Origin of the sequence: Methylobacterium sp. 275MFSha3.1 (assembly GCF_900108435.1) — a bacterium.
Classification (GTDB): domain Bacteria; phylum Pseudomonadota; class Alphaproteobacteria; order Rhizobiales; family Beijerinckiaceae; genus Methylobacterium.
The window spans coordinates 501229-558056 of record NZ_FNWP01000002.1 but is presented as its reverse complement, the minus strand read 5'-3'; the positions used below and the strand labels follow the sequence as shown (position 1 = coordinate 558056).

The window sequence follows — 56828 nt, the reverse complement described above, 5'->3', positions numbered from 1 at the left end:
GCAACGCGATCCACGGAACAAAGGACGCGACCTGTCCCGTCGGCCGGGATTAAGATCCCGTCTCCGTCGTGATCACAGCGCAGAGAATTGGCCACGCGGCCGACCGGGCCATGACGGCATCGGACGGGGACAGGCGACGGGACCGAGGCCCCGCCGCCGGGATCGTCGATCAGAAGTCGCGCTGGACGCGGAAGCGGACCTGCGAGACCGAGTCCTGCGTCACGGTGCGCGGGACGAACGTGCCGCTGTTGATGCCGGCGACGTTGGCGTAGGCGGTGGGACTCTTGTCGGAGTCGATCGCGCGGCCGTGCTTCACGCCGATCTGGGTGTAGAAGGCCTCGACGCCGATATCGAGGTCGCGCACGGGCGACCAGATGATGCTGCCGCCCGCGACGAACTGATAGGTGTCGCGCAGCGCTTGGCTCAACTGGTAGAAGCGGGTTCCGGGCGCGCCGACCGCGTTGGAGCCGAGATTGGCGGCGCCGTTGAAGCTCAGGACGTTGTAGAGCGCGCCCTGGGCGAGGCGCGCGTTGCGGGAGAAGTCCTGCTCTCCGTAGGCGCTGAAGACCGCCGAGCGCCATTCCGGCGTCCAGTAATGCAGGAACGACGCGACCGCCGAGAAGGATTGCGATGTCTGCAACTGGCCGGTGAAGGGGTTGATCGTCGCGTCCGAGAAGCTCTGGTAGATCTTCTGGCCCTGGAAGCCGTTGTTGAGCTGCGTGTAGCAGCCGGTGAAGGCGCAGTATCCCGTATACATCTGCGCGCCGTCGGCGTAGGCGCTCTGGAGATAGAGGGCGTCCCCCGGCGCGACGAAGGGGGCGTTGATCTTCAGGCCGCCTTGCACCGCCCAGCCCTCGACGCTCCTGGTGTGCGCGACGCTGACATTGGCGCCCGCCGCGGGCGTCGCCGCGATGTTGCCGACGTTCAGCTCGTGAACCGCGGCGGAGAGCTGCGCCGAGCCCCAGCCCTGATCGACGCGCAGGACGCCGACGACATCGGGCAGCCGCTCGCGCTGGATGCTGTCGACGCCGCTGACCCCGATCGGTGCGCCTCTGAAGTAGCCGACGAAGACCGGGCTGACCGGCGACGCAGTGCCGGCCGGCGCGTAGATCGGGCTGCGCCGGAAGACCGGGTCCTCGACCGACAGCGTGGCCGACAGCCCGGCGCCGGCCGTCACCGTGTAGGCGAGGAGGTTGGTGGAGGAGACGTCCGAGCCCGCGGTCGCGCCGTAGATCTCGAAGTCGTGGGCGTAGAAGTCGAAGAACGACGAGGCGCGACCGGCGGTCAGGCCGGCGAACTGGATGAACGCCTTGTCGACGTTCATGAACTGCTGCGCATGCCCGGCCTGGTCGACGCCGGTGGCGTCGTAGGCCTGCCCGATGCGCGCCTGCGTCCCCGAGCGCGCGTAGCCGGTGCGGGATCCCGCATCGAGGCGGACGAAGGCACGCAGGGTGCCGTAAGCGGTCTGCGTGCGGGCATCGAGGTTGATGCGCAGACGCGCCTGATAGCCCGCGCTGTCGCCGGCGTTGGTGCCGGCCTGCCGCGTCGACGCCGTCATGTACCCGCCCTCGTACCGGGCGCGGCCCGAGATGCGCAGGCAGGTGTCGGTGCCGGGGATGTAGAAGAAGCCGGCGCCGTACGCGCCGCAGACGCGGACGTACTCGACCGGGACAGCCTTCTTGACCGGCAGGTCGGCGGCGTGCGCGGCGCCCATTGTCGCGAACGCGGCGGCAGTCGCCAGCAGCGATGATCTCAGTAATGTCATCGATGTCTCCGGAATTTGAAGCTCAATTCTCGCAAACGGATGAGCAAGACCGGACACGCCAAATATAATCCACGATTTATTCGCAGATCATTGGCATGTTCTCGCTCGCCACGGCGGTTTTGAGGCCCATTTGCCCGGCGACGATGTGCAGCGGCCCCACCGCGCGCAACAAAGATTCAGATTTATATTCAATCCTGCAGATGAACGTTGCGCATCCGCAACAAAATGTTATCCAATAATGCAAAATCGGAGATAATTACTCAGTATATCTATATATTATCAGCTTAGATGCACGGATGAGATATTGCTAAAGCCGGCTTGTTCGAACGACCAGCACCAATCGAGAGGCGATGGCCCGGAAGTCGACTCGGAGCTGTCGCGCGGGCCGTCTCAGACCGGACAGGCGTGGCGGATGCAGGCAGAACCGCCTCGGTGCCCCGCGAACGGCACGCGGTCGCCGGCGAGCGATTCGACGCGCGAGTCCTGCCCGTCCGACGCGTCGGCCGGAGGCTCGGCTCATTTGCGGGACGGCACGTGTCGCACGGCGCGGCGGCGTTTGCCCGGCTCGATGGACGCGGCGCGCGCCCGGAAAGCGGGTCCGAACGAACGATGGCGCGCACTGGCGGCGCCCTGCGCGCGGGGCGGCGCATCGCCGGACCCTATCATGGGTCGGTCACCGGACCGGCCGGGAGCGGGCGGGATCGCGGCGCGGAACGCACCGGGTCGCGTGGCCGACCGCGCGCTGGCGGCCGGAGGCGTTACGGATCCAGGGCGGCCCGGCACAACGAAAAAGGCCCGGCCGAAGCCGAGCCTTGAGGTTCCTAAAGCACGGGGACCGGCGTGGAGGCCGAGGCCCCGGCACCGGTGGAGTGGCTTAGAAGTCGCGCTGGACGCGGAAGCGGAAGGTGGAGACGCTGTCCGCCGTCGTGGTCCGCGGCACGAAGGTGCCGTTGTTGATGCCGGCGACGTTCGCGTAGGCCGTCGGGCTCTTGTCGCGGTCGATCACGCGGCCGTTCTTGACGCCGATCTGGGTGTAGAAGCCCTCGACGCCGATATCGAGGTCCTTGACCGGCGACCAGATGATGCTGCCGCCCGCCACGAACTGGTAGGTGTCGCGCAGGGCCTCGCTGAGCTGGTAGAACCGGCTGCCCGGCACGCCGACGCCGTTCACGCCGAAGGAGTTGCCACCGGTGTTGTTCGCCAGCGCGAAGGCCGCGCCCTGGGCCAGACGAGCGCCGCTGCCGTAGCTCATCTCACCGTACGACCCGAAGAAGGCCGAGCGCCACTCCGGCGACCAGTAGTGGAGGTACGAGGCCGTCGCGGTGAAGCTCGTCGACTGCTCCAGCTGACCCGTGAACGGGTTGAGCGTCGCGTCGTTGATGTACTGCGCGAACTTCTGCCCCTGGATGGTCGCCGGGTTCTGCGAGTAGCAGCCGCTGAACGCGCAGTAGCCTGTGTACATCTGGGCACCGGAGCCGTAGGCGCCCTGCAGGTAGAGGGCGTCGCCCGGCGCGATGAACGGCGTGTTGATCTTCAGGCCGCCCTGCACCGCCCAGCCGTACGAGTTGCTGGCGTGCGGGATGCTGATGTTCGAACCGGTGCCGGTGCCGGCGCCGTTGGCCACGTTGCCGACGTTCAGCTCGTGGACGGCGGCCGAGACCTGAGCCGAACCCCAGGCCTGGTCGAGGCGCAGGGCGCCGACGAAGTCGGGCATGCGCGAGCGCTGGATCACGTCGACGAAGCTGTACCGGGTCGGCACGCCGTTGGTGTAGCCGATGAACACCTCGGCCGGCGCGTTCGTCTGCGCGAAGTTGGCGATGTTGGCGTTGTTCGTCACGCCGGCCGGGTTGTTGGTCTGCGAGAAGATCACGCTGCGGCGGAAGACCGGGTCTTCGGCCGAGATCGTGGCAGACAGGCCGTTGCCGAGCGTGGCCGTGTAGGCGAGCAGGTTGGTCGAGGCGATGTCGGAGCCGAGCGTGGCGCCGGCGAACTCGAAGTCGTGGGCGTAGAAGTCGAAGAACGACGAGGCGCGACCGGCGGTCATGCCGGCGAACTGGATGAAGGCCTTGTCGACGTTCACGAACTGCTGGGCGCGGCCGAACTGGTCGATGCCGAGGCCCGGGAAGGCCTGGCCGATGCGCTGCTGGGTGCCGGAGGTGCCGACGCCGGAGTAGCCGGTGCGGGAGCCGGCATCGAGGCGGACGAAGGCGCGCAGGGTGCCGTAGGCGGTCTGGGTGCGGGCATCGAGGTTGATGCGCATCCGGCCCTGGTAGCCCGACGTGTCGCCGTTGCTACCCTGCCGCGAGTAGCTGGTCATGTAGCCGCCCTCGAACCGGGCGCGGCCGGAGAGACGCAGGCAGGTGTCGGTGCCGGGGATGTAGAAGAAGCCGGCGCCGTAGGCGCCGCAGACGCGAACGTACTCGATCGGGACCGCCTTCTTGACCGGGAGGTCGGCGGCGTGGGCTGCGCCTACCGCCGCGAACGCAGCAGCAGACCCGAGCAATGAGCTCTTCAAGAGCTTCATAGACATCTCCAAAGCTTCGAGACCCAATGATGCGGACCTGCCCGGTTATCCGGGTCTAGCCGCACGTTCTGTAGGTTTGGCCTGCGTCTTAGGTGGCAGGCTCCTGCGGGCTCTCGCTTGGCGATGCCCCCGTGCACGATCACCATGTGCGAACGGGTTTCCGCGAGCAACGAGGATTCGCGGCTGCCTTGGCAGTTCCAGCGCGATGTTGCGGCCTGGCAACATTCTCGGGGCGCTTTAGTCGGCAACGGTCCGCCGAATGTGCACGAATGCTGTCCTGAGCGGCTGAGCTGCCGCGCCGACGGGCAGCCTTTCGCCCGGCCCCGACCCGGGACCGGGCGGCTCACGCCATCCCAGCCGATTCGCCGGCGCCGGACGGGCGCCTCACATGGGCGGCGTCAGCCCGTCCTTTCCGACGGCGACGCGCCGCGCTGTGATGCGGCCGTCGTCCCCGCGCGCGGCGATCACGAAGACCTTGGCGCCGGGCGCCACGGCCGCGGCGCTGGCGGGCTCGAAGCTGACGACCGGCGCCTGCGGCGGCACCAGGATCTGCAGCGACTGGCCCTGACCGTAATCGACCGTGAGGGTCCGCTCCGCCCCGCCGCGGCTCGCCTTGACCGTCCCGTTGGTCATCGCGCTCTTCACGCGGGGCGCGTCGGGAGCGGTCGAGCGCACGTCCGCCTTCACGGTTCCGTTGGTCATGGCGCTCCGCACCGGCGCCCCGCCCGCCGTGTGGTCGGGGATCATGTCCCAGTCGTAGTGCCCCTCGCCGGTGCCGCGCATCGCCTCGGGAAACAGCACCACCTCCAGGGCCACCGGCGGCTCGCCCTTCGTGGCCGTGCCGATGAAGACCCCGTCCCTGATCGCGTCGAGACTCGACGGGACCACCCAGGAAACCTTGGCGTCGGGGGCGAGCGCCACGGTCTCCGACGCTCCGTCCCGTGTCTTCAGCGTGAAGCCGCCGCCCGCGACCGCCTCGACGGTCCCGCGCAGGCGCTCGACCTTCGGCGCCGCCTGCGCACTGGTGGTGACGGCCAGCAGGCTCATCAGGGCGAGCGTCGTGAGTTTTGCCATGGGGGTTCTCTTCCTGGTGCCGGGATTGTCGCGACCGGCTGGACGTGGGGCGGGATGATGGGACGTCAGCCCACGAGGGCCTGTGACATCGCATCCGGGTTCGCGCCCGTGCCCGGCCCGGTTACGCGTCCCCGGCCTGTCCCAGGCAGATCAGGAACGGCGCGGCCGCAGCCTCCGCGGCCGCCTCGACGGCCCGGTAGCGCCGCACCACGTCGGTGCCGAAGGCCGAGAGGCGCGCGCCCCCGCCGGCCCGGCCACCGGTCTGCGCCTCGACCACGGGGCGGCCGAAGCCGGTGTTCATCGCCTCGACCAGCAGCCAGGCCCGGCGGTACGACATGCCCAGCGCGCGGCCGGCGCCCGCGATGGAACCGTGCTCGGCGATCATCTCTAGGAGCCGCACCTTGCCGGGGCCGAGGCGGTGCCCCGGCCCGAGATCGATGCGGATGCTCAGCCGGGGCGCCGCGCCCGCGGCCCGGGCGGGTCTCCGGAGCGGGTCGGGTACGGCGCTCAGGCGGGGAGCGCCAGCAGCGCGAGACCGGCCGCGGCGAGGCCGGCACCGAGGGCCGGGGCGGCCCGCGTCGCTCCGATCCGCGACGCCGCGGCGCCGAGTCCGATCCCCGCGGCGTGCAGGAGCGCGGTGGCCGCGAGGAACCCGAGGCCGAAGGACAGGCCGGAGGCGGTCTCGGGCATCTCGGCACCGTGGGCGTAGCCGTGAAACACCGCGAAGACGCCGACCAGGGCAGCCAGCAGGGCCACCGGCGCGCGCAGGCCGACGATGGCGGCGAGGCCGAACACGACGATGGACAGCGCGATCCCGAGCTCGACATGCGGCAGCACCGCGCCGGCCATGCCCAGCCCCGCCCCCACACTCATCAACCCCAGGAACGACAGGGGCAGCGCCCAGAGCGCCCGTCCGCCGCGCAGGCTGGCGAGGAGGCCGACCGCGACCATCGCGAGAACATGGTCGGCGCCCAGGAGCGGATGGAGGAACCCCGCCTCCGCGCCCGTCGCGGTGCCGTGCCCCGGATGGGCGAAGGCCGCCTGGGGCAGCAGGACGAGTGCGGCCGGCAGGAGCGCCAGGGATGTGGCGGAACGGGCGGAGAGCGGTCGCTTCATCGGTGATCCTTCGCTGGACCCGCGAAGTTGTAGCGCCCTTCCGCCGCCTCTGCGAGGGGCGGGTGGCCGATGATCGCCGCTCCGCGGCGGCGCCGGGATCCGCGGGCGGCCCTCAGAGCGACATCGCCTCGTGGACCGCGGACGGCGCGAACGGCTCCGAGAAGGCGGCTCCGACACCGTGGGTGAAGTGGCGCATCACGGTGGCGGTCTTTCGCCCGACCCGGATCATCGCCCCGATCTCCAGCGCGTGGTCGACGAGCAGGGCGACGCCGGAGGCCGAAACGTTGAGGACGTGTCCCTGGAGGGCCTCGCCCGAAGCGGTGGTGATCTGGACGATCTTCTGCTTCGGCACGATCCGACGGTGCGCGCGGATCGGTTCGGGTTGCAGGTCCTGGGCCTTTGCCAGCGTCACGAACTGACGGGCAACGTCAGTGAGGGTCGCGCGCCCGCCACGGACACAGACAACGAACTCCTGACCGGCGACGCGGGCGATGCGGGCCTCGAGCGTGCCGATATGGCGGATGCTGCAGGTGAGATGCTCACCCGGCACCAGGAGCGACGAGGAGCGGAACCGGATGCCCTCGGTCGAGACGTCGGCGGTCACGGCGTAGAAATCGCGACGCCGCTGGTTCCAGCACAACGCGGGCAACATGACGATGTGCCGCCGGACCATCACACCCGCATCATCATAAAGAATACATCGGCGACCTTCTGGGGCCGAAGTTTCTTCTGGCCTGTTCAAGCAATGCGTAAAATTGGACTTATCCCGATCTAAGTCGCACCTCAGATCCGGCGCTCACGAAGCTGTTCGAAGGCCGATCTCGACCTTGGCGCGGTCGCGCCGTCATCGAACGCCGCCGGCCGGCTCGAAACGGCGGCCTCAGAGGCTCGCGGCGCGGATTGAATAAAAGATGCATCCTGATTGTATGGCATGGATGCTGCCTGGGATTGTGCATGCCAAACGGCCGCGCAACACTGCCGGCCGCCTCCGGAACGGACCGGCCGGTCCGCTCCGCTTCTCCCGCCTCCACCCGGATCGGTCTCATGTTGCGTTACGCCGCCTGTCTCCTCGCCGGGCTCGCCCTCACCGGGCCCGCCGCCGCGCAGACCCTGCGCTACGGCATGATGGAGGATCCGGACGCCCTCGACCCGACGCTCGCCCGGACCTTCGCGAGCCGGATGGTGTTCGCCGCGCTCTGCGACAAGCTCGTGGATATCGGCCCGGACCTGAAGCCGGTGCCGCAGCTCGCCACCTCCTGGGAGCTGTCGCCCGACGAGAAGGCGCTGACCATGCACCTGCGTCCGGGCGTGCTGTTCCACGACGGCGAGAAGCTCGACGCCGCCGCCGCCAAGTTCTCGATCGAGCGGCACATGAAGATGCCGGGCTCGCAGCGCCGCTCGGAGATCGCGCCGATCGACTCCGTGGACGTGGTCGACGACCTGACCTTCCGCATCAACCTGAAGCAGCCGTTCGCGCCGCTGCTGGCGCAGTTCACCGACCGGGCCGGCATGATGGTCTCGCCCAAGGCCGCCGAGCGGCTCGGCGACAAATTCGCCTCCGCGCCGGTCTGCGCCGGTCCGTACAAGTTCGTCGAGCGGGTGCCGCAGGACCGGATCGTGGTCGAGCGCTTCCCCGACTACTGGAACAAGGACGCGATCCACATCCAACGGATCGAGTTCCGGCCGATCCCTGACGCCACCGTGCGGCTCACCAACCTCCGCGCGGGTCAGCTCGACCTCTTGGAGCGCCTCGCCCCCACCGACGTGGCGCAGGTGAAGCGTGACGCCAAGCTGAAGCTCGACTCGACCACCGAACTCGGCTTCCAGGAGATCCTGTTCAACCCCCACAAGGCCGGTTCGCCGGTCTCCGACCCGAAGGTGCGCGCCGCGTTCGAGGCGGCCATCGACCGCAACGCCATCAATCAGGTGGTCTACAACGGCGAGTTCCTGGCCGGGAACCAGTGGGTCAACCCGAAGAACCCGAACTACGTCGCCGAGTACCCGATCCCGAAGCGGGACGTCGCCAAGGCCAAGGCGCTGCTGGCCGAGGCCGGGAAGCCGAACCCGCAGATCACGCTGACCGTCTACGCCAACAGCGAGTCGCCACAGGTCGGCCAGGTGATCCAAGCGATGACCAAGGAGGCCGGCTTCGACGTGAAGATCCAGGCCGTGGACTTCACGACCGCGCTCGATGCCGCCGACAAGGGCAACTACGAGGCGCAGCTCTATTCGTGGAGCGGCCGCTCGGACCCGGACGGCAACACGTTCAGCTTCCTGGCCTGCAAGGCGGCGCTGAACTATCCCAAGTACTGCAGCCCGGAAGCCGACGCGGCCCTCCAGGCGGAGCGCGGGACGGTGGATCCGGCCAAGCGCAAGGCCGCCTGGAAGGCCCTGGCCGATCAGGTCCTGAAGGACCGGCCGGGCATCTACATCCTGCACCGCAAGCTGCTCTGGGCCTACAGCCAGAAGATCACGGGTTTCGTGCCCTACCCGGACGGGCTCGTGCGCTTCACCGGGCTGAAGCTGAACTGATGCTGCGGTTTCTGGCACGGCGCCTTGCCCTGGCGGTCCCGACCTTGATCCTCGCCTCGATGATCATCTTCGCCCTGCAGCAATTGCTGCCGGGCGACGTCGCCACGGCGCTCACCGGCGAGGAGCGCGACCCGCAGGTGATCGCGTTCATCCGGGAAAAATACCACCTCGATGAGCCCCTGCCGGTGCGCTACGCCTACTGGGCCGGCGGCGTGCTGCGGGGGGATCTCGGCGAGTCGATCCGGCTGCAGAAGCCGGTCTCCGAGCTGATCGTCGAGAAGCTGCCGGTGACGCTCGAACTCGCCTGCCTCGCCATGCTGGTGGCGCTGGCCATCGGCGTGCCGATGGGCGTGCTCTCGGCGGTCAAGCGCGGGCAGGCCGCCGACACGATCGCGAACGGCGTGGCCCTCTGGGGCCTGTCGGTGCCGAATTTCTGGCTCGGGATCCTGCTGATCCTGCTGTTCTCGGTGGAGCTCGGCTGGCTGCCGGCCTCGGGCTACGTCTCGCCCTTCGAGAGCCTGTCGGAGAACCTCGCCGCCATGGCGATGCCGGCTTTCGTGCTCGGCAACGCCATCGCGGCGGTGATGATGCGCCACACCCGCGCGGCGATGCTCGGCGTGCTGGGCTCCGACTACGTCCGCACCGCGCGCGCCAAGGGCGTCTCGCCGCTGCGGGTCACTCTGCGGCACGCCCTGCCCAACGCCGCGATCCCGATCATCACCCTGGGGGCGCTGGAATTCGGCCAGCTCCTCTCCGGAGCGGTGCTCACCGAGCAGGTCTTCTCCGTGCCGGGCTTCGGCAAGCTGATGGTCGATGCGGTGTTCAACCGGGACTTCGCCACCGTGCAGGGCGTCGTGATCTGCACGGCCGCCACCTACATCGCCCTGAACCTCGCCGCCGACCTGCTCGCGGCGGCCGTGAACCCGAAGCTGAGGCGGGCATGAGCACCGGCAGCGAGATCGCCCGCGCCGAGGCGGTCGGCCTGGAGGCCGCCCCGTCCGGCGCCCCCACCAACGGGCTCATCCAGGAGCCCGGCACCCTCGCGGCCTTCTGGCGACGCCTGCGCGCGCGCCGGAGCGCGGTCGTGGGCCTCGTCATCGTCGGCCTGCTGGTGCTGATGGCGGTGTTCGCGCCCTGGATCGCTCCCTACGACCCGACAGCCACCGACTGGGGCAACGTCCGCGGGCCCCCGAGCCTCGCGCACCCGTTCGGCGGCGACGAGGTCGGGCGCGACGTGCTCTCGCGGATCATCTTCGGCACCCGGGCCTCGCTCGGCGCCGGCCTCGTCTCGGTGGCGCTGGCGGTGTCCCTCGGCCTGCCCCTGGGATTGCTCGCCGGCTACGCGGGTGGCTGGATCGACGGCGCGATCTCCCGGCTCACCGACGCGCTGCTGGCGATACCGTTCCTGATCCTGGCGATCGCGCTCGCCGCCTTCCTGGGCCCGAGCCTCGTCAACGCGATGATCGCGATCGGCCTCTCGGCGACCTCGACCTTCATCCGGCTGACCCGGGCGCAGGTGCGCGCCGTGGCGGCGGAGGAGTTCGTCGAGGCCGCGCGCGCCATGGGCAACCCACCCTGGCGGATCGCCCGGGTCCACATCTTGCCCAACATCGTCCCGGCGATCCTCGTGCAGGCGACGCTGACCATCGCGGCCGCGATCATCGCGGAGGCGAGCCTGTCGTTCCTCGGCCTCGGTCAGCAGCCGCCCGAGCCGTCCTGGGGGGCGATGCTCAACACCGCCAAGAACTTCATGGACGAGGCGCCCTGGATGGCGATCTGGCCCGGCCTGTCGATCTTCCTCGCGGTACTCGCCTTCAACCTGTTCGGCGACGGCCTGCGGGACGCCCTCGATCCGAGGCAGCGCACATGACGGCCGCGATGACGAAGCCCCTCCTCGACGTCCGCGACCTCGCGGTCGCCTTCGACACCGACGGCGGCGCGGTCCACGCGGTCAACGGCGTGTCCTACACCCTGCACGAGGGCGAGACGCTGGGGATCGTCGGCGAGTCCGGCTCCGGCAAGAGCGTGCACGTGCTGGCCATGCTGGGCCTGATCCCGCGCCCGCCCGGCCGCATCACCGGCGGGCAGGTGCTGTTCGAGGGACGCGACCTCCTCGCCCTGAAGGAGCGGGACCTGCGCAAGATCCGCGGCGGCGCGATCGGCTTCGTGTTCCAGGACCTGATGAGCTCGCTCAACCCCGGCATGACCGTGGCGGCGCAGATCGTCGAGCCGCTGCGCATCCATCTCGGCCTCGACGCCCGCGCGGCCCGCGCCCGGGCCCGGGAGCTGCTCGACCTCGTGCGCATCCCGAACGCGGCCGCGCGCCTCGACCAGTACCCGCACGAGTTCTCCGGCGGCCAGCGCCAGCGCGTGATGATCGCGATCGGCCTGAGCTGCCGGCCGAAGCTTCTGATCGCCGACGAGGCGACCACGGCGCTCGACGTCACCGTCCAGGCCGAGATCGTCGCCCTGGTGCAGGAGCTGAAGCGTGAGCTCGGCATGGCGATCATCTGGATCACCCACGATCTCGGCGTGGTGGCGGGCATCAGCGACACCGTGCAGGTGATGTATGCCGGCCGGATCCTGGAGCGCGGCCCGGTCGACGACATCTTCGCCGATCCCCGTAACGCCTACACGCTCGGCCTGCTGCGGTCCCTGCCGGATCTCTCCGGCGGCCGTGCCGGGCGGCGGCGCCTCCACCAGATCGAGGGCGCGCCGCCGGACATGCGCCATCTCCCGCCGGGCGACCCGTTCGCGCCGCGCAACGCCTACGCAACGCCGCGCTGCCGGGCCGAGATGCCGCCCCTGGCGCAGGCACCCGGCGCCGCTCCGGGCCACCTCGTCGCCGCCTGGTACGACCTGCCGAAGCTCTTGGGTGAGGAGGCCGCGCGATGAACGCGTCGCAGCAGCCGGTCGTCTCGGTGCGCGACCTGTCCAAGCATTATCCCCTCCGCTCCTGGTGGGGCGGCAAGGGCGCGGTGTTCCGCGCCGTCGAGGGCGTGAGCTTCGATATCCGCCCCGGCGAGACCCTGGGCCTCGTGGGCGAGTCCGGCTCCGGCAAATCCACCATCGGCCGGGCCGTGACCATGCTCAACCCGCCGACCTCGGGCACGATCGCCTTCGAGGGCACCGACCTCGCCAAGCTCTCGGCGGGCGCCATGCGCAAGATGCGCGCGCGGATCCAGACCGTGTTCCAGGATCCCTACGCGGCCCTCAACCCGCGGATGAGCGCCGGCGAGTACGTCGCGGAGGCATTCAAGCTGCATCGGCGGGACATGCGCGGCCCGGAGCGGCGGGAGGCGGTTGCCGCCCTGTTCCAGCGGGTCGGGCTCGATCCACGCTTCATGGGCCGCTACCCGCACCAGTTCTCGGGCGGCCAGCGCCAGCGCATCTGCATCGCCCGGGCGATCGCCCTGAAGCCCAGCTTCATCGTCGCCGACGAGCCGATCGCGGCGCTCGACGTCTCGATCCAGGCGCAGGTGGTGAACCTGCTGCAGGACCTGCAGGACGAGATGGGCCTGTCCTACCTGTTCATCTCGCACGACCTGCGCATGGTGCGCTACCTCTGCCACCGGGTCGCGGTGCTCTGGCGCGGGCGGATCGTCGAGCTCGCCGAGGCCGACGCGCTCTACGAGGATCCGCGCCACCCCTACACGCGCCGCCTGCTCGCCGCGGTGCCGGTGCCGCACCCGGCCGAGGAGCGCGCCCGCCTCGCCGCGCGGGACCTCGCCGGCCACGATCAGCCGCCCGACGGGCCGCTCACCGAGGTGGCGCCGGGGCACTGGGTGGCGCTGCCGAGAGGGCAGCACGCGTGATCGTCCAGGCGATCCTCGATCGGAACAACCGGTCAGCCCGGCCTCCGCGGTCATCACGAGCGCAGCGAAGTGACCCAGGGCAGCGCGAGGTTGCCCAGCGTTGCGGCGACTGGATTGCTTCGCTGCGCTCGCAAAGACGAGGCGACGAAGCCATCCGTCATGGACGAGGCCGCGCCGTCATCTCCGTCACCGCCTCATCCCGAGGTGGCGATATGCATCAAGCGGTGATTCTTTAAGTCGCCCAGCAGAGCAGGACATCCCGTGAGAGACTTCTCCGCCCCCGGCCGATCCCCGGTCTACGCCGCCAACGCCGCGGTCGCGACCTCGCACCCGCTCTCGACGCTCGCCGCCATCGAGGTGTTGCGCGCGGGCGGCAATGCCGTCGATGCCGGTATCGCGGCGGTGGCCGTGCAGTGCGTGGTCGACCCGCTGATGACCGGGATCGGCGGCGACTGCTTCGCGCTCTACGCCCCCGCGGGCGCCACCAAGCCCATCGCCCTCGATGGCTCGGGCCGCGCGCCCGCCGCCGCGACGCCCGACTGGTACGCCGAGCACGGCGTCGCGATCACGCCCACCTCCCCCCACGCCGTGACGGTGCCGGGCGCGGTCGCGGCCTGGGATCTGCTGGTGCGCGAGCACGGCACCCGGTCGCTGGGCGAGCTGCTCCAGCCGGCGATCCGCTACGCGGAGGACGGGTTCGTCGTCCAGCAGCGGGTCGGCTGGGACTGGCTGCGCGGCGCCGAGCGCGTCGCCGCCGATCCCCACGCCGCCGCGACCTACCTGGCCGGCGGAGAGGTGCCGGCGATCGGCAGCGTCGTCCGCTTGCCGAAGCTCGCGGCGACGCTCCGGGCGATCGCCGAGGCGGGGGCGCGCGCCTTCTACGAGGGCCCCGTCGCCGAGGACATGGTGAGCCGGCTGAACGCCCTCGGCGGCCTGCACACGCTGGATGACTTCGCGGCCGCGCGGCCCGACGTGGTCGCGCCGGTCTCGACCCGCTACCGTGGCTACGACGTCTACGAGTGCCCGCCCGCCGGCCAGGGTCTGGCGGCGCTGATGATGCTGAACGTGCTGTCGCACTACGACGTCGGCGCGCTCTCCGACCTCGACCGGCTCCACCTCTTCGCCGAGGTCTGCAAGCAGGGCTACCATCACCGCGACGTGCTGTTCGGCGATGCGGCCCTCGCCAACGTGCCGGTCGAGCACCTGCTCTCCGACGCCTGGAAGGCCGCCGCCCACGGCGCGATCGACATGGGCCGGGCCCGCGAGCCGGAGATCTATCCCGAGATCGCCCGCGAGATGGCCGAGGGCCGCGCCCATAAGGACACGGTCTACCTCTGCGTGGTCGACCGGGACGGCAACGCGCTGTCGCTGATCAACTCGATCTTCCAGGGTTTCGGCTCCGGCATCCTGGCGCCCGAGAGCGGCGTGCTGCTGCACAATCGCGGCCTGTCGTTCCGCACGGAAGGCGGCCACCCGAACAGCGTCGGCCCGGGCAAGCGGCCGATGCACACGATCATCCCCGGCATGCTGATGAAGGACGGGCAGGCCGTCGCGCCGTTCGGCGTCATGGGCGGCCATTACCAGGCCATGGGCCATGTCGAGCTGCTCTCCGGTCTCCTCGACCGGGGCCTCGACGTGCAGGAGGCCCTCGATGCCCCGCGCAGCTTCGCCTACGGCGGCAGCCTGGAGGTCGAGGGCGGGATCTCCGACGCCGTGATGGCGGGGCTGGTCGAGCGCGGCCACCCGGCGATCCGCGCGCCGCTGCCGCTCGGCGGGGGGCAGGTCATCTGGATCGACCGCAAGGCCGGCACGCTGGCGGCCGGATCCGACCCGCGCAAGGACGGGGCGGCGCTGGGGTATTGAGAGGCGTGGGAGGATGGGCGCCGCCGGCGCTCATCCTTCGGCGGCCTCAACGGCGCTCTCTGTCAGCACCGCCGTCATTGCGAGCGGAGCGAAGCGATCCAGGGTCGCGCCACGCTGATCGATCGCGTGCCGCCCTGGGTCACTTCGCTGCGCTCGTGATGACGGGGAGGCAGCTCACGCCGCCTCAGTCGATATCCTCGACCGCCTCGCCGCCGCCGTAGACCCGCTGGGCGAGCGACGCCTCCATGAACGGGTCGATGTCGCCGTCGAGCACCTCGTCCGGATCGGTGGACTGGGTGCCGGTGCGCAGGTCCTTCACCAGCTGGTACGGCTGCAGCACGTAGGACCGGATCTGGTGGCCCCAGCCGATATCGGTCTTGGAGGCGGCCTCGGCGTTGGCCTTCTCCTCGCGCTTCTTCAGCTCCGCCTCGTAGAGCCGGGCGCGCAGCATGTTCCAGGCGGTCGCCCGGTTCTTGTGCTGGGAGCGCTCCTGCTGGCACGCGACCACGATCCCGGTGGGGTTGTGGGTGATGCGCACCGCCGAGTCGGTGGTGTTGACGTGCTGGCCGCCGGCACCGGACGACCGGTAGGTGTCGATCCGGCAGTCGGATTCCTTGATCTCGATCTCGATCCGGTCGTCGATCACCGGGTAGACCCAGACGCTGGCGAAGCTGGTGTGCCGCCGGGCGCTGGAATCGTAGGGCGAGATCCGCACGAGCCGGTGCACGCCGGACTCGGTCTTGAGCCAGCCGTAGGCGTTGTGGCCCTTGATCAGGAGCGTGGCGCCCTTGATCCCGGCCTCCTCGCCGTCGGTCATCTCGACGACCTCGACCTTGTACTTCCGGCGCTCGGCCCAGCGGGCGTACATGCGCTGGAGCATGTTGGCCCAGTCCTGGCTCTCGGTGCCGCCGGCCCCGGCGTGGACCTCGAGATAGGTGTCGAAGCCGTCGGCCTCGCCCGACAGAAGCGTCTCGACCTGCCGGCTCGCGGCCTCCTTCTCGACGGCGAGGATCGCCGCCTCGCCCTCGCGGATCGAGGATTCGTCACCCTCCATCTCGCCGAGCTCGATCAGCGTGGCGCCGTCCTCGAGGTCGCGCTCGAGCTTCTTGATCGCCGTGACGGCCTCGTCGAGCTGCTGCCGCTCGCGCATGACCTTCTGGGCGGCCTCGGCGTCGTTCCAGAGGTCGGGGTCCTCGGAAGCCGCGTTCAGCTCCGCGAGGCGTTTATCGACTGTATCCCAGTCAAAGATGCCTCCTCAGCAGCCCTATAGACTGCTTGGCGGCATCCGAGGCTTGCTCGATCTCGGCGCGCATCTGGCTTTTCGGGAATGGGGTGTGGGGAGAGAATGGAAGCTCGTCGGGTCGGGGTGATACCCCCCGGGACCCGGCCTGTAAACGCTTCCCCGCCACGTCGCCCGCCACGTCGCCCGTCGCGTCGCCCGTCGCCCGTGCGGCGCCCGACCGCAGGAATGGCGGCGAGCCGGCGAGCCTCGGGCGCGTTGTCGGGGACGAGCGACACGGCCCGGGAGGCAGGCGGATGGCGGACGATCACGCGGCGACGTGGAAGGACTTCAACGAGGCCGTCAACATGGCGCCGGCGGCGCTGAGGAAGCACCTCGACAGCGCGGCGAGCCGGGAGGTCGGCCAGAAGAAGGACGGCGGCGAGTCGACCGGGCACGAGATGGGCCGGCGGATCCTGGCGATCAAGGACACCAAGAAGGCCGACCTGACGGACGACGACTACGCCGCCATGCGCAAGGTCGTGGGCTACGTCCACCGCCATCTCAAGCAGGGCGGCGAGGCCCGGAAGGACCCCGACTCCCCGTGGCGGATGTCGCTGATGAACTGGGGCCACGATCCGCAGAAGGATTGAGGCCCCGGAACGCCCGGCGGCTCAGTAGCGCGGCGGCACGATGTAGGACGGAGCGATCACGTACTCCCGCGGCCGCTTGCGCGCGCCGAACCGCCCCTCGGTGATCTGGTCGTTGTAATAGTCGAACCCGGTGTAGCCGAAGCCGCCGCCGTTCATCACCTCGGCCACCGGCACGGCGGGCTGGGCGAGATCGGGCCGGCCCGGCGGCACCACCACCTGGCAGCAGCCCTCGGTCTGCAGGACCGTCGGGCCGTTCGGGGCGGTGAACACGAAGGCGCGGGGCTGGTAGGGCGCCGGCGGGTAGGCGGCGTCGGAGGCCGAGGCGCCTTGCCCCGCCAGGAGGGCGAGCAATCCGGCGGCGATCAGGGTCTTGGTGCTCACGCGATGCTCCGTCAGGGGGCCGGGCGGGCCGGCATCTGGCCTACAGTCTAGCTGATCGCGGGCGGCTTGTCCGGCCCGTCCGAATCGACCGGTTACCGAAATTCCGGGCGGGTTCAGCCCCGCGCGCGCAGCACGACCTGCGGGCTCGCCGGGACGGGGCGGCAATCGGTCGTGAAGGCGTTGACCGGCAACGGCTTCGAGTCGCACGCGTACACGTCCGCCGGACCCGGCGCGGGGATCGGATCCCGGGCGATGATCGGGTTCGGCGCGCAGGCCGAGGCCGCGGCGGCGAGCAGCAGGGCGGCGATGAGGTTCAGGCGGCGCATGCGAGACTCGGGACGCGGGAAGACCCCCGCACCTGACCCTGGCCATCGCGCCCCGCGCTGACAAGCGCCGGCGCGGGGCGCCGACACCTTTGACGGCGTCTGTCGCCCCGCGGCAACAATTTGCGCGGGCCGGTCTAGCCGGTCCGGGCCATCGGCAGGACGTTGTGCAGCGTCTTGTCGGTGCCGTCGAAGAACCGGCGGATATTGCGCGCCGCCTGCCGGATGCGCTGCTCGTTCTCCACGAGCGCGATGCGGACGTACTCGTCACCGAACTCGCCGAAGCCGATGCCGGGCGCGACCGCCACGTCGGACTTCTCCAGGAGCAGCTTGGAGAATTCGAGGCTGCCGAGTTCCCGGTACCGCTCGGGGATCGGCACCCAGGCGAACATCGACGAGGCGGGCGACGGGATAGTCCAGCCGGCCTTGCCGAAGGACTCCACCAGCGCGTCGCGACGCTTCCTGTAGATGCTGCGCATCTCGTGGATGCAGTCGTCCGGGCCGTTGAGGGCGGCCGTCGCGGCGACCTGGATCGGCGTGAAGGCGCCGTAATCGAGGTAGGATTTCACCCGGGTGAGCGCCGCGAGCAGGCGCTCGTTGCCCACCGCGAAGCCCATCCGCCAGCCGGCCATCGAGTAGGTCTTCGACAGCGAGGTGAACTCCACCGTGCAGTCGATAGCGCCGGGCACCTGCAGCACCGAGGGCGGCGGGTTGTTGTCGAAATAGACTTCCGCGTAGGCGAGGTCCGACAGCAGGATCAGCTCGTGCTGCTTCGCGAAGGCCACGAGGTCGCGGTAGAAGTCGAGGCTCGCCACGTAGGCGGTCGGGTTCGACGGGTAGCAGACGACCAGCGCCACCGGCTTCGGGATCGAGTGGCGCATGGCCCGCTCCAGGGCGGGGAACATCGCCGGGGTCGGCTCGGCCGGCACGGAGCGGATGACGCCGCCGGCCATCAGGAAGCCGAAGGCGTGGATCGGGTAGCTCGGGTTCGGCACCAGCACGACGTCGCCCGGCGCGGTGATCGCCTGGGCCATGTTGGCGAACCCTTCCTTGGACCCGAGGGTCGCCACCACCTGGGTGTCGGGGTTCAGGGTCACGCCGAAGCGCCGCTGGTAATAGCCCGCCTGGGCCTTGCGCAGGCCGGCGATGCCCTTGGAGGCCGAGTAGCGATCCGTGCGCGGCCGCCCGGCCGTCTCGCACAGCTTGGCGATGACGTGCTTCGGGGCGTCCAGATCCGGGTTGCCCATGCCGAGATCGATGATGTCGGCGCCCTGCGCGCGGGCGGCAGCCTTGATCCGGTTGACCTGCTCGAAGACGTAGGGCGGCAGTCGCTTGATGCGGTGGAAGTCGGTCATGGGCGTGTCCATCGGCGCGTCCCGGATCCGGCGTCTCTCGTCTGGGCCGGTCGGGCGAACCACGTGCTCTAGCAGAGTTGCGGGCCGCCGCCGACCCTGAAAAAGGGCCGCTACTGCGACGCCGCCGGAGCCGGCTTGACGGTGGCGGCCGCGCCCCGCCCGGCGCTCTCGGCGGCCCGCCCCCGGGCCTCGTTGCGGCCGCGGGCACCCTCCAGCTCCGCCTCCAGGGCCTTCTGGCCCGTGACCGACTTGGCCCGGACCGGCCGCTTCGGCGCGTCGACGCCCACCGGCATGAAGTCGGGCTGCGCCTTGCTGCGGGTGTCCGTGACGAAATCCGGGGCCGCGACGACCCGCGGCCCGTAGCCTGCATCGGAGGCCAGCGAGCGGACGACGTCGCCCGAGCAGGCCCCGAGCGCGCCGACCAGCACGCCCAGGCCGGCCGCGCGCGTCAGGCGGCGCAGCGGACCGGCGCGATGCGGGCGGATAGCGGGGTTCAAAATGGCACGATCCATCGTCACATGCGTATGAAAAGATCGGCCGGATGTTTCGGCGACGTCCTGAGCCGGGCTGGCGAAAACTCTGGCTCGCTCCTTATTTTGTCGGAAACGAGGCCCGCGCCATCGGGTCAACAGATGAAGCACAGGGAGGCACGTTTGACGAGCCCGCAGGCGCCGGATCGGACCGCCCCTCCGAAGTCGGTCTCGAACGGCGCGATGCCGGACGGCACGGTCGCCCCGATGCCGGATTTCGAGGCGATTTCCCGCAATGCCGGTCAGTTCGTCGAGGCGATGGGGCGCAACGTCGCCCGCCTCCTCGGGCCCGAGGGCCAGGCGGCCGCACCCGGCAGCGAGATGAACGAGGCGGCCAAGGTGCTCGGTCAGGTGGCCGAGACCTGGCTCGCCGATCCGAACCGCAGCGCCGAGGCGCAGGCGCGCCTGTCGCAGGCGTTCCTGTCGCTCTGGGGCTCGACCTACCTGCGCCTGCAGGGCCAGCCCGCCGATCCGGTGGCGCTGCCCGAGCCCCGGGACGCGCGCTTCGCCCACGCCGAGTGGACGACCAACCCGTATTTCGACTTCCTCAAGCAGGCCTACCTGCTCGCCACCCGCTGGGCGGAGAGCCTCGTCGACGAGGCCGAGGGGCTCGACGCGCACACGCGTCACAAGGCGCAGTTCTACCTGCGCCAAGTCACCAGCATGCTGTCGCCCTCGAACTTCCTGCCGACCAACCCGGAGCTGATCCGCCACACCCTGCAGGAGAACGGCGCCAATCTCGTCCGCGGCCTCAAGATGTACGAGGAGGATCTGGCGGCCGGCGGCGGGCAGCTGCGCGTGCGCCAGACCGACCCGAGCGGGTTCGAGGTCGGGCGCAACATGGCGGTCACCCCCGGCGAGGTGGTATTCCGCAACGACCTGATCGAGCTGATCCAGTACGCGCCCACCACCGAGACCGTGCTGCGGCGCCCGTTCCTGATGGTCCCGCCCTGGATCAACAAGTTCTACATCCTCGACCTCAATCCGCAGAAGAGCTTCCTGAAGTGGATGGTCGACCAGGGCCTGACGGTCTTCTGCATCTCCTGGGTCAATCCCGATTCCCGCCACGCCGACAAGGACTTCGAGTCCTACATGCGCGAGGGGATCGAGGCGGCCATCGACGTGATCGGCGTCGCCACCGGTGAGAGCGAGGTCACGGCGGCGGGCTACTGCGTCGGCGGCACGCTGCTCGCGGTGACGCTCGCCATGCAGGCGGCCACCGGCAACCGGCGGATCAAGAGCGCGACGCTGCTCACCACACAGGTCGACTTCACCCACGCGGGCGACCTGAAGGTCTTCGCCGACGAGGAGCAGATCCGCCAGGTCGAGGCGCGCATGGCCGAGCAGGGCTACCTGGAGGGCGCCCGCATGGCGAACGCCTTCAACATGCTCCGGCCGAACGACCTGATCTGGCCCTACGTCGTGAACAACTACATCAAGGGCAAGGCACCCTCGGCCTTCGACCTGCTGTACTGGAACTCCGACGCCACGCGGATGCCGGCAGCCAACCACTCGTTCTACCTGCGCAACTGCTACCTCGACAACACGCTGGCGCAGGGGCGGATGGTGCTCGGCAACGTCCGCCTCGACCTCAGGAAGGTCCAGGTGCCGATCTTCAACCTCGCGACCCGCGAGGACCACATCGCGCCGGCGCTGTCGGTCTTCGAGGGTTCGAAGGTCTTCGGCGGGAAGGTCGATTTCATCCTCGCCGGCTCCGGCCACATCGCCGGCGTGATCAACCCGCCGTCCAAGCCGAAATACGGCTACTGGACCGGCGGCCCCGTGAAGGGGACGCTCGAGGATTGGATCAGGGCCGCGGTCGAGACCAAGGGCTCGTGGTGGCCCTACTGGTTCCAGTGGATCGAGGCGCAGGCCCCGGAGCGGGTGCCGGCCCGGCAGCCGGGCGGCGACGCGCTGCAATCCTTAGGGCCGGCGCCCGGCACATACGTGCGGATGCGCGCCTGAGGCGCGCGACGCACGCGGATCGATTGGGTGATCGGCCCCGATGGTCACGGAGCCGCCCCGACATCACGAGCGGAGCGACGTGACCCGGGGCAGCGCGACACCTGTCGGCGTGGCGCTGCCCTGGATCGCTTCATTCCGCTCGCGAAGACGGCGGCAGCGACGGACACGACCGGAGCTGCCCGTCAATACTTCCGCACGAGCGGCGCCGGGACCGGGGCCGGCGGCGCGCCGAAGACGTAGCGGAAGCCCACCGAGACGATGTCGGCGCTGGAATCCACCACGCCCGCGAAGGCGATGTTGCTGATGTTGTAGTCGCGGCCGATGCCCGCGAGGATCCGCGAGCGGTCCAGGAAGAAGTGCGAGTAGGCGAGGTTCAGCGTCAGCTGCTGGCTCCAGCGGTAGCTGGCGCCGACCGAGACGTTGTACCGGTCGCCGTCCGGCAGGCGCACCGAGCGGTTCCGGAAGTCGATGGGCGAGGTCTCGTAGGCGAAGCCGGTCCGCAGCGTCAGGTTCGGCGACGCGTCGTACTCGGCGCCGACCGCGTAGGTGAACCCGTCCTTGTAGTTGAGCGGCAGGTTGTTCACCGGCAGGCCGATCGTCTTCGACACGATGCCGATGGTGCCGAGCCTCGACCAGTTGTCCCACTCGAAGCCGAGATTCACCCGCGCCACCGGCGAGACCGCCTGGGTCAGGCCGACGCTCAGCTTCTCGGGCGTGTTCAGCTTGGCGCGGACCTGTCCGGCCAGCGGCGCCAGGGCGACGAGCGGGACGCCGATCGAGCCGTCGATGTCGTGGTGCACCGACGAGCGGTAGCCGATGCCCAGCACGGTCCCGTCGCGGGGCGTGAGCGTGGCGCCGGCGGTGAAGCCCGCGCCCCAGGACTCACCCTTGAGGAAGGAGCTCGGATACGAGGTCGGCAGGATGCCGGGGATCGGCAGCGCCTGTCGCAGGGTCAGGCGGAAATACTCGATGTTCGGGCCGGCCGCGATCGAGAGCCACTCGTTGACCTTGAAGCCGATGACCGGGTTGATCGCCAGCGAGAAGATCCGCGACGAGCGTCCGTAGACCTCGCCGGCCCACACGTCCCGCGGCTTGGTGACGAGGCCGAAGGGGGCGCCGGTCGAGAGGCCGAGCCACAGGCGGTCGTTCAGCTGGTACGAGGTCGCGCCCGCCGGCACGACGGCGCCCTGGCCCAGCTCACCCGAGCCGCCCAGCCGCGCGAAGCCCGGATTGGTGCCCGGCGCGGGCCGGATCTCCGAGGACAGGCCGATATAGGTGAAGTTCTGCTCCGCGACGAAGCCCGGGTTCATCGTGATTGTCGCGGGATTCCAGAACATCGACGAGACGCCGCCCGATCCCGACGCCGCGCCCGCGAAGGCCAGCCCCTGGGCCTCGGTGCTCTGCTCCCGGATCCCGAACGCCCCCGCCTGCACCTGCCCGGCGCCGAGGACCACCGCCGTCGCCGCCAGCATCGCAGCGCGAACCGTCCCGCCCATCTCTTCCCCCAAGCCTTCGTTCTGCTGGGCGCCGTCGATTGTTCGAGACCCGTTATGCGGCGACCTTCCATGCATGGTGCCGGTTTCGGGTGCGGAACCGCAATGACCCCGACCATTTTCGGCACCGAGAGGAATAGTAGTAGATAAGGAGCGGTAAACGGCACCTTCACGAGCGAAAGCCCGTGATGATTGAGATTTTTCAGTCTTGATCCGAGCTGTCACACCGAGATGGCGACAGGAACAATATATCCGAACGTCGCCGACCCTGCACTTTTCCGCCGTCCTGTTGCCCTGCGGCGACACCCGGCGGACCGACACGCCGACGCGGCCGGCCTTGCACCCGGGTCGAGGCCCGGCCATGGTCCCGGCGTCCGGCGCAGACCGGTTCAGGGAAGGATGAGGAGTGCGGCCATGAAGCTCTTCCGGCACGGCCCGAGCGGCGACGAGAAGCCCGGCCTCGTGGATGCCAGCGGGGGGCTGCGCGACCTGTCGGGCATCGTGCGCGACATCGCCGGGCCGGCCCTCGCGCCCGACTCGCTGGCGCGGCTGCGCGCCCTGGATCCCGAGACCCTGCCGAAGCTGCCCCCGGACGTGCGGCTCGGCCCCTGCGTCGGCGGCACCCGGAACGTCGTCGCCATCGGCCTGAACTTCGCCGACCACGCCGCCGAGACCGGCTCGCCGATCCCCGCGGAGCCGATCATCTTCAACAAGGCCCCGTCCAGCCTGTGCGGGCCGAACGACACGGTAATCATTCCCAAGGGGTCGCACAGCACCGACTGGGAGGTGGAGCTCGCCGTGGTGATCGGGCGGCGCGCCAGCTACGTCCACGCCAACGAGGCGCTGAGCTACGTTGCGGGCGCCTGCATCTGCAACGACGTCTCCGAGCGCGAGTGGCAGATGAACCGCGGTCCGACCTGGACCAAGGGCAAGAGCGCGCCGACCTTCGGCCCCCTCGGCCCATGGCTGGTGACCCTCGACGAGATTCCCGACCTGAAGAACCTCGCCATGAGCCTCGACGTGAACGGCGAGCGCCGTCAGACCGGCTCGACCGCAACGATGATCTTCGACGTTCCCCAACTCGTCGCCTACGCGTCGCACTTCATGCTGCTGGAGCCGGGCGACGTGATCACCACCGGCACGCCGCCTGGCGTCGGCCTCGGCATGAAGCCGCCGCGCTACCTCAAGGCCGGGGACGAGATGGTCCTGCGCATCGACCGGCTCGGCGAGCAGCGGCAGAAGGTCATCGCCTTCGACGACTGGACCTCCAAGGTCTCGGCCGGCGAGCCGACGCACTGACAGACGGGGCCGCCGCCCGAGCCCGGACGGCGGCCCCGCGCCCGGGCAACGTCACCGATAATGGCGAGCGCCCGGCACCCGCGACCGACGGGACCTATATACTCTCGATTGAATTATGGATTGATTTTAGTATTGTAAGTTATATCGCCGGCCTTGATCGGTTAAGACTGTATTATATTATAGCTGTAAAATGCCTGCCTCGTCGATCGGGCCCGGCATGAGTGCGAAAACTGATTTCCCCAATGGCCGGACCTCCGGATCGGAGTCCGAGCCGCCGACGCTCAGGTCGATCGAGATCCTGGCCGATGCCGTCAAGCAGGCGGCGCAGGAGAAGACCGGCCGGATCCGGCGGATCACGGCGCAGACCAAGATCCTCGCCCTCAACGCGCTCATCGAGGCCGCGCGGGCCGGAGATGAGGGACGCGGCTTCGCGGTCGTCGCCCAGGAAGTGCGCGCCCTCGGCGAATCCGTGGACGTCATCGCCGGCGAGCTGGAGCTTCACCTGTCCGGCCGCATCGTCGAGCTGCAGCGCACCGTCGAGACGATGGCGGGCCGCGTCCAGGGAGAACGCCTGGTCGATCTCGCGCTCAACGCGGTCGAGCTGATCGATCGCAACCTCTACGAGCGGACCTGCGACGTGCGCTGGTGGGCGACCGACGCCGCCGTCGTCGCCTGCGCGGCCGATCCCGGCCCGGCCGCGGCGGCCTTCGCGGGCGACCGCCTCGGCATCATCCTCTCGGCCTACACGGTCTATCTCGATCTCTGGATCTGCGGCCTGGACGGCCGCATCCTCGCGACCGGCCGCGCCGATCGCTACCCGGGACTGCAGGGCCGGAGCGTCGCGGGGGAAGCGTGGTTCCGGGAGGCGCTCGCCCTGGAGAGCGGCGACGCCTTCGTCTGCGCCGACGTGCGGCAGGAGGATGCGCTGGGCGGCGCGCAGGTCGCCACCTACGCGGCGAGCGTGCGGGCGGGCGGTCAGGCGACCGGCGCACCTCTCGGCGTCCTGGCGATCCACTTCGACTGGGCACCGCAGGCCCACGCCATCGTTTCGGGGATCCGGGTCGCGCCGGAAGATCGAGGGCGCACCCGCGCCCTGCTGGTCGATGCCGGCGGCCGGGTGCTGGCCGCCTCGGATCAGGTCGGTCTCCTGACCGAGCGGGTCTCCTGCCGGATGGACGGCGAGACGAGCGGAGTCGTGCGGGATCCGCGGTCGGGCACGGTCACGGCGTACCATCGGACACCGGGATACGAGACCTATCGCGGGCTGGGCTGGTACGGCATGATCGTCCAGACCGACCCCTCGGTCGGAGGATCGGGCGCGAGGCCCGCTTGATTTCTGTCCGCCGATCCGGCTCAAACACCGCATGAGCGCGACTTCCCTCCCCGGTTCCCAGCAGCCCGACCTCGGCGACATCCGCCACGACTGGAGCGTGGCGGAGATCCGCGCGATCCACGACCTGCCGCTGATGGACCTCGTGTTCCGGGCCGCGCAGGTGCACCGCCGGCACAACGACCCCGCCGACATCCAGCGGGCCTCGCTCCTGTCGATCAAGACCGGCGGCTGCCCGGAGGATTGCGCCTACTGCCCGCAATCGGCCCATCACAAGGGCGCGGGCGTCGCGCGCGAGCGGCTGATGCCCGTGGAGACGGTGCTGGCCGAGGCGGCCGCCGCCAAGGCCGCCGGCGCTCAGCGCTTCTGCATGGGCGCCGCGTGGCGCCAGCCGAAGGACGGCCCGGAATTCGACGCGGTGCTCGCCATGGTGCGCGGCGTGCGCGGCCTCGGCATGGAGGCCTGCGTGACGCTCGGCATGCTCACGCCCTCGCAGGCCGGACGCCTCGCCGAGGCCGGGCTGACCTCCTACAACCACAACCTCGATACCGGGCCGGATTTCTACGAGGACATCATCTCCACCCGCACCTACGACGAGCGCCTGCAGACCCTCGCGAACGTCCGCGAGGCCGGGATCGGCGTGTGCTGCGGCGGCATCGTCGGGATGGGCGAAGGTGTCACCGATCGCGCCGCGATGCTCCAGGTTCTGTCCAACCACGCCCCCCATCCGGAAAGCGTGCCGATCAACGCCCTCGTGGCGGTGCCCGGCACCCCGCTGGAGGACCAGCCGGCGGTCGACCCGTTCGATCTGGTGCGCATGTGCGCCACGGCGCGGATCGTGATGCCGCGCTCCCGCGTGCGGCTCAGCGCCGGCCGCAAGAGCCTCACCCGCGAGGCCCAGGTGCTGTGCTTCCTCGCCGGCGCCAACTCGATCTTCTACGGCGAGCGGCTGCTCACCACCGCCAATAACGGGCAGGACGACGACGCGGCGCTGCTGGCCGATCTCGGCATCCGGGTCGGGGAGCCCGTCCGGGCCGCGGCCGAGTAGCGGCAGCGGGGCGACGTCCCGCGGGTCCGGTCCCGTCAGCCCTCCGGCAGCACGATCCGGAAGCGCGCGCCGCTCAGCCCCTCGGCCTCGCAATCGTCGAGGGTGAGGGTGCCGCCGTTGATCCCGATCAGCTCGGCGGCGATCGGCAGCCCGAGGCCCGTGCCACCGGACCGCATGGATCCCTGGAACGGCGCGAACAGGTTCTCCCGCGCGCGCGCCGGGAGACCGGGGCCGTTATCGGCGACCAGGATCGTGACCCGGCCCGGTGCCGCGCGGGCGGCGACCACGCTCACGGCGGCCTCCGGCACGGCCGCCCCGTCCAGCGCCTGCACAGCGTTGCGCACGAGGTTGGCCAGCGCCCGCCCGAGCTGCTCCGGATCGGCCTGCACGGAGAGATCGCCCGCCGCGACCTGGACACTGACCGGATGCGCCGCCAGCGCGGCGAGATCCGGAAGTTCCGCGAAGACCGGTGCCAGAGGCGTGCTGGTGAGGAGCGGCGCCCGCTCGGAGACGCGCCCGTAGGCGAGGGTCGCCTCGCAGAAGCGGATCGCGCGGGCCAGCGTCCCGACGAGGCGGGGGGCCACGCGCTGCACGGTCGGATCCTCGGTCCCCTCCAGGCGGTCGCCCAGGAGCTGCGCGCCGGTCAGCAGGTTGCGCAGTTCGTGGCTGATCTTACTGACCGCCAAGCCCAGTTCGGCGAGTCGCCGCTTCTGCCGGAGCTGGTCGGCGAGGCTGCGCTGCATCCGCCCGAGCGCCCGCTCGGCCTGGCCGATCTCGTCGCTGCGGCGGGACGGCGCGATGATCCGCCCGGCATCCTCCGGATCGTCCGCGAAGGCCGTGATGCTGGTGGCGAGCCGCCGCACGGGGCGCACGATCAGCACCTGCAGCACCACGAAGACGAGACCGGCGGCGGCCGCCGCGATGATCAGCGAGGAGACCAGCAGGCGCAGCGCGTAGTCGATCATGGCGGTGCGCAGCGGCGCCTCGTCGAGCAGGATCTCGACCCGGTCGAAGCCGATGCCGCCCTCCCCGACCACGCGGATCGGCTCGTGGACCGGCGCCACGAGGGTGCGCCACGCGCCCCGGATCGCCGACAGGGCCGTGACGTCGCGCAGGTCGACGGTGTCGGCGACCTGCTCGGGCATGGGCTCGATGGCGAGCAGACGCTGGGCGCCGCCGCCGCGGACGGCGATGGCGCGGGCGTTCACGCCGGCCAGGAGCCGGCTCTCGAGCGGCTCGGAGACCGGCTCGCCGGTCCGCCCGTCGAGCACCAGAGCGGCGACTTGCGCGGCCGCCAGGCGGTCGGACATCCATTCGATCCGGTAATTGGCCACCGCCGGCACGTAGGTCAGCACCTCGGCCACCACCACGAACGCGACGGTGACGAGGAACAGGCGCCCGGACAGGCCGAGGCGCGCGGTGCGCCGCTCGGGGACGTCGCGGGCCGGTGCGGGCGCCGGCGTCGCCGGTGCCGCGGCCTGATGGGACTCGAGGGACACGCCGGTCACGCTCCGCGCCGGCATCGCGGATGAGGATCGGCGGAGAGAGGATTGAGAAAGCTCGAGCCGGGTTCGGCCTTCGCGGGATACATGTTCGCAAGCCACAGATTCGCAGGCGGGAATACAGGCTCCCGGCGGCGAGCACTATACGATATCCCCCTCCAAGCGGTTGCACGCGCCCTCAGACACCGAAAAACACAGCCGGTGGCGGATCGCGCGCCTCGGCGGCGCATCTCAGCCGCGTCGGGCGCGGCGGCTCAGCAGCATGCTGACCAGGGCGAAGACGGCCAGCATCGCGAGACCTGCAACCATCTTGGGCGTGACCAGGGCGCGCAGGGTCAGGGCCTGGTCGCAGCCGCCCGCCCCCGTCGCGAGGCAGGCGGCCCTGGCGGCCTCGTGGGCGGCGACGACGTCCTCGATGCCCGCGCCCGTGGTGGCGTACACGACCGCGCCCGGCAGCAGCCCCAGGAACGTCGCGAGCACGAAGACCCGCATCTTCACCCCGAAGGCGGCGGGCGCGAGGTTGGTCACCCAGAACGGGAACAGCGGCAGGAGGCGGAGCACCGCGATGTAGCCGAAGGCGTCGCGCCGGAAGCCCTCGGCCAGCCCGGCGAGGCGCGTGCCGCCCATGCGCCGCAGCAGGTCGGCGCCGGGCCCGCGGCCGATCGCGAAAACGATGGCCGCCCCGGTCGTGGCCGCACAGACCGCGGTGAGCGCCCCCGGCACGATGCCGAACAGGAAGCCGCAGACCATCGTGAGGATCAGCGTGGCCGGTACCGACACGACGACGGCCCCGACATAGAGGCAGTAGGCCGCGACCAGCGCGCGGAGATACCCGGCCTCGACGAAGCCGCGCAGCCAGAGGCGGGACGCGAGCAGGCGGTCGAGGCTGAGGAGTTGCGCGGCTCCCGAGACCAGGACCACCGCCGACACCGTCAGGAGCAGCGCCAGCGGGAGCCAGCGCCGCAGGCGCTTCCAGCGCCCCTCGCGGTTCTCGACGCGGCCTTCGGCGACGGGGGCGTTGCCGGTCTCGCTCACCCGGGCTTGCGCATCCGCAGGATCTTGAAGAACCCGCCCGGGAAGGTCGGCTTCAATCCCAGGACCTCGACGCCGTTGCGCCGCGCCCAGGCCTCGATCCGCGTCGCCTTGAAGTCCGACGACCAACCGATCTTCGTGCAGAGCGGTGCCACGACCTCCTCGACCCGGGCCAGAGGGCCGTCGCTCTGGCCGAAATGGTTGGCGAGGACGATGCCGCCGCCCGGGCGCACCACCCGCAGGAACTCCGACATCGCGGCCTCGGGGTCGGGCACCAGGGTGATCAGGAACTGGGCCACGACGGCGTCGAAGCTCGCGTCGGCGTAGCCGAGGTGGCAGACGTCCATCACCTGGAGGCCCTTCACGTGGGCCAGGTTCCGGCGCCGGACCTTGGCGCGGGCGCGCTTGAGCATGTCCTCGGACAGGTCGACGCCGCAGACGAAGCTCGCCTTCGGGTAGTAGCCCAGCGCCAGCCCGGTGCCGACGCCGGCCTCCAAGATCCGAGGCCCGTGCTCGGCCGCCGCCTCGACGGCGGCGCGGGCCGCGGGCTCGGTGAGCTTGTCGTAGACCACGTCGTAGACGGGGGCCCAGCGGGCATAGGCCTTGCGCATCAGGGCCGTGCTCGGCCCGGCCATCTGCGGCTCGCTCAGCATCGTTCGAAGGTTCCAGAGGTTGAGATCAGGCGGCCTCGCGGGGCCGGGCCGACAACGCGTCGACACGCCGGATGGTGCCGCCGCCCAGGACCCGGGCCCGGGCGCCGTCATCCGCGTAGATCGCGCAGGCCTGGCCCGGCGACACGCCGTCCTCGGGCTCGGCGAGCACGACCTCGGCCGCGCCGTCCGGCCCGACCGTCAGCGTCGCCGGGCGCGGCGGACGGGTCGAGCGCACGCGGACCGCCACCGGCAGGTCGCGCACGGCCGCCACCGGCCCCTCGCCGAGCCAGTTGAGGTCCGAGAGGCGGATCCGGGTCGTGGCCAGCGCCGTGCGCGGCCCGACCACAACGCGGGCCGAGTCCGGCTCCAGCCGCACGACGTAGAGCGGCTCGGGCCCGGACAGGCCGAGGCCCTTCCGCTGGCCCACCGTGTAATGCACGATCCCGTCGTGCCGGCCGAGGACGTGGCCGGCGAGGTCGACGATCTCGCCGGGCCGCGCCGCGTCGGGGCGCAGACGCGCGATCACGTCGCTGTAGCGGCCCTGCGGTACGAAGCAGATGTCCTGGCTGTCCGGCTTCTCGGCGAGGGACAGGCCGAGATCCTTCGCGAGCGCGCGGGTCTCGGTCTTCTCCATCTCGCCCAGGGGGAAGCGCAGGAAGTCCAGCTGCTCCGCCGTGGTCGCGTAGAGGAAGTAGCTCTGGTCACGGGCGGGATCGAGGGCGCGGTGGAGCGCGCGGCCGCCGCCCGGGAGCGCCCGGCTGGCCACGTAGTGGCCGGTGGCGAGCGCGTCGGCGTCGAGGTCGCGGGCGAGGCCCAGCAGGTCGCGGAACTTCACCGTGCGGTTGCACTCGACACAGGGGATCGGCGTCTCGCCCGCGAGGTAGCTCTCGGCGAACTTCTCGATGACTTCGTCGCGGAAGCGATCCTCGTAGTCGAGGACGTAGTGCGGGATGCCGAGATGCTCCGCCGCCGCCCGGGCGTCGTGGATGTCCTGGCCGGCGCAGCACGCGCCCTTGCGGTGGCTCGCCGCGCCGTGGTCGTAGAGCTGGAGCGTGACGCCGACCACGTCGAAGCCCTGCCGCTTCAGCAGGCCCGCGACCACGGAGGAATCGACGCCGCCCGACATGGCGACGACGACGCGCGTCTCGTGGGGGGCTTTGGGAAGATCGAGGGCGTTCATCGCGAGGGTCCGCAGCCGCCGGCCCGGAAGCTCCCTGGCTGCACGGGCCGTCTATAGCGGGACTTCGCCCGGCTTTCCAGGGCAGCGAGATCGGACACTCGGCAGATCCTGCCGGGCGGGCGGCAGCTTCGATCAGGTCCGACCCACTTGCTGCAAGCAGAGAACGAGATTTTTCAGAGACTTATCCGGCCGGCACGGTGGCGCGCGCCTTGCTGCTGTGCGGCCCAGAGGAGTCCGGAATGGCGAGCGGCGCGGCGGATCGTTTGGATGTCACCACGTGGATTCCGTTCGCGCGGAACGCGCAGGCGCAGCGTTCGGGCTGGGAGGCCGCGGGCGTGGCGGCCCGCGCCGGCAATTCCGCGCAGGACCGCTTCGGCGCCGCCCTGAGCGCGGCCCAGGCCCGCGACGACGCCGCGACGGCGCGGGCCCGCGCCGCCGATCAGCGCGACGTCGCCGCCTCGGCCCGCGCCCGTCAGGCCGACCTGCGCGATCAGGCCGACGCCGCGCGGCTGGCCGGCGACCGCGCCCGGGATGCGGCGCTTCAGACCGAGGCCCGGGTCGCGGACAAGAGGGTCAGCCTCGCCAAGCCGGCGGATGCGCCGGCCTCGGCCGCGCGGGCCGAGGGATCGCCCTCCGCCGCGGGCGCGCGCGCCGAGGCTCCGAAGGCGGGCGCGGCGCGCACCGCCGAGACCGGCCAGACGGGAGCCGCCGGGCAGCAGGATTCCGAGGCCGTCGCAGCCGGGCAGGATCCGGCCGCCGAGGCGGCCGGCACCGCAGGCCCCGAGGCCGACGCGGCGGTGCCGCCGCAGAAGGCCGAGGCCCCCGCGCAACCCGCGGCCTCGGGGCCGTCCGCCTCCCTGCTGGCCCTCATCGCCGCGCTGTCCGAGGGGGGCGGCGCGACCGGGACGGCCAAGACCGAGGCCGAGGCTGAGACGGATGCGGGTACCGGCACGGCACCGGCGCAGGACGGCTCGGCGGCTCTCTCCGGAACCGGCGCAGCCGCGGGCCCTTCCGGCACGAACACTCAGGGCGGCGGCCGCGCGGCCGGAACCGTCCCCAGCATCGCCGGGACCGCCACGGCGTCGGCAGGCGCCGGTCACGAACCCGGCAAAGTCGGGCCGGGCAGCGTCCCGGTCGACGGCCTGACGGCCGGCGGCGCGGCGGCCGCGACGTCCGATGCGGCGGCCCAGGATTTCCTCACCGCCCTGACCGACGTTGGCCAGGGCGCAGGTCCGCTTCAGACGCTGCCCGCGGCGGCGCAGGGTGGTCCGGCGCCGCCCGCGACATCCGGCCAGGCCGTGGACACGACGCGCGCCGCCCAGGAGACCGCCGCGCCGACGCAGACCGCGTCGCTCCAGACCGACCCACCCATCCCGATCGGCCAAGTGCCGATGACCATCGGCCTGAGGTCGCTGCGCGGATCCAACGAGTTCCAGATCCGGCTCGACCCGGCCGAGCTCGGGCGCATCGACGTCAAGCTGGAGATCGACAAGGCGCACGGCCGCGTCATGACCCACTTGGTGGTCGACCGGCCCGAGACCCTCGCGCTGCTCCAGCGCGACGCCGGCCAGCTGCAGCAGGCGCTGACCCAGGCCGGCTTCGATCCCTCGGCCGGCGGGATCAACCTGTCGCTGCGGGGCGACGGAAGCGCCCAGAGCGGCGGCAGCGGCGGTCAGCCGGGCGATTCCCCGCGCGGGGGCGGCACGGGCTGGTCGCGCGATCAGGCGGAAGCCCCGCACGAGGTCGCCCCGATCCGCGTCCTGCGCGGCTACGGCGGCCTCGACATGAGGATCTAGGCGGTACGCGCGGCGCCCGCATCGCGGACCCACACAGACACGACGCGCATCCGGCCCCTGCGCCAGGACGCGGCACAGGAGAGATCAGCATGACGAGCGGTATATCGAGCCTGACGAGCACGACGAACACGACGGGCTCATCCACGAGCAGCAGCGGCAACGCCACCGAGATCGCCAGCAACTTCACGCAGTTCCTGACGCTGCTGACCACGCAGCTCAAGAACCAGAACCCCCTCGACCCGATGGACACCAACCAGTTCACGCAGCAGCTGGTGCAGTTCGCCGGCGTCGAGCAGCAGCTCAAGACCAACGACCGCCTCGACAGCATCCTGAGCGCCTCGCAATCGGCGAGCTCGGCCTCGGCCACGAGCTACATCGGGAAGACCGTGTCGGCCGACGGCAGCGCCTCGCAGCTGTCCGGCGGCTCCGCCTCCTGGACGCTGAACCCGGCCCGGGCCGCCTCGAAGGCGGTGATCACGGTCCTGGACTCGAAGAGCAACGTCGTGGCCACGCAGACCACCGCGCTCAATGCCGGCAGCCAGACCTACACGTGGAACGGCAAGACCTCGGCCGGCCTGACCGCGCCCGACGGGAACTACTCGATCAAGGTGGCGGCCACGGATGCCACCGGCTCGAGCGTTTCGGTCGATACGAGCCTCACGGGCACGGTCGACGAGGTCGATCTCAGCGGAACGTCGCCGGTGCTGGTGATCGGTTCGCAGCGCGTGCCGCTGTCCAGCGTGCAGACCATCGGGTTGTCCACAAGTGGCACTTAACGAATCACATCCGAGTGACTCGCTTCAACATCTCTTAAGCGGGCACAAGTACCTTCAATGCTCGACAGGTCAGTCGAGTGTAGAGCGTATCATGACCGAACCGAGCCGCCCGAGAGTGAAGTACGTGATCGGGCCCGACGGCAGCCCCCTGACGATCGCGGACCTTCCGCCCCCGAGCACCCGTCGCTGGGTGATCCGGCGCAAGGCCGAGGTCGTGGCCGCGGTGCGCGGCGGTCTCCTCAGCCTGGAGGAGGCGTGCAAGCGCTACACGCTGACCACAGAGGAATTCCTCAGCTGGCAGTTCTCCATCGACCAGCACGGCCTCGCCGGCCTGCGGACGACCCGGATCCAGCACTACCGTCACTGATCCGCGGCGCCCGTGCCGGGCGCCCCTATCCCGGGACGCCGCCGGCGCTTCCGGGTCTCATCGAGGCCGCGGATGCCGGACCCGGCGCGTCGGCGACTCTGGTCGAGGGACCCGCTTCGCGGCCCCGGACCGACGCGAAGGCCACCCGCCCGCAGCGACGACCTCAGACGGCGCCGAGGGGCTGGCCCGGTCGAATCCGAGGACTCACGAAGCCGCGTCCGAACCCCGGGCGCGGCTTCGGTCGTTCCAGCGCCCGCATCCGAGCCCGCGGGACGCCCCCGCATTAACGACCCGCTAACCACGACCTGGGCAATTTCTGCCGAGCGGGCCGCCGGGGTCCGCCAGCGTTAGAGTGCAGCGAATCCTCCCGTGAAGCCGGTTCTCGATCTCGTCACGAAGTTCGGACCGGCCCGAATCGCCGCCATGGCGGCGGTGACGCTGACGCTCATCGGCTTCTTCGCCTTCATCATCCTGCGGGTCTCGCGCCCCGACATGGGCGTGCTGTTCTCCGACCTGTCGATGCAGGACTCGGCCTCCGTGGTCCGGGAGCTGGACAGCCGCGGCATCCGCTACGAGACGCGGGGCGATGCCGGGCAGACGATCCTGGCCCCCCGCCCGGACCTCGCCAAGCTGCGCATGGACCTCGCCGGCAAGGGCCTGCCGACCCAGGGCGGCGTCGGCTACGAGATCTTCGACAAGGGCGACGCGTTCTCGTCCACCAACTTCGTTCAGAACGTGAACCACCTGCGTGCTCTGGAGGGCGAACTGGCGCGCTCGATCCGGGCGATCGGGCGGGTCCAGGCGGCCCGCGTCCATCTCGTGCTGCCGGAGCGCCGCCTGTTCGAGCGGGACCGGGAGAGCCCGAGCGCGGCGATCGTGCTGAAGCTGATGGGCGATCTCGATTCCGGGCAGGTCCGGGCGATCCGCCATCTCGTGGCCTCCGCGGTGGAGGGCCTCAAGCCCGAACGGATCTCGATCGTCGATGAGCGCGGCCGGCTTCTGGCCGACGGCGCCCGGGCTGCCGCGGCCGACGTCGCCGGCGGGTTCGAGGACCGGCAGGTCGGCCTCGAACGGCGCCTGCGCGGCCAGATCGAGGACGTCGTCGCCGGAATCGTCGGCCCGGGCCGGGCCCGCGTCCAGGTCAACGCGGAACTCGACCTCAACCGGGTCGAGAGCCGCTCCGAGACCTTCGATCCCGAGAGCCGGGTCGTGCGCTCCGCCCAGACCCGCACCGAATCGGCGGTCACCGGCAATGCCGAGGGACAGGTCAGCGTCGGCAACGAGTTGCCCGGCGCCAATGGCGGCGACAAGACGCCGACGCCCAAGGACGCGACCAACAAGAACGAGGAAACCACCAACTACGAGATCTCGCGGGTCACCAAGACTGAGATCGCCGAGAGCGGCCGAATCAAGCGCCTGTCGGTCGCCGTGGTGCTCGACGGCGTCTACGCCACCGCCCCCGACGGCAAGCAGACTTACAGCCCGCGCACGCCCGCCGAGATCGAGAGGATCACCGCGCTGGTGCGCGGCGCCGTCGGCTTCGACAAGGCCCGCGGCGACCAGATCGAGGTGGTGAACCTGCGCTTCGCGGAGGCGCCGAGCGTGCCGCAATTCACCGAGCCCACGCTGATCCAGTCGCTGCTCGCCCCCACCAAGGAGGACGTGCTGCGCATGGCCGAGCTCGCCGTCCTGGCGCTGCTGACGCTCATCGTCCTGCTCACGGTGGTCCGCCCCCTGGTGCGCCAAGTGCTCGCGCCGGTCCCGGATGCCCCGGTCCTGACGGCGTCCGGAATCGCGCTCCCCGGCGACGCCGCCGCGGTCGCGGGTCCGGGCCAGACCGTGACGGTCATCGACCGCGACAACCCGACCGCGCGGCTGATGGAGTTCGCCAAGATCAACGGCCAGGTCCAGGCCGAGACGGTCCAGCGTGTGGTCGACATGGTCCGGGCGAGCCCGTCCGAGACCGTCGAGGTGCTGCGCACCTGGATCCAGGAAGAGTGAAGCGTAGGGCGTCGAGGGCAACACGATGGCGGCAGGTGCGGCACTGGGTCTGGCGAACACGCTGGCGACGGCGGGCGGCGATTCGTTCGCGTCGATGCCCGGTCCGCAGCGCGCCGCCGCGCTCCTGCTGATGCTCGGGGAGGAGGAAGGCGCCCCGATCTGGCAGATGCTCGAGGAGGAGGAGATCAAGAAGGTCAGCGCCGCCATGGTCCAGCTCGGCACGCTGGAGGCGCAGACCGTCGAGAAGCTGATCATCGAGTTCGTGACCAAGCTCGGCAACAGCGGCGGCATCTCGTCGAACTTCGAGCGGACCGAGGCGCTGCTCCTCAAAATCTTCCCCAGCGATCAGGTCTCGCTGATCATGGCGGAGATCAAGGGCGCGTCGGGCAAGCGCGTCTGGGCCTCGATCGCCCAGGTCGACCCGGAGATCCTCGCGTCGTTCCTGCGCAACGAGTACCCGCAGACGGTGGCGGTGGTGCTCTCGCGGGTGCGCGCCGACTACGCGGCGAAGGTGCTCACCATCCTGCCGGAGGACTTCGCCATCGACGTCCTCAACCGGATGCTGCGCATGGAGACGGTGCAGAAGGAGGCGCTGCGCCACATCGAGGAGACGCTGCGGGTCGAGTTCGTGTCGACCATCGCCCAGACCCAGCGCCGCGACGCCCACGAGATGATGGCCGACGTGTTCAACGCCTTCGACCGGCAGACGGAGGGCCGCTTCCTCGCCGCCCTCGACCAGGCGAACCGCGGCTCGGCCAAGCGGATCCGCGAGCTGATGTTCACCTTCGAGGACCTGCTGAAACTCGATCCGGGCAGCGTCCAGACCCTGCTGCGCAGCATCGACAACGAGACCCTGTGCCGCGCGCTCAAGGGCGCCAACGAGCCGACCCGCGGCTTCTTCCTGAGGCAGATGTCGACCCGCGCGGCCAAGAACCTCACGGACGAGATGGCCTCGCTCGGGCCGGTCCGCCTCAAGGAAGTGGATGAGGCGCAGGCCAAGATGACCGAGATCGCCAAGGACCTCGCCGAGAAGGGCGAGATCATGATCGCCAAGAATAGCGCCGAGGAGGAGCTGGTCTATTGAGCGCCCAATCCGCCCGGAGCGCGAAGCCGTTCCTGTTCGAGACCGACTTCCGCAGCGGCCGCCCCAGCGCCGAGGCCCTGCGCGCCGCCGAGACCGCGGCCCGCTCCGAGGCCGAGGCCCATGCCCGCGGCATGCAGGAGGGCCGGGTCCAGGCCGAGGCGCAGGTCCAGGGCCGGCTCGCCGACGCCATGACCCGCCTGGCGCTCGCCGCCGCGGGCCTGATCGCCCAGGCCGACGCGCGCGACGCCGAGCGCGAGGCGCAGGCGGTCGAGGTGGCGATGCTGATCGCCCGCAAGGTCGCGGGCGACGCCCTCGACGCCGCCCCGCTCGCCGGCATCGGCGAGGCGGCCCGGACGGCGCTCCAGCACCTGCGCGGCGTGCCGCACTTGGTGGTGCGGGTGCACGACGGCTTGGTCGAGGAGGCCGAGACCCTGGTGAAGCGCCTCGCGCGCGAGCGCGGCTACGAGGGCCGGCTCGTGGTGCTGGGCGACCCCGACATGGCGGCGGGCGACGCCCGCATCGAGTGGGCGGACGGCGGCATCGTTCGGGAGCGCGCCCGCATCGAGGCGGCGGTGCTCGACGCCCTCGGCCTGCCGACGGGCCCGTGAGGAGATCCTGATGTCCGACGATTTCAGCCTGCCCCAGCTCGGCGAGCACGACACCGACTACGCCGCGGGCTCGATCCGCGACGCGCCCACCACCCCGAAGACCGCGGCCGACCTGGAGCAGCTCTTCGACGTGCCCGTGATGGTCTCGGCGGTGCTCGGCTCCGCCCGGATGCCGATCGGCGACCTGCTCCGGCTCGCGCCCGGCGCGGTGCTCGAACTCGACCGAAAGGTCGGCGAGGCGATCGACGTGTTCGTCAACAACCGGCTGGTGGCCCGCGGCGAGGTCGTCCTCGTCGAGGACCGGCTCGGCGTGACGATGACCGAGATCGTCAAGGGTGAGTGATTTTCAGCCGCGGACGCCGGTGTGCTGTCCGCGCGCGGGTTTTGAGAGGGACGAACCATGCGGCTCCTGATGATCGGGCGGCTCAACGGCGAGCTGATCACCGCCTCGAAGATCGCGATGCAGCGCGGCGCCGCCGTCACGCAGGCCGACGCCGTGCCGCAGGGCCTCACCGTCCTGCGCGCGCGGGGCGCCGATCTCATCATGATCGACGTGGGTCTGCCGATCCGCGACCTCGTCACCGCGCTGGAGGGAGAGCGGATCCGCACGCCGGTGGTCGCCTGCGGCGTCTCGGCGGACGCCTCGGCCGCCGTGGCGGCGATCCGGGCGGGCGCCAAGGAGTACATCCCGCTCCCGCCCGATCCCGAGATGATCGCGGCGGTGCTGGAGGCGGTCGCCACCGACCGCGCCGCCTTCGTCTGGCGCGATCCGTCCATGGAGCGGGTGGTCAAGCTCGCCGAGCAGGTCGCCCGCTCCGAGGCCTCGGTGCTGATCACCGGCGAGAGCGGCACCGGCAAGGAGGTGCTGGCCCGGCACGTTCACCAGAAGTCCAATCGGGCGGGTAAGCCCTTCGTCTCGGTGAACTGCGCGGCGATCCCCGAGGCCCTGCTCGAATCCGAGCTGTTCGGCCACGAGAAGGGCGCGTTCACCGGCGCGGTCGCCCGGCGCATCGGCCGGTTCGAGGAGGCCAACGGCGGCACGCTGCTCCTCGACGAGATCTCCGAGATGGACGTGCGCCTGCAGGCGAAGCTGCTGCGCGCCCTGCAGGAGCGGGTCATTGACCGAGTCGGCGGGACCGCCCCGGTACGGGTCGACATCCGCGTGCTCGCCACCTCGAACCGCAACCTCGCCGAGGAGGTCCGCAAGGGCACGTTCCGGGAGGACCTGCTCTACCGGCTCAACGTCGTCGGCCTGCGGCTCCCGCCGCTGCGCGAGCGCCCGGCCGACATCCTCGAACTCGCCACCCACTTCGCCCGGAAATACGCCGCGGTGAACGGGATGCCGGTCCGCTCGCTCTCCGCGGAGGCCCGGGCGCTCGTGCTGCGGAACCCGTGGCGCGGCAACGTGCGCGAGTTGGAGAACACCCTGCACCGGGCGGTGCTGCTCGCCTCGGGCGACGCGATCGGCCCGGAGGCGATCCTGTCGCCCGAGGGCGAGACCTTCGCGGTCGAGGGGCCGGCCGCGCGCGCCGCCCAGGTCGCCGAGGCCGCCACCCGCGGGCTGGTGGGCCGGACCGTGGCGCAGGTCGAGTGCGACCTGATCCTCGACACGCTGGACCACTGCCTCGGTAACCGGACCCATGCGGCCAAGATCCTCGGCATCTCGATCCGGACCCTGCGCAACAAGCTCAACGAGTACGTGTCAGCGGGCCTCGACGTGGCCGAGCCCGGCAGCGTCCGGGCGAGCGTCGCCTGCGGCTGACGCGCATCCACCGAGCGGCCCCGGCGCGGACGCGCCGGGCGACGGCGAACGTCACGGATGTGAAGGGCCGGGCGTACCCGTGCCGTGACGGTGGCGGACCGGCAGTGACGCCCTAGCGCCGCCCGCTCTGGGCCGCCTTGTGGGCTTCGGCCTGGGCCGCGAAAGCCGCGTCGAGCTTGCGCAGGGATTCGTAGCGGGCGACGTCGCCCTCGACGTCGCGGATCGTCTCCTCGACGAGGTGGCGCTGGAGGGCGACCCGCGGGTCGTCCGGCGGGAACGCCTCCCGCTCCTGCAGCCGGAGCACGGCCTGCCGCACGACCGTGTAGACCGCCTCGCGCTCCTCACGGGTCATCGACGGCTGGATCGCCTTCGCGACGAGATCGGAGAAATCCGACATGGACCGTTAGACTTCGCTCATCCAGGTGCGCCCGGTTGGCCGGGCCGCCTCCCTCTACAGATCGCGCGGCCCGGGATCCAGATCCCGGGAGCCGCGGATGCCGCTACATCCTCTGGTCGCGGATGCCGGCGATCAGCAGCGCGGACGAGCTCCAGATCACCAAGAAGCAGAAGAACGACACTAGGAGGGAGTGGCCCCGCTCGGGATAGAGGCTGTCGGTCGGCAGGACCGGCGGCACGAACGTGGCCAGGAAGATGTGCTGCTTGCTCGCCGAGATGCGCGCCCGGTCGAGCAGGCTGTGGGCCGATTCCTCCAGCTTCTCGGCGATGGTCCGCTCGACCAGCAGGCCCTCGTACTGGAGCAGCGCCTCGGTCATGTTCTGGCCGCCGGCGGCGGCGTTGGCGCTCGTCAGCTCGTCCTGGAGCGACTTCATCTGCTGGTCGATGGCCGCGATGTTGGCCACCAGCGTCTGGATCGAGCGCGAGCGCTCGTCGAGGCTGGAGCCGCGCAGGACCTGCAGGTCGTTCTCGGCCTTGAGCTTGTCCTTCCGCAGTAGGGTCAGCGTGGTCAGCGTGCCCTCGGCGGTCTTGATCGGATCGATCACACCCCACTGATTGCGGAATGCCTGCAGCGCCACGTGCGCCTTGCGCAGCCGGTCCTGGGCGACCTTCGCGTCGGCCTCGGCCTGGGCGACCATGTCGGCCTGGGCGCGCTTGGAGATGTCGTTGATCAGCGCCTCGGAGCGCGACACCACCGCCTGGGCGATGGTCAGGGCGTCCTCCGGCGTGAAGGCGCGCACGGACAGGCGGATCACGCCCGAGATCGAGTCGATATGCGCCTCGACGTGCTTGCGCCAGTATTTGGTCAGGTCCTCGATCGGATCACTGGGGTCGAAGCGGGCCCAGAAATCCGCCTCGGACCGCGAGAACATCTTGGAGATGCCGATACTCTTCTCCAGCGCCTCGACCAGCGTCTGGCTGTTGATGTAGTCGCGGACGATGAAGCTGTCCTGGCTGTTGTGCTTCTGGATGAGGTTCGTGTACTGGCCGAGCGAGATGTTCTCCATCGGCTCGACATTGCCGCGGACCGCGAACTGGGCTTCCGCGACGTACTGATTGGACGCGAACGCGAACAGGTACAGGCCGACCACCAGGGTCGGCAGGAGCACGAACAGGCCGACGCGGCGGATGATCCGCGCGCCGTAGGTCGAGGTGTCCTCCTCGCGGGGACGCAGGCCCGGCAGACGGCTCCAGTCGAGGCGCTGCCGCACGGTCGCCACGAGGGCCCGGGCAGTCCGCTTCTCCGGCACCGGCCGGATCGTCTCCGCGCTGCGCCGCAGCTCCGTCATGGTCGGAGCGGCGAACGTCACGATCTCGCCTTCGCGCGTGTCGTCCTTGACGTCGTCGAAGCTCATCCGCTCTTTGTTCCTGGGTCTGCGCCGGTTCCGCTGCCGCGGCGCCGGCCGAGGGGCGGCCCGTGCGCGGTTACCGGAATCCCGTTCTTTTAGGCCCTTTTTATGGCGCCCAGCCCGCCCGCCGCCCGGCTGCTGCACCGCGGCGACGGGCGCCGTAGCCCGGGGTCGGTATCGCGTCCTACAGTCTCTGAATGATGACAGAACCGCGTGCCGCGGCCCCGGATGGCTCCCCTGATGGCTGCCCGACCGGCCGCACGGCCAAGACCAAACTCTCCGAGATCGTCGTCGTCTGCTCGAAATGCGCGAAGCGGCAGGGCCTGCGCGGGCGGGACGTCTGCGCGCTGCTGAAGAAGGCCGGGAAGCGGGCCGCCCGCGACGGCGGCGGCGGACGCCGGCGGAAGTTGCGCATCGTGGAATCGGGCTGCCTCGGCCCCTGTCCGAAGCGCGCCGTGGCGGTCGCGACCGGCGCGAGCCTGGCCGAGGGCCGGGTCGTCCTGCTCGATCCCGCCGCCGGGCCCGCCGAGGCGCTCGCCGCGGTGCTCAATCCCGTCCTGCCGCGTCGCAGGGTCCCCGAATTCGGCCCCAATACCGCTCTAGCGGCGATACCACCCGACGAATCGCCGCCGGTCCGCTGACCGGCACAACCTGGAGCGCGCTCTTGCCCGCCTCTCGACGCGAGGCCCGCACACCGTGACCGGCGACCCTGTTTCCCGGAAGCGGCGGGCGGCCCACGCCGTGCTGCGTCGCCTGCCGCTGTTCGGCACCCTGATCGGCCTCGGCCTCGCCGTCTGGCTCGTGGCGACCAACGATCTCGCCGCGGTGGCCGCGGCCTTCGGACGGATCGGCGTGGCGGGCTTCGCCGGCGTCACGCTGGTGCGGATCGTGGTGATCCTGCTCTGCGGCCTCGCCTGGGCGCGCATTCTCGACGGGCTGGCGCCCGCGACGGCTTCGGCCTGCATGATCCTGCGCTTCGTCCGGGAAGGCATCAACGTGCTGCTGCCCGTGGCCTCGGTGGGCGGCGACGTGCTGGGCGCCCGCCTCCTCACCTTCTGGGGCGTCGCCGGCTCCCTGGCGGCCGCCTCCGTGCTGGCCGACATGCTGTTTCAGGTGGGAACGCTCGCCCTGTTCGCGGGCCTCGGCGCCGGCCTCCTGAGCCGGGTCGAGGGCGCCGAGGCGGCCGCCCTCGCCAGCTGGACGCTGCGGACGCTCGTCGTGGCCGGGCTGGCGGTGGCGGCCTTCTTCGCCTTCCAGCGGACCGGCATCGTGCGAGTGCTCGAGGATCGCCTCGCCGCCCTCGGCCGGCGCTTCGTGCGCGACGCCGAGGCGCGCCCCGAGCCGAACCGCCGGATCCAGGGCGCCCTCGACACGGTCTGGGCTCCGGGCCGCCGGGGACACCTCGCTCAGTCGTTCGCGCTCCACGCCCTGGCCTGGCTGCTCGGCACGGTCGAGGTCGCGGTCGTCCTCGCCTGCATCGGCGTGGACCATGTCGGCTGGGCCGACATTCTCGTGATCGAGGCGCTGAGCCAGGCGATCAAGGCCGCCGCCTTCGTGGTCCCGAGCGGCCTCGGCGTCCAGGAGGGCGGACTGGTGCTGGTCTGCGGCCTGTTCGGCATCGACGCGGGGACTGCCCTCGCCCTGTCGCTCGCGCGCCGCGTGCCCGACGTGGTGCTCGGCCTGCCGGCCCTCCTCGTCTGGCAGAATCTCGAGGCCCGCCGCGCCGGCGTTCGCCCGGCCACACCCACCTGCGACCGTCCGTGACCCGAGACCTTCCCGTGCCGACACGCCCGATGCGCCAGGTCCCGAATCTGCGCCTGCCGCCGGTCGCGCTCGCCGCACTGGTCGCGCTGGCCGGCGGAGTGCTCGCCGCCGGTCCGGCCCTCGCGCAGAGCGTCACCCTCGATCTCGGTGCCGGCGGCACCACCGAGCGCGCCCTCCAGCTCGTGGCGCTGATCACCGTCCTGGCGGTGGCCCCCTCGGTGCTGGTGATGGCCACGGCCTTCACCCGCATCGTCGTCGTGCTGTCGATCCTGCGGTCGGCGCTGGGCACCCAGACGGCGCCGCCGACAGCGGTGCTCGTCAGCCTCGCGCTGTTCCTGACCGCCTTCGTGATGGCCCCCACCGGCCGCGCCGCCTACAGCGCCGGTATCGAGCCGCTGATCGCCGGCCGGATCACGCAGGCGCAGGCGTTCGAGCGCGCCTCGGCGCCGTTCAAGACCTTCATGCTGCGCAACGTCCGCGAGAAGGACCTGAAGCTGTTCCTCGACCTCGCCAAGGTGCCGACGCCGAAGGGCCCCGAGGATGTCGGCCTGGAGATCGTCACGCCGGCCTTCATGATCTCGGAGCTGCGCCGCGCCTTCGAGATCGGCTTCCTGCTGTTCATCCCGTTCCTGATCATCGACCTCGTGGTCGCCTCGGTGCTGATGGCGGTCGGCATGATGATGGTCCCGCCGGCCACGGTCGCGCTGCCGTTCAAGCTGATCTTCTTCGTGCTGGTCGACGGCTGGACCCTGGTCGCCGGCTCCCTGGTCCAGAGCTACGGCGGCTGACGGCGCCGCGCGGCCCTCCGCGGCCGAGGGCGGCTCGAACGGACGATCGACGACGACCGCCGCGCTTACCCGGGCGGCGCACCGGGTGTCCCGGCGCTGCTCTGCTGCTGTCCGCCCTGGGCACCGGCGGCGGGCGCCTCGCCGCCCGCACCCGGCGCCTCGGGTCGACCGCGCGCGGGCGCGGCGGCATCCGGATAGCGCTTGCGATACTCGGCGAGGAAGGCCGACAGCGTCTGGACCTTCGTGGCGCGCGCCGCGATGTCCCGGAAGCCCGGTGCCCGGGTCGGGTCGGTGCCGGTCAGGAGCGCGAAGGTGCGGGCGTCCGGGCTCGCCGCCATCCCCTCCGAGAATTTCGCCTTCAGCCGCTCCAGGCCCACGGCCTCGTGCGCGAGATCGTAGGCGATCGCGGCGCGCACGATGTCGGCGCGCGCCTGATCGTCCAGCGGCTGGCCGGACTGCCACGTATCGCCCAGCAGGGCCTCGTGGGCCTCCCCGGCCTCGCGCCAGCGGCGCGCGCCCCAGTAAATGTCGGCGCGCAGACGCTCGATATCCGGACCGCTCTCGTCCTCGATCGTTTCCAGCGCGAGGTCGGTGCGGGTCAGGTCCGACAGGGCCCTGGCGCGGACCAGCCCGCGGGCGCGCTTGAGTTCGCCCGGAAGCTCGGGCAGCTCGGTGGCGTCGAGGACCTTCAGGGCCTCCATCGGCTTGTCGTCCATCAGCCGGACCGTCGCGAGCCGCGCCGCCACCGCGGATCGCGCCGGGCCGGTGAGGCGGTTGTCGATCTGGTACTGCAGCAGGTCGGCGGCCGAATCGAGGAGGTCGAGGGTCACGAGGCGGTCGGCCAGACGGCGCACCACCTCGTCGCCGCGCCGCCCGATCGGGCTCAGCTCACGGAAATCGAAGAAGAGCGACACGGCCTCGATCCCGGAGAGCTTGTCGCCCTTGTCGGTGAGGTAGAGGTTCTCGAAGGCCGTCTGCGCGTCCCGCGCCAGCGCCGCGGTCGCTGGGGCGTTCGGCGCGAAGACGTTGGCCCGGCGCACCACCGTGAAAGCGTCGCGCCACCGGCCGGCGGCGAGATAGAGGCGGGCGAGACCGGCGGTGATACCGTCCTCGACCGGGCCCCCGTGCCAGGTCAGGGCGAGCCGCTCCAGCCGCTCGATGGCGGCGTCGGGCGCGAGCTTGCCGGAGGCCTGCGCCAGGAGCGCGCCCCTGAGCGCGGCCTCGACCGCGACCGGGCGGACGGCCGAGTTGTCGAGGCGCGCGTAGGCGTCCAGGGCCGCCTCGGTCTGGCCGGTCGCCTCGGCCACGCGGGCGCGGACCATCGCCAGCCGGTCGCGGATCCAGGGCGGCAGGTCGCGCTCCGCCTCGGCGCGCGCGGCAGCGGTCTCGGCATCGCCGTTCTCGATCGCCGATTCGGCGGCCCGGGCCCGGATCATCTGCGCGACGTCCGCGGGATAGCCGTCGGCCAGCGGCAGCACCTTGAGGAAGCCCGTTTCCGCCGTCTTCCAGTCGCCGGCCCCGGCCGAGGCCATCGCGCGCCACAGGGCGGCCTCGCGATCGTCGCTCAGGAGCGGGACGCTGAGGGCCTTCAGCGCCTCCGCGCTCCGGCCGATCCGGACCAGGGCGATGCCCCGCAGGACGGCGGTGTCGCGCTGGGTGGCCAGGAGCGGATCGTCGGCGGCCGCGATCTCCAGTGCGGTGAGGCCCTCGTAATCGAGGCCGTTGGCGAGATCCGCGCGGGCCAGCGCCAGGCGGGCCGGACCGCGCTCGGTCGGCGCCGCCGCGACGGCCGCGTCGAAGAGGCCGCGCAGGGTCGCGCGGACATTGCCCATCCTGGCGCGCTCCCAGGGCTCCTTCGCGATCGCGAGGGCCCCCGCGTCGACGAGCGCCACGTCCGGCTTGCGCGCCGCCATGGACGCGGCGAGTCCGCCCTCGCGGCCGATCGAGACGCCGTCGAGTTCGGGCCGCACCGCCAGATCGTCGGCGCCGGCGAGCACCGCGAGGCCGTGCCGGCTCGGCAGGATCTCGAAATCGACGAAGCGACGGTTCTTCGGATTGCCGACGGGGCGCTGCGCGGCCGACGTGACCACCGCGATCCGCTCATCGTCGAGGGCGAGCCACGTCGCCGATCCGGGATGCGGCAGCGTCAGGGTGACGGCGATGCGGCCGGACGGATCGGGCTTGCGGACGGGATCGATCGTGTCGCTCGGACTGAGCGCACTGCCCGCCGAGAGTTCCCAGGCCACGCCGGTCCCGGTGGTGACGGCGTTGAGATCGACGAGCCGACCCGGCGGAACCGGGAACCGCACAACCGTGAGCGGCCCCGTCCGGGCGGGTGCGCCCATCGGCGCGAGGCCCTGGCTCGACGGCGGGACGACCACCGGCTCGCCGGTCTCGAAGGCCAGCGTCGCGATCCCGCCGCGCTCGAACAGGACCGCCGGCGGGAGGGTCTGAAACGTGAAGAGCAAGCCTCCGCCGGCCCGGCGCGTCGGCGGCGGCTCGGGGGAGCGCGGCGCGACCGCCGGCGCAGTGACTGGCGCAATGACTGGCGCACTGGCCTGGGCCGGGCGCGACGCGACCGGCAGCGGCGGCGCCTGCTTCGCGGCGGCGGGACCCGGCACGTTGACGGCGGTCGCGGCCGGCTCCAGAGGCTTGGGGCGGACCACGTCCACGTACATGGCGCCGTCCTCGCGCTCGGTGCCGATCCTGAACCCGTCCTCGGGCGTGATCAGGAGACTCGCCGAGTTCGCGTCGGTCTCCGTCGCCAGCTTGGCGATTCCGGGACGCGGACGGCCGCGGGTGCCGCTCGGATCGATCGTCCAGGCGCCGATCACCCGCACGCGCGTCACGGGTCCCTCGGCGGTCACCGTGGAGACGGCCTCCGCGGGGAGGCGCAGCGACAGCCGCGTCAGGGTCGGAAGCAGCGCGAGCTCGAGCGGCAGCGCCCGGCGCACCGGCTCCGGATCGCGCGCCCTGAGCGCCTCCTCGGCCGCCCGGGCCCGGCGGGCGAGGTCGGCGATCACCTCGGCCGGCAGGGGCGGCATGAGGCCGGACCACCCCTCCGGAAGCAGGTCCACGAACACGCGCTCGCCGGCCGACTGGACGTTGGCCCGGTAAGGGCGCTGCAGGGCGAGGCGGAGCCCCGTGCCGTCGGGATCGCGGCGGACGCTGGCGATGAAGGCCGGCATCTCGTCCGTGAGGTGCTCGGGCCCGGGCGCCACCCGCTCGCCGTAGCTCAGGAGCAGGACGCCGCCGGCGAGCTTCGCCTTGACCGCGACCGGCTTGTCGAAGGTGAGCACGATCCGGCCGTAGCCGCCGGCCCCGGTGCCGACCTCGCTGCCCTTGGTGCTGACGAGCCGCGCGGCCAGCGCGGGCGCGATCCCCGCGAGAAGGGCGAGCAGCGCCAGCGCCGCGGTCAGCACCCGCGCGCCGCGTCCTCGACCGTTCCGGGGTCGCCCGCCCACCGATCCCATCGCCTCGCCGATCCGAACCCGGCGCGCGGCACCCGAGGGACCGCGGCGCGCGGCGCCACTTCTCGGCGGGATCCTGCTCGACCGCGGCTAACGCTGGCTTAACCGTACCCGGAAAAGGCCGCAGGCCGCCGCGCGGCTCAGCCGCCGAGGGCGATGGCGCGATCGAAGGCCTGCGAGAAGCCCGTCAGCGGCACCGTGACGGTGGCCGGCTCGGTGCCGCCCGCCTTCTCGCCGGTCACGGTGAGGGCCTTGGCGGTGCGCATGCCGTCGAGGGCGAGCGTCGGGAAGCTGATCGCCACGATGCAACCCTCGGCGCTGCAGGTCGTGTAGGGGGCGCCCTTGCCGAGGGTCTGCTCGTCGAGCTTGAAGGTCACGCCCGGCTCGATGGCGAGCCCGAAGGGCATCAGCACGATCCCCTCGGCCCGGCCGTTCGCGGGCGTTTGCAGTTCGAAGCCGAACTTGCGCCGGCCGGTCCGCGAATCGCCCTGGGACTGGGCCACGATGCAGGTGACCTTGTCGCTCGGGCGCGTGCAGGTCATCGTCCAGTCGCCGTAGCTCTCGCTGACGGTGCTGGCGCCGGCGGGCCACACGGCGTGCGCCGCAGCGGCCGCCGGCGTCGCGGCCTCCTCGGGCTTCGCCGCCTCGGTAGGCTTGGCCGCCTTGTGGGGAGACGGCTTCGGCCGCGGCTTGGGCTTCGGCTTCGCGGGCGCCTCGGCGGCCGGAGCGGCGTCGGGTTCGGCATCCTGCGCGCGCGCCGCCAGGTTCGGGACCGCCGCAAGCGACGTCGCGATCAGGCTGAGACGCAGAAGCGCACGAAATGTCGACATGGAATCACGATCCCCCGGAGAGCCATTGGGCGGCAATGCCGCCTAATGCCCAAGCCGGGGCGACGCAATCGCCGGAGGCGGCGCCGGTGGGTTGCGCGCGTCTCAGAGAGGATTCGGGCCACCGATCGAGCGCGCGAGCGCGCAGCGGCGGGCGAAGGCACTCTCCGCGCCGACGCGCAGTGTGCGGGCGACCGCGAAGACGAGGGTCAGGAAGCCGGGATCGCGATCGGCGGTCTCGACGGCAGGGCCGGGGATCCGGGCGGTGATGAGCGCGAGCATGACGGACTCCAGGTGCGAGGTCCCGGGCGTTTCGTCGCTCCCCAACTCTGCGGCCCTCTGCGCGGCCTTGCTGCATTGCAATATGAGGCCCGCGCCAAGAGACTGCCACTGAGCAGATGATGGGGTTACGCATGCGCTGGATTCATACTTCGCGCGACGTTTCGGTGAGGGCGCGTTAACGAAGGGTAATGGGGGCGCGGTTGACCGGCGACGGGCAAGCCGCCATTGAGCGCGTTTCCGGCGACTCGGGCCCTGGACCGCACCGGCACCGCTCCGGCGGCGCGGGCCTGTCGCCGCACTGTCACACGCGCGCCATAACCCGCCCGCGAGCAGATGAGCGGACGCGCCCGGCGTCCGCCAGACGAGGATATCCCGCATGACCGACCAGCCGACCCATCACCCGATCCATGGCCGGATCACCGGCCCCATCGTGATGATCGGCTTCGGCTCGATCGGCCGCGGCACCCTCCCGCTCATCGAGCGCCACTTCGAGTACGACCGCGCCCGCTTCACCGTGATCGACCCGGTCGACACGCATCGGTCCCTCGCCGAGAAGCACGGATTGCGCTTCGAGAAGGTGGCCCTGACGCCGGAGAACTACCGCGACGTGCTCACCCCGCTCCTCACCGAGGGCGGCGGCCAGGGCTTCTGCGTCAACCTGTCGGTCGACACCTCCTCGCGCGCCATCATGGAGCTCTGCCGCGAGCTCGGCGCCCTCTACATCGACACCGTGGCCGAGCCCTGGCCGGGCTTCTACTTCGACAAGACCAAGAGCCAGGGCGACCGCACCAACTACGCGCTCCGCGAGAACATCCTCGACGCCCGCGCGCAGAAGCCCGGCGGCACCACGGCCGTGTCGTGCTGCGGCGCCAATCCCGGCATGGTCTCGTGGTTCGTCAAGCAGGCGCTCCTGAACATCGCCCAGGATACCGGCCTGCAGCGGCCCGAGCCAAAGACCAAGGCCGAGTGGGCCGCCCTGATGAAGGATCTGGGCGTGAAGGGCGTCCACATCGCCGAGCGGGACACGCAGCGCGCCAAGAATCCGAAGCCGCGGGGCGTCTTCGTGAACACGTGGTCGGTCGAGGGCTTCGTCTCCGAGGGCAACCAGCCGGCCGAGCTGGGCTGGGGGACGCACGAGACCTGGAAGCCCGCCAACGCCCGCGAGCAGGAGAAGGGGTCGCGCTGCGCGATCTACCTGCTGCAGCCGGGCGCCGACACGCGGGTGCGCACCTGGGTGCCGACCGCCGGGTCGCAGTTCGGCTTCCTCGTCACCCACAACGAGGCGATCTCCATCTCCGACTACTACACGGTGCGCGAGGGCGATAAGCCGGTCTTCCGGCCGACCTGCCACTACGCCTACCACCCGGCCGACGACGCCGTGCTGTCGCTCCACGAGATGTTCGGCAAGGCGGCCCAGGTGCAGGAGCAGCACCACATCCTCGACGAGACCGAGATCGTCGACGGCATCGACGAGCTCGGCGTGCTCGTCTACGGCCACGCGAAGAACGCCTACTGGTACGGCTCGCAGCTCTCCATCGAGGAGACCCGCCGGGTCGCCCCCTACCAGAACGCCACCGGCCTGCAGGTGACCTCGGCGGTGCTCGCCGGCATGGTCTGGGCCCTGGAGAATCCGGAGGCCGGCATCGTCGAGGCCGACGAGATGGACTTCCGCCGCTGCCTGGAGGTCCAGACCCCGTATCTCGGCCCGGTCGTGGGCGTGTACACGGACTGGACGCCGCTCACCGACCGCCCGGGCCTGTTCCCGGAGGACATCGACACCAGCGATCCCTGGCAGTTCCGCAACGTGCTGGTGCACGGCTGAGGCTTCCGCCGCGCCCCGTCAGTCGGGGCGCGAATCCGCGCCGGATCGGCGGCGCCGTCCTGAACGCACGAACGGGGCCTCCGAGATGCGACGATCTCGGAGGCCCCGTTCGTGCGTCCCCCCGCCCGGCCCCGCGGCCTATGCCAGGGATGACACCGGCTCGGAGAGTTTCAGCCGGCTCGGCTACTCGGCCTGCCGCCGCGTCACGAGGGTGCGGCCCGGCTCGACCTCGTTCTTGTCCTGGTACAGCGGCACGATCGCGCGCAGCCAGCCGCGGACCTCGCGGCCGCCGTAATTGCGCTCGACCACGTCGTGCGTGAGGTAGGCCTGCAGGTTCACGGGCCCAAAATTGTAGCCGACGAGACCGCCCACCGCGATCTGGCCCTGCGGACGGTAGCTCGCCACGCCGGTAGGAAGGTCCGTCGACCCGAAGGCCACCGCGCCGATCTGCCAGGAACCGAATTTCTTCGTCATGGTCAGGTCGAGGTTCATGTAGTCCGGATAGAGGGTGCCACTGGGCGAGCGCGTGTCGAGGAAGACGCCGTAGAGCAGGTTCGCCGTGAGGTTCCAGCCCTGGCCGGTGTAGCTCAGCGCGAAGCGGTGGGTCAGCGAGGCCGACTGCGTCAGGAATCGCGTCTGGATCGGCAGGTAGCCGCCGAACAGGTAGCTGAAGCCGACGTCGCCGCCGAGGTCCCAGGCGAGCTGGGCCGCCAGCAGCTGCTGCCCGACGCCACTCTGATAGGGCGCGCCCTGGCTGCTCGCCGCCGCGACCGGCTGGGTGAAGAAGAACTGCAGGCGCGCACCGGCGACATCCCAGGGCGTCGCCCACGCGAAGGTCGGCAGGTTGACGTTGGTCGACGAGTCGCGCGGGAGCGTGCCGCGCACGCCGAAGCTCGACAGGTTCACGAAATACAGGCCGACCGGCAGCTGGTCGCCCACCGGCAGGCCGACCGTCTGTCCCGGCTGCGCCGCGGACGCCGCCCGCGCGGTCGTGGCCGTCGACGCGGCGGCGATCGGGGCCGAGACGGCGAGAGCCGCCGCCGCGACCCAACGTGACGTCAGGCTAAATCCGGCCATGAAAACCCCGAACCTGAGCCCCGTCATTCGGGGCCGATCAGGGTTTGACGGGCGTTCACTCCGACAGCATCCCGCCGTTACGGCCAAGCCGTGCGCGATCGCACGGCGTCGACAGACCGTTCTCTTGGCGAGGGGACTAAATCACCGCTCCTCGACTTCGACGACGAAGTCGCCGCGGTAGGTCGTGCCCTCCACCGGGTTCGAGATCCAGCGGCAACGGCCGATCCGCAGGTCGTGGCCGGCGTGGAAATGCCCGGAGATCCAAAGCTCCGGCCGCTCGGCCTCCGCGAGGTCGTCGAGGGCCGTGCTGGCGTAGAAGGCCGGCACCCACCAGGGGACGCCGGGCGCGTCCCGGAAGCGGTCGGCCGCGAGCGGGCTCGCCGGGTGATGGGTCACCACCACGGTCGGTCCGTCGTGCGGGGTCCGGAGCGCCGCGTGCAGGGCCGCCCGCTCGATCCGGTGTTCCGCCATCGCGTCCGCCGGCTGCCAAGGGCTGCCGTCGGCCTTGCGGATCGATCCGAGATACTCCCGCGAGCCCGTCACCGGGTCGGTCATGCGCGACGCCGCGTAGGCCACCGGATCGTCGGGCCGGTTCGGCGCGTCCGGTGCGAGCCAGCGCCCCGCGAGGGTCCAGTCGCTCCACAGGGTGGTGCCGACGAAGCGGACACCGTCGATGACGCAGCTCCGCGCGTGCTGGAGCAGATGGATCCGCGCGCCGAGCCCGTTGAGGCGACCGACCTCGGCCTCGAGGGCGGCGATCAGCTCCGGCGCGGTCCGCCGGTCCCCGGTCGGCGCGTAGCGCTCGTGGTTGCCCGGCACCAGCACGATCGGCCGTCCCTGCGCGAGGTGCAGCAGCGCCGCGAGCCCCCGCTCGGGATGTCCCTCGTGGAGGTCGCCCGGGCAGGCGAGCAGGTCGAACGGCTCCGCGGGCGGCACGATCCGGTCGAGGCGGCGCCGCTCCAGGTGCAGGTCCGAGATGGGGAAGATGCGCATGATGGTCGCTGCCGTGTCGCCGCTTGGGGGCCGCCCGAGGGCCGCTACCGCGCGGCTCTGCGCTCGGCCGCGGCTGCCTTGAGGATGTCGGCGGCCGAGTCGGCGTTGAGGATCGCGATCCCGGCCGCCACGACGAGGTCGGGCCAGGGGGACGGGTGGAGGGCCGTCACCAGGCCGGCGGCGATGATCGCCAGGTTGGCGACGGCGTCGTTGCGCGCCGAGAGGTAGGCCGCCCGGGTCAGGCTGCCCGAGCCGGAGCGGTGCCGGGCGAGCATGAGCGCGCAGGTGAGGTTCACGGCGAGCGCGCCGAGCCCCGCGAGGGTCAGGGGCAGTGCCGCGGGGGCGGTGAAATCAGCGATCTTGCCGTAGGCCGCCCAGGCCCCCGCCAGCGCCGGCAGGAGCAGGATCCCCGCCATGGCGGTGCCGAGCCGGGCGCGGTTGCGCGCGCTCCAGCCGAGACCCGCGAAGATCAGCAGGTTGATCGCCGCGTCCTCGAGGAAATCGAGGCTGTCGGCGATCAGCGCCACCGAGCCGATGGCGAGCGCCACCGCGATCTCGATGCCGAAATAGCCGAGGTTGAGCGCCGCCACGCGGGCGACTACCGGGCGGAGGGCGGGCGGCGCGGGCCGGGGCGCATCATCGGCGATCACGGGACGCCTCTTCGCCGACGCGCGCGGCGCTGTCGAGCGGCCGTTGAGAAAAGCCTGTCCGCGGCTCAAGAAAGTTCGAGGCCGTTACGCCTTTGTCCGGGTGGATTCGCCGCCGGGATCGTGCGACGCCGTTGCCGGAGCCGGCTGCACGAGACGAATGACCGGCCGGAACCGGAGGTCTGCCGCGTCATGCTGCCCGAACTGCGCGTGCTCTATTTCGAGGATCTCGAGGTCGGCCTGTCGGAGACCCTCTCGAAGACCATCGCCTCCTCGGATGTGGTGGGCTTCGCCGAGATCACCGGCGACCGCAACCCGATCCACCTGTCCGAGCACTTCGCCGCGCGCACGCCGTTCGGCACCCGCATCGCCCACGGCCTCTACACGGCCGGGCTGATCTCGGCGGTGCTCGGCACCCGCCTGCCGGGGCCCGGCGCCGTCTACATCTCCCAGACCCTGAACTTCCGCGCCCCGGTGCGGATCGGCGACGTCGTCGACGTCACCGTGACGGTGGCCGAACTCATGCCCGAGCGGCGGCGCGCGCGCCTCGCCTGCAAGTGCTCGGTGGGCGGTGAGACGGTCCTCGACGGCGAGGCCCTGGTGAAGGTGCCGACCAAGGCCGAGGCCGACCCGCTGGCGAACCGCTCCGACCGGTCCCAGGGCTGAGGTGGTTCCGGTCCCGGAGCTCCTCGCCGACCCGGACGATCCCCGCCTCGAGCCCTACACCCGGATGCGCGAGCGCGACCTCGTGGGCCGCGCCGGGCGCTTCATCGTCGAGGGCGAGGTGACCCTGCGGCTGCTCCTCAGGCGCCGCAGCCGCTTCCGCGCCGAATCGATCCTCCTCGCGCCTGAGCGCTGGCCCGGACTCGCCACCGAAATCGCCGCCGCCGCGGAGCCGCCGCCCGTGTTCGGCGCCTCGAAGGCGGTGATGAGCGCCGTGACGGGCTTCCCGATCCATCGCGGGGTCCTGGCGGTCGGCCTGCGCGGGCCGGAGCCCGGCGCGGCCGACCTCGTACCGCCACCGCCCGCCCCCGCCCTCGTGGTCGGCCTCGCGGGCCTGACCAATCACGACAATGTCGGCGCCGCCTTCCGTAACGCGGCGGCCTTCGGGGCCGACACCGTGCTCCTCGACGGGGCGAGCTGCGACCCGCTCTACCGCAAGAGCATCCGCGTCTCCGCAGGGGCCGCCCTGATCCAGCCTTTCGCGCGGCTGCCGGAAGGGCAGGACTGGCTGCGGCTCGCCGAAACCCTCGATCTCCAGCCGCTGGCCTTCAGCCCGGGGGCGACCGAGACTCTGGACACGCTCGACGTCCCGGCGCGCGCGCTCCTGATCCTCGGCACCGAGGGACCCGGCCTCGATGCGGCGACGCTGGCCCGGGCGCGTCCGATCCGGATCCCGATGGCCGCCGGCTTCGACTCGCTCAACGTCGCCACCGCGGCGGGCGTCGCCCTCTACACCATCGCGCGCGGCCAGGGGCGCCTCGGCAGGCCGTGAACGCGCCGCGACGACAGCTCCCTTCGCCCGGGCCGGCCGTTTCCTGAACTCAGCATTCTCCGCGCGGACGCCGCCAAATAGGGCCGGCACACAATCGTCCGCCTGCAACACATGGACATCTCGACGCCACGCGCGGGTGTGCGCAAGCTGAGATCTCAAGACCGTCACGACGCCGCGCCGGATCGCATGTCGAGTCTCCCGACGCTTCACTTCAACACCGATCCCCTCGAACCCGCGCAGGCCTTCGCGGCCTGGCGCGATCTGATGGCACCCATCGTTCGGATCGAGCAGATCAAAGGGGCTCCGGTGCCGCGCGGGAACCTGTCCTGCACGGTCCTGGGGGATATCCTCGCCAGCCGGATGGTCTTCTCGGCCCAGCACATGGTCCGCGATCGCCGCCACGCCGCGGCGACGCCGGATCACTTCACGTTCATGCTCTACGTGTCGGGTGGCCTGTCCGGGGACGTCGCGGGCAGCCCGGTGGTGCAGCAGCGCAACCGGATTATGGCCGCCAATATGGGCCGGGAACTCGATGCCCGCGGGGTGAGCTCCAGCGCGATCGGGCTGACCATCCCGCGACGCCTGCTGGCCGACTGCGCGGTCGAGCGGATCCCGATCTTCCTCGACAGGGAGCGGAACCGTCTGCTCGTCGCCCGGCTGCACGCCCTGTACCGCCGGCTGCCGACGGCCACCGCCGACGACGAGCCGGCGATCGCGGGTGAGTTGACCGGTTTCGTCCGCCGCCTGTTTGATCCGTCCGCGGCCTCGGACGTGCTGCAGGGCCCGGAATTGGATGCCGGCTTCGTCGCCCTCGTCGAGCGCCTGATGGATCTCCACCTGGCCTCGCCCGACCTATCGCCGGACCGCCTCGCCGACGGGGTGGGCGTCTCGCGGACCGTGCTGTACCGCGCCTTCCAGAACGTCGGCGGCGTCATGCACCGCGTCTGGGAGAAGCGGTTGGAGGCGATCCGGATCGCCCTGGAGGATCCGCTCGAGACGCGGGCGCTCGTGCGCCTGGCGAGCGAGCACGGCTTCAAGGATCCCGCCCACCTGAGCCGCGCCTTCCGCGCTCGATTCGGGGTGACGCCGCGGGAATGGCGCCAGACGCGGAGGCCCCACGGCACCCGGACGTTCGAGCGGACGCCCGCCCAGGCCCACGCCTGGTACGAGCGTCTGGGCCAGCGCTGACGCGCCCACTTCACCGAGGACGGCCCGACACGCGATCCGGCGCTGGCGAGGCCGCCGGTGAGGCCACGGGCGGTCCGCGACGCGGCTCGCGTCGAGAAACCTTGCGGATGTGTATCCACCGTATGATCGTATACAGCGTTGTGCGCGCGACAAACGGCTGCAATTGCCGCGCGATGATGCGAAGCTAGCTTGGCTGGACGGGGTATCGGGATTCTGTGAGGAGTCGGGGACGTTGCTTCAGTCTGGGGATGGGTTGCGGGCGCTGACCGGACGCCGGGTGGCCGTGGTCGGGGCCGGACCGGGCGGACTGGCCGCCGCCCTACTGCTCGCGCGGGCCGGGATCCACGTCACCATCTTCGAGAAGGACCCGCAGGTCGGGGGTCGGACGAAGACCGTCGAGGCTCCCGGCGGTTACCGGTTCGATATCGGCCCGACGTTCTTCCTCTATCCACAGATTCTTGCGGATATTTTCGCGAGCTGCGGCGAACGGCTGGAAGACCACGTCAAGCTCGAGCGGCTCGACCCGCAGTACCACCTCGTGTTCGAGGGCGCGGAGGGGATCTCGGGAACGATCCGCGCGACCGGCGACGTCGAGCGCCTGGAGCGCGAGGTCGCCCGCCTCGCGCCGGACGACGCCAAGAACGTCAAGGCCTTCTTCTCCGAGAACCGGACCAAGCTGAACTACTTCAAGCCGGTCCTGGAACAGGCCTTCCACACCCTGCGCAGCATGGCGAGCCCGGCCATGCTGGCCGCCCTGCCCTACCTGCATCCGGGCCGGAGCGTGGACCGAGACCTCAAGCGCCACTTCGCCGACCCGCGGGTGCGCCTCGCCTTCTCGTTTCAGACCAAGTACCTCGGCATGTCGCCGTTCCGGTGCCCGAGCCTGTTCACCATCCTGTCGTTCCTCGAATACGAGCACGGGGTCTATCACCCGGTGGGCGGCTGCGGCGCCGTCTCCGAGGCGATGGCGGGCTTGGCCGGCCGCATGGGCGTGGACCTCCGGCTCAACAGCAACGTCGAGGAGGTGCTGTTCGACGGCAAGCGCGCCACTGGATTGGTGGCGGACGGCGAGACTTTCAACGCCGACGCGGTGCTGATCAACGGTGACTTCGCGAAGGTCGTGCGCGCCCTCGTCCCGGAGCGGCACCGGCCGCGCTGGCGCGACGCCAAGATCCGGAAGGCTCGGCTCTCCTGCTCGACCTTCATGCTATATCTCGGCCTCGAGGGGAAAATGCCCGACAGCCTCGGGCATCACACGATCCTCTTGGCCGACGGCTACGAGAAGAACATCCGCGAGATCACGGAGGGCACGCTGCCGATGCAGCCGTCCCTGTACGTGCAGCACGCGGGCTACACGGATGGCGGCATGGCGCCGCCCGGACACACAGCCCTCTACGTGCTGGTGCCGGTGCCCAACCTGAAGGCGGGGATCGACTGGGCGGCGATGCGGGAGACCTACCGCGCCCTGGTCCTGGAACGGCTGAAGCTCCTCGGAATCGACGATCTCGAGTCCCGCATCCGCTACGAGCGGATCATCGACCCGACCCAGTGGGAGGAGGATTTCGCCGTCCACGAGGGCGCCACCTTCAACCTCGCCCACGACCTGATGCAGATGCTGTATTTC

Annotated in this window: 51 protein-coding genes (1 of these 51 running past the window's edge); 27 read left to right on the top strand and 24 right to left on the bottom strand. The window is 71.1% G+C overall.

What is annotated here, in order from left to right; all coding sequences use genetic code 11:
- Nucleotides 1-169 precede the first annotated feature (169 nt).
- The 6 genes from BLW78_RS02635 to BLW78_RS02610 all read right to left on the bottom strand — a co-directional run bounded on the left by BLW78_RS02635 (nt 170) and on the right by BLW78_RS02610 (nt 7131).
- Nucleotides 170-1765, bottom strand: a complete 1596-nt coding sequence (locus BLW78_RS02635; protein WP_091676339.1) for a porin — start codon at nt 1763-1765, stop codon at nt 170-172.
- Between the two features lie 874 nt (nt 1766-2639).
- Nucleotides 2640-4289 (bottom strand): porin, encoded by a 1650-nt coding sequence (locus BLW78_RS02630; RefSeq protein ID WP_091676335.1) that lies wholly within the window; start codon nt 4287-4289, stop codon nt 2640-2642.
- A 384-nt stretch (nt 4290-4673) separates the two neighbouring features.
- Nucleotides 4674-5363, bottom strand: coding sequence for a metal ABC transporter permease (locus tag BLW78_RS02625; protein WP_091676333.1), 690 nt, complete (start codon nt 5361-5363; stop codon nt 4674-4676).
- Between the two features lie 121 nt (nt 5364-5484).
- Entirely contained in the window at nt 5485-5808 is a 324-nt protein-coding gene (locus BLW78_RS02620) for a winged helix-turn-helix domain-containing protein (RefSeq protein WP_210186877.1), read from the bottom strand.
- 62 nt (nt 5809-5870) lie between these two features.
- Nucleotides 5871-6479, bottom strand: a complete 609-nt coding sequence (locus BLW78_RS02615) for a HupE/UreJ family protein (protein ID WP_091676328.1) — start codon at nt 6477-6479, stop codon at nt 5871-5873.
- Nucleotides 6480-6591: 112 nt separating this feature from the next.
- Nucleotides 6592-7131, bottom strand: a complete 540-nt coding sequence (locus BLW78_RS02610) for a pilus assembly protein PilZ (protein WP_244526736.1) — start codon at nt 7129-7131, stop codon at nt 6592-6594.
- A gap of 392 nt (nt 7132-7523) precedes the next feature.
- On the opposite strand from BLW78_RS02610, the gene BLW78_RS02605 reads away from it, so the two are divergent.
- The 6 genes from BLW78_RS02605 to BLW78_RS02580 all read left to right on the top strand — a co-directional run bounded on the left by BLW78_RS02605 (nt 7524) and on the right by BLW78_RS02580 (nt 14689).
- Complete coding sequence (locus BLW78_RS02605) at nt 7524-9011, top strand: ABC transporter substrate-binding protein (protein ID WP_091676323.1); 1488 nt, start codon at nt 7524-7526, stop codon at nt 9009-9011.
- Nucleotides 9011-9955: an ABC transporter permease gene (locus BLW78_RS02600; RefSeq protein WP_091676321.1), complete on the top strand. Its 945-nt coding sequence runs from the start codon at nt 9011-9013 to the stop codon at nt 9953-9955. The genes BLW78_RS02605 and BLW78_RS02600 overlap by 1 nt, the downstream gene beginning before the upstream one ends.
- A complete protein-coding gene (locus BLW78_RS02595; protein ID WP_091676318.1) occupies nt 9952-10881 on the top strand; it encodes an ABC transporter permease in 930 nt (309 codons plus the stop codon). Before BLW78_RS02600 ends, BLW78_RS02595 begins: the two co-directional genes overlap by 4 nt.
- Before the next feature lie 8 nt (nt 10882-10889).
- Nucleotides 10890-11906 carry an ABC transporter ATP-binding protein gene (locus BLW78_RS02590; protein ID WP_244526734.1) on the top strand — a complete coding sequence of 339 codons (1017 nt, stop codon included), beginning with the start codon at nt 10890-10892 and terminating at the stop codon, nt 11904-11906.
- Nucleotides 11903-12826: an ABC transporter ATP-binding protein gene (locus tag BLW78_RS02585; protein WP_091676312.1), complete on the top strand. Its 924-nt coding sequence runs from the start codon at nt 11903-11905 to the stop codon at nt 12824-12826. The genes BLW78_RS02590 and BLW78_RS02585 overlap by 4 nt, the downstream gene beginning before the upstream one ends.
- 261 nt (nt 12827-13087) lie before the next feature.
- A complete protein-coding gene (locus BLW78_RS02580; RefSeq protein ID WP_091676309.1) occupies nt 13088-14689 on the top strand; it encodes a gamma-glutamyltransferase family protein in 1602 nt (533 codons plus the stop codon).
- A 184-nt stretch (nt 14690-14873) separates the two neighbouring features.
- Here BLW78_RS02580 and prfB read toward each other — a convergent pair.
- Nucleotides 14874-16002 (bottom strand): peptide chain release factor 2 gene (prfB, locus tag BLW78_RS02575; RefSeq protein WP_107645849.1). Its coding sequence is split into 2 segments (ribosomal slippage): nt 14874-15932 and nt 15934-16002, totalling 1128 coding nucleotides; the frame shifts between segments, so codons are not numbered across the junction.
- Between the two features lie 223 nt (nt 16003-16225).
- On the opposite strand from prfB, the gene BLW78_RS02570 reads away from it, so the two are divergent.
- Nucleotides 16226-16561: a DUF3140 domain-containing protein gene (locus BLW78_RS02570; RefSeq protein ID WP_091676304.1), complete on the top strand. Its 336-nt coding sequence runs from the start codon at nt 16226-16228 to the stop codon at nt 16559-16561.
- A 21-nt stretch (nt 16562-16582) separates the two neighbouring features.
- Here BLW78_RS02570 and BLW78_RS02565 read toward each other — a convergent pair whose 3' ends face one another.
- The 4 genes from BLW78_RS02565 to BLW78_RS02550 form a co-directional block, all read right to left on the bottom strand.
- A complete protein-coding gene (locus tag BLW78_RS02565) occupies nt 16583-16942 on the bottom strand; it encodes a hypothetical protein (protein ID WP_020090817.1) in 360 nt (119 codons plus the stop codon).
- Between the two features lie 113 nt (nt 16943-17055).
- Entirely contained in the window at nt 17056-17268 is a 213-nt protein-coding gene (locus BLW78_RS02560; protein ID WP_020090818.1) for a hypothetical protein, read from the bottom strand.
- A gap of 134 nt (nt 17269-17402) precedes the next feature.
- Nucleotides 17403-18620: an LL-diaminopimelate aminotransferase gene (locus BLW78_RS02555; protein WP_026604561.1), complete on the bottom strand. Its 1218-nt coding sequence runs from the start codon at nt 18618-18620 to the stop codon at nt 17403-17405.
- Nucleotides 18621-18730: 110 nt separating this feature from the next.
- Nucleotides 18731-19117, bottom strand: a complete 387-nt coding sequence (locus BLW78_RS02550) for a hypothetical protein (RefSeq protein WP_244492163.1) — start codon at nt 19115-19117, stop codon at nt 18731-18733.
- A gap of 216 nt (nt 19118-19333) precedes the next feature.
- Between BLW78_RS02550 and phaC the strand changes: the two genes are divergently transcribed.
- On the top strand, nt 19334-21115 hold the full coding sequence (phaC, locus tag BLW78_RS02545; RefSeq protein ID WP_348272430.1) for a PHA/PHB synthase family protein: 1782 nt from the start codon (nt 19334-19336) through the stop codon (nt 21113-21115).
- A 182-nt stretch (nt 21116-21297) separates the two neighbouring features.
- Here the strand turns inward: phaC and BLW78_RS02540 are convergent, their stop codons facing one another.
- On the bottom strand, nt 21298-22611 hold the full coding sequence (locus BLW78_RS02540) for an OmpP1/FadL family transporter (protein ID WP_091676299.1): 1314 nt from the start codon (nt 22609-22611) through the stop codon (nt 21298-21300).
- A 411-nt stretch (nt 22612-23022) separates the two neighbouring features.
- Here BLW78_RS02540 and BLW78_RS02535 point away from each other — a divergent pair, with 411 nt between their 5' ends.
- The 3 genes from BLW78_RS02535 (at nt 23023) to bioB (ending at nt 26285) form a co-directional block, all read left to right on the top strand.
- Nucleotides 23023-23907, top strand: coding sequence for a fumarylacetoacetate hydrolase family protein (locus tag BLW78_RS02535; protein WP_091676296.1), 885 nt, complete (start codon nt 23023-23025; stop codon nt 23905-23907).
- A gap of 217 nt (nt 23908-24124) precedes the next feature.
- Complete coding sequence (locus BLW78_RS02530; protein ID WP_106735891.1) at nt 24125-25240, top strand: methyl-accepting chemotaxis protein; 1116 nt, start codon at nt 24125-24127, stop codon at nt 25238-25240.
- 31 nt (nt 25241-25271) lie between these two features.
- Nucleotides 25272-26285: a biotin synthase BioB gene (gene bioB / locus BLW78_RS02525; protein WP_020090825.1), complete on the top strand. Its 1014-nt coding sequence runs from the start codon at nt 25272-25274 to the stop codon at nt 26283-26285.
- A 35-nt stretch (nt 26286-26320) separates the two neighbouring features.
- Here the strand turns inward: bioB and BLW78_RS02520 are convergent, their stop codons facing one another.
- The 4 genes from BLW78_RS02520 to mnmA all read right to left on the bottom strand — a co-directional run bounded on the left by BLW78_RS02520 (nt 26321) and on the right by mnmA (nt 30652).
- On the bottom strand, nt 26321-27808 hold the full coding sequence (locus tag BLW78_RS02520) for a sensor histidine kinase (RefSeq protein WP_020090826.1): 1488 nt from the start codon (nt 27806-27808) through the stop codon (nt 26321-26323).
- A gap of 210 nt (nt 27809-28018) precedes the next feature.
- Nucleotides 28019-28822, bottom strand: coding sequence for a TVP38/TMEM64 family protein (locus BLW78_RS02515; protein ID WP_020090827.1), 804 nt, complete (start codon nt 28820-28822; stop codon nt 28019-28021).
- Nucleotides 28819-29472, bottom strand: coding sequence for a class I SAM-dependent methyltransferase (locus BLW78_RS02510; RefSeq protein WP_056531444.1), 654 nt, complete (start codon nt 29470-29472; stop codon nt 28819-28821). Before BLW78_RS02510 ends, BLW78_RS02515 begins: the two co-directional genes overlap by 4 nt.
- Before the next feature lie 25 nt (nt 29473-29497).
- On the bottom strand, nt 29498-30652 hold the full coding sequence (mnmA, locus tag BLW78_RS02505) for a tRNA 2-thiouridine(34) synthase MnmA (RefSeq protein WP_091676293.1): 1155 nt from the start codon (nt 30650-30652) through the stop codon (nt 29498-29500).
- A 239-nt stretch (nt 30653-30891) separates the two neighbouring features.
- Here mnmA and BLW78_RS02500 point away from each other — a divergent pair, with 239 nt between their 5' ends.
- The 8 genes from BLW78_RS02500 to BLW78_RS02465 all read left to right on the top strand — a co-directional run bounded on the left by BLW78_RS02500 (nt 30892) and on the right by BLW78_RS02465 (nt 39046).
- A complete protein-coding gene (locus BLW78_RS02500; protein WP_091676290.1) occupies nt 30892-32448 on the top strand; it encodes a flagellar hook-length control protein FliK in 1557 nt (518 codons plus the stop codon).
- Between the two features lie 89 nt (nt 32449-32537).
- Nucleotides 32538-33224: a flagellar hook assembly protein FlgD gene (locus tag BLW78_RS02495; RefSeq protein WP_020090831.1), complete on the top strand. Its 687-nt coding sequence runs from the start codon at nt 32538-32540 to the stop codon at nt 33222-33224.
- Between the two features lie 91 nt (nt 33225-33315).
- Nucleotides 33316-33591: a CtrA inhibitor SciP gene (locus BLW78_RS02490; RefSeq protein WP_007569077.1), complete on the top strand. Its 276-nt coding sequence runs from the start codon at nt 33316-33318 to the stop codon at nt 33589-33591.
- 369 nt (nt 33592-33960) lie between these two features.
- Nucleotides 33961-35592, top strand: a complete 1632-nt coding sequence (fliF, locus tag BLW78_RS02485) for a flagellar basal-body MS-ring/collar protein FliF (RefSeq protein ID WP_091676285.1) — start codon at nt 33961-33963, stop codon at nt 35590-35592.
- A gap of 25 nt (nt 35593-35617) precedes the next feature.
- Nucleotides 35618-36676, top strand: a complete 1059-nt coding sequence (fliG, locus tag BLW78_RS02480) for a flagellar motor switch protein FliG (RefSeq protein ID WP_020090834.1) — start codon at nt 35618-35620, stop codon at nt 36674-36676.
- Nucleotides 36673-37284, top strand: a complete 612-nt coding sequence (locus BLW78_RS02475; protein WP_020090835.1) for a FliH/SctL family protein — start codon at nt 36673-36675, stop codon at nt 37282-37284. Before fliG ends, BLW78_RS02475 begins: the two co-directional genes overlap by 4 nt.
- Before the next feature lie 10 nt (nt 37285-37294).
- On the top strand, nt 37295-37627 hold the full coding sequence (gene fliN, locus BLW78_RS02470) for a flagellar motor switch protein FliN (RefSeq protein WP_012321962.1): 333 nt from the start codon (nt 37295-37297) through the stop codon (nt 37625-37627).
- 57 nt (nt 37628-37684) lie between these two features.
- Nucleotides 37685-39046, top strand: coding sequence for a sigma-54-dependent transcriptional regulator FlbD (locus tag BLW78_RS02465; protein ID WP_091676282.1), 1362 nt, complete (start codon nt 37685-37687; stop codon nt 39044-39046).
- Nucleotides 39047-39158: 112 nt separating this feature from the next.
- On the opposite strand, the gene BLW78_RS02460 is transcribed toward BLW78_RS02465, so the two are convergent.
- A complete protein-coding gene (locus BLW78_RS02460; RefSeq protein WP_020090837.1) occupies nt 39159-39443 on the bottom strand; it encodes a hypothetical protein in 285 nt (94 codons plus the stop codon).
- A 103-nt stretch (nt 39444-39546) separates the two neighbouring features.
- A complete protein-coding gene (locus BLW78_RS02455) occupies nt 39547-40857 on the bottom strand; it encodes a KpsE/RkpR family capsule polysaccharide export protein (RefSeq protein WP_020090838.1) in 1311 nt (436 codons plus the stop codon).
- A gap of 191 nt (nt 40858-41048) precedes the next feature.
- On the opposite strand from BLW78_RS02455, the gene BLW78_RS02450 reads away from it, so the two are divergent.
- From BLW78_RS02450 to fliP, 3 genes are read left to right on the top strand one after another with little or no spacing between them, the layout of a single operon-like run.
- Nucleotides 41049-41492, top strand: a complete 444-nt coding sequence (locus tag BLW78_RS02450) for a hypothetical protein (RefSeq protein WP_026604565.1) — start codon at nt 41049-41051, stop codon at nt 41490-41492.
- Nucleotides 41493-41547: 55 nt separating this feature from the next.
- On the top strand, nt 41548-42615 hold the full coding sequence (locus BLW78_RS02445; protein ID WP_056531434.1) for a lysylphosphatidylglycerol synthase domain-containing protein: 1068 nt from the start codon (nt 41548-41550) through the stop codon (nt 42613-42615).
- A gap of 29 nt (nt 42616-42644) precedes the next feature.
- A complete protein-coding gene (gene fliP / locus BLW78_RS02440) occupies nt 42645-43403 on the top strand; it encodes a flagellar type III secretion system pore protein FliP (RefSeq protein ID WP_020090841.1) in 759 nt (252 codons plus the stop codon).
- Nucleotides 43404-43468: 65 nt separating this feature from the next.
- Here the strand turns inward: fliP and BLW78_RS02435 are convergent, their stop codons facing one another.
- From BLW78_RS02435 to BLW78_RS31255, 3 genes are all read right to left on the bottom strand, one after another.
- Nucleotides 43469-46825, bottom strand: a complete 3357-nt coding sequence (locus tag BLW78_RS02435) for a hypothetical protein (RefSeq protein WP_244526726.1) — start codon at nt 46823-46825, stop codon at nt 43469-43471.
- A 188-nt stretch (nt 46826-47013) separates the two neighbouring features.
- Nucleotides 47014-47703, bottom strand: a complete 690-nt coding sequence (locus BLW78_RS02430) for an invasion associated locus B family protein (RefSeq protein ID WP_091676276.1) — start codon at nt 47701-47703, stop codon at nt 47014-47016.
- Nucleotides 47704-47805: 102 nt separating this feature from the next.
- Nucleotides 47806-47982: a hypothetical protein gene (locus BLW78_RS31255; protein ID WP_020090845.1), complete on the bottom strand. Its 177-nt coding sequence runs from the start codon at nt 47980-47982 to the stop codon at nt 47806-47808.
- Nucleotides 47983-48358: 376 nt separating this feature from the next.
- On the opposite strand from BLW78_RS31255, the gene BLW78_RS02425 reads away from it, so the two are divergent.
- Complete coding sequence (locus BLW78_RS02425) at nt 48359-49804, top strand: homospermidine synthase (RefSeq protein ID WP_091676273.1); 1446 nt, start codon at nt 48359-48361, stop codon at nt 49802-49804.
- 183 nt (nt 49805-49987) lie between these two features.
- Here BLW78_RS02425 and BLW78_RS02420 read toward each other — a convergent pair whose 3' ends face one another.
- The 3 genes from BLW78_RS02420 to BLW78_RS02410 all read right to left on the bottom strand — a co-directional run bounded on the left by BLW78_RS02420 (nt 49988) and on the right by BLW78_RS02410 (nt 52524).
- Complete coding sequence (locus tag BLW78_RS02420; protein WP_020090847.1) at nt 49988-50881, bottom strand: transporter; 894 nt, start codon at nt 50879-50881, stop codon at nt 49988-49990.
- A gap of 141 nt (nt 50882-51022) precedes the next feature.
- Complete coding sequence (locus BLW78_RS02415; protein WP_170855072.1) at nt 51023-51874, bottom strand: metallophosphoesterase; 852 nt, start codon at nt 51872-51874, stop codon at nt 51023-51025.
- A 44-nt stretch (nt 51875-51918) separates the two neighbouring features.
- Nucleotides 51919-52524 (bottom strand): cation efflux transmembrane domain-containing protein, encoded by a 606-nt coding sequence (locus BLW78_RS02410; RefSeq protein WP_091676268.1) that lies wholly within the window; start codon nt 52522-52524, stop codon nt 51919-51921.
- Nucleotides 52525-52713: 189 nt separating this feature from the next.
- Here BLW78_RS02410 and croR point away from each other — a divergent pair, with 189 nt between their 5' ends.
- From croR to crtI, 4 genes are all read left to right on the top strand, one after another.
- Nucleotides 52714-53187 carry a 3-hydroxybutyryl-CoA dehydratase gene (gene croR, locus BLW78_RS02405; protein WP_020090850.1) on the top strand — a complete coding sequence of 158 codons (474 nt, stop codon included), beginning with the start codon at nt 52714-52716 and terminating at the stop codon, nt 53185-53187.
- A 1-nt stretch (nt 53188) separates the two neighbouring features.
- Complete coding sequence (locus tag BLW78_RS02400) at nt 53189-54016, top strand: TrmH family RNA methyltransferase (protein ID WP_170855071.1); 828 nt, start codon at nt 53189-53191, stop codon at nt 54014-54016.
- A 186-nt stretch (nt 54017-54202) separates the two neighbouring features.
- A complete protein-coding gene (locus BLW78_RS02395; RefSeq protein ID WP_091676265.1) occupies nt 54203-55204 on the top strand; it encodes a helix-turn-helix domain-containing protein in 1002 nt (333 codons plus the stop codon).
- 232 nt (nt 55205-55436) lie between these two features.
- A protein-coding gene (crtI, locus tag BLW78_RS02390; RefSeq protein WP_026604568.1) for a phytoene desaturase family protein crosses the window boundary here: on the top strand, nt 55437-56828 show its 5' portion. 198 nt of this gene lie beyond the right edge of the window; 1392 of the gene's 1590 nt are visible here — the first part of the coding sequence; it begins with the start codon at nt 55437-55439; the stop codon falls past the right edge of the window.

Bases quoted from the DNA above. Each gene is read 5' to 3' on its own strand.
- BLW78_RS02635 (WP_091676339.1), bottom strand. From the start codon at position 1,765: ATGACATTACTGAGATCATCGCTGCTGGCGACTGCCGCCGCGTTCGCG.
- BLW78_RS02630 (WP_091676335.1), bottom strand. From the start codon at position 4,289: ATGAAGCTCTTGAAGAGCTCATTGCTCGGGTCTGCTGCTGCGTTCGCG.
- BLW78_RS02625 (WP_091676333.1), bottom strand. From the start codon at position 5,363: ATGGCAAAACTCACGACGCTCGCCCTGATGAGCCTGCTGGCCGTCACC.
- BLW78_RS02615 (WP_091676328.1), bottom strand. From the start codon at position 6,479: ATGAAGCGACCGCTCTCCGCCCGTTCCGCCACATCCCTGGCGCTCCTG.
- BLW78_RS02610 (WP_244526736.1), bottom strand. From the start codon at position 7,131: ATGTTGCCCGCGTTGTGCTGGAACCAGCGGCGTCGCGATTTCTACGCC.
- BLW78_RS02605 (WP_091676323.1), top strand. From the start codon at position 7,524: ATGTTGCGTTACGCCGCCTGTCTCCTCGCCGGGCTCGCCCTCACCGGG.
- BLW78_RS02600 (WP_091676321.1), top strand. From the start codon at position 9,011: ATGCTGCGGTTTCTGGCACGGCGCCTTGCCCTGGCGGTCCCGACCTTG.
- BLW78_RS02595 (WP_091676318.1), top strand. From the start codon at position 9,952: ATGAGCACCGGCAGCGAGATCGCCCGCGCCGAGGCGGTCGGCCTGGAG.
- BLW78_RS02590 (WP_244526734.1), top strand. From the start codon at position 10,890: ATGACGAAGCCCCTCCTCGACGTCCGCGACCTCGCGGTCGCCTTCGAC.
- BLW78_RS02585 (WP_091676312.1), top strand. From the start codon at position 11,903: ATGAACGCGTCGCAGCAGCCGGTCGTCTCGGTGCGCGACCTGTCCAAG.
- BLW78_RS02570 (WP_091676304.1), top strand. From the start codon at position 16,226: ATGGCGGACGATCACGCGGCGACGTGGAAGGACTTCAACGAGGCCGTC.
- BLW78_RS02560 (WP_020090818.1), bottom strand. From the start codon at position 17,268: ATGCGCCGCCTGAACCTCATCGCCGCCCTGCTGCTCGCCGCCGCGGCC.
- BLW78_RS02555 (WP_026604561.1), bottom strand. From the start codon at position 18,620: ATGACCGACTTCCACCGCATCAAGCGACTGCCGCCCTACGTCTTCGAG.
- phaC (WP_348272430.1), top strand. From the start codon at position 19,334: ATGCCGGACGGCACGGTCGCCCCGATGCCGGATTTCGAGGCGATTTCC.
- BLW78_RS02540 (WP_091676299.1), bottom strand. From the start codon at position 22,611: ATGGGCGGGACGGTTCGCGCTGCGATGCTGGCGGCGACGGCGGTGGTC.
- BLW78_RS02535 (WP_091676296.1), top strand. From the start codon at position 23,023: ATGAAGCTCTTCCGGCACGGCCCGAGCGGCGACGAGAAGCCCGGCCTC.
- BLW78_RS02530 (WP_106735891.1), top strand. From the start codon at position 24,125: ATGAGTGCGAAAACTGATTTCCCCAATGGCCGGACCTCCGGATCGGAG.
- bioB (WP_020090825.1), top strand. From the start codon at position 25,272: ATGAGCGCGACTTCCCTCCCCGGTTCCCAGCAGCCCGACCTCGGCGAC.
- BLW78_RS02520 (WP_020090826.1), bottom strand. From the start codon at position 27,808: ATGCCGGCGCGGAGCGTGACCGGCGTGTCCCTCGAGTCCCATCAGGCC.
- BLW78_RS02510 (WP_056531444.1), bottom strand. From the start codon at position 29,472: ATGCTGAGCGAGCCGCAGATGGCCGGGCCGAGCACGGCCCTGATGCGC.
- mnmA (WP_091676293.1), bottom strand. From the start codon at position 30,652: ATGAACGCCCTCGATCTTCCCAAAGCCCCCCACGAGACGCGCGTCGTC.
- BLW78_RS02500 (WP_091676290.1), top strand. From the start codon at position 30,892: ATGGCGAGCGGCGCGGCGGATCGTTTGGATGTCACCACGTGGATTCCG.
- BLW78_RS02495 (WP_020090831.1), top strand. From the start codon at position 32,538: ATGACGAGCGGTATATCGAGCCTGACGAGCACGACGAACACGACGGGC.
- BLW78_RS02490 (WP_007569077.1), top strand. From the start codon at position 33,316: ATGACCGAACCGAGCCGCCCGAGAGTGAAGTACGTGATCGGGCCCGAC.
- fliG (WP_020090834.1), top strand. From the start codon at position 35,618: ATGGCGGCAGGTGCGGCACTGGGTCTGGCGAACACGCTGGCGACGGCG.
- fliN (WP_012321962.1), top strand. From the start codon at position 37,295: ATGTCCGACGATTTCAGCCTGCCCCAGCTCGGCGAGCACGACACCGAC.
- BLW78_RS02465 (WP_091676282.1), top strand. From the start codon at position 37,685: ATGCGGCTCCTGATGATCGGGCGGCTCAACGGCGAGCTGATCACCGCC.
- BLW78_RS02460 (WP_020090837.1), bottom strand. From the start codon at position 39,443: ATGTCGGATTTCTCCGATCTCGTCGCGAAGGCGATCCAGCCGTCGATG.
- BLW78_RS02455 (WP_020090838.1), bottom strand. From the start codon at position 40,857: ATGAGCTTCGACGACGTCAAGGACGACACGCGCGAAGGCGAGATCGTG.
- BLW78_RS02450 (WP_026604565.1), top strand. From the start codon at position 41,049: ATGATGACAGAACCGCGTGCCGCGGCCCCGGATGGCTCCCCTGATGGC.
- fliP (WP_020090841.1), top strand. From the start codon at position 42,645: ATGCGCCAGGTCCCGAATCTGCGCCTGCCGCCGGTCGCGCTCGCCGCA.
- BLW78_RS02430 (WP_091676276.1), bottom strand. From the start codon at position 47,703: ATGTCGACATTTCGTGCGCTTCTGCGTCTCAGCCTGATCGCGACGTCG.
- BLW78_RS31255 (WP_020090845.1), bottom strand. From the start codon at position 47,982: ATGCTCGCGCTCATCACCGCCCGGATCCCCGGCCCTGCCGTCGAGACC.
- BLW78_RS02425 (WP_091676273.1), top strand. From the start codon at position 48,359: ATGACCGACCAGCCGACCCATCACCCGATCCATGGCCGGATCACCGGC.
- BLW78_RS02420 (WP_020090847.1), bottom strand. From the start codon at position 50,881: ATGGCCGGATTTAGCCTGACGTCACGTTGGGTCGCGGCGGCGGCTCTC.
- BLW78_RS02415 (WP_170855072.1), bottom strand. From the start codon at position 51,874: ATGCGCATCTTCCCCATCTCGGACCTGCACCTGGAGCGGCGCCGCCTC.
- croR (WP_020090850.1), top strand. From the start codon at position 52,714: ATGCTGCCCGAACTGCGCGTGCTCTATTTCGAGGATCTCGAGGTCGGC.
- BLW78_RS02395 (WP_091676265.1), top strand. From the start codon at position 54,203: ATGTCGAGTCTCCCGACGCTTCACTTCAACACCGATCCCCTCGAACCC.